General features: G+C 71.3%; 57 protein-coding genes and 1 tRNA gene (2 of these 58 cut by a window edge). 32 read left to right on the top strand and 26 right to left on the bottom strand.

Going from position 1 to position 55,074, the window contains the following annotated elements:
- From ACFVSU_RS03565 to ACFVSU_RS03545, 5 genes are all read right to left on the bottom strand, one after another.
- Positions 1 to 272, bottom strand: the beginning of a protein-coding gene (locus ACFVSU_RS03565; protein ID WP_056367174.1) for a biotin transporter BioY. It extends 376 nt beyond the left edge of the window; 272 of the gene's 648 nt are visible here — the first part of the coding sequence; it begins with the start codon at positions 270 to 272; its stop codon lies off the left edge, out of view.
- A 10-nt stretch (positions 273 to 282) separates the two neighbouring features.
- A complete protein-coding gene (locus tag ACFVSU_RS03560; protein ID WP_387138105.1) occupies positions 283 to 1,629 on the bottom strand; it encodes an acyltransferase in 1,347 nt (448 codons plus the stop codon).
- Between the two features lie 97 nt (positions 1,630 to 1,726).
- Positions 1,727 to 2,398 (bottom strand): response regulator, encoded by a 672-nt coding sequence (locus tag ACFVSU_RS03555; RefSeq protein WP_387138102.1) that lies wholly within the window; start codon positions 2,396 to 2,398, stop codon positions 1,727 to 1,729.
- Complete coding sequence (locus ACFVSU_RS03550; protein ID WP_387138099.1) at positions 2,395 to 3,645, bottom strand: histidine kinase; 1,251 nt, start codon at positions 3,643 to 3,645, stop codon at positions 2,395 to 2,397. The genes ACFVSU_RS03555 and ACFVSU_RS03550 overlap by 4 nt, the downstream gene beginning before the upstream one ends.
- A 26-nt stretch (positions 3,646 to 3,671) precedes the next feature.
- Positions 3,672 to 4,280 (bottom strand): DedA family protein, encoded by a 609-nt coding sequence (locus ACFVSU_RS03545; protein ID WP_387138096.1) that lies wholly within the window; start codon positions 4,278 to 4,280, stop codon positions 3,672 to 3,674.
- A gap of 165 nt (positions 4,281 to 4,445) precedes the next feature.
- Between ACFVSU_RS03545 and ACFVSU_RS03540 the strand changes: the two genes are divergently transcribed.
- Positions 4,446 to 6,044, top strand: a complete 1,599-nt coding sequence (locus tag ACFVSU_RS03540) for an ABC-F family ATP-binding cassette domain-containing protein (protein WP_387138093.1) — start codon at positions 4,446 to 4,448, stop codon at positions 6,042 to 6,044.
- 21 nt (positions 6,045 to 6,065) lie between these two features.
- Here ACFVSU_RS03540 and ACFVSU_RS03535 read toward each other — a convergent pair whose 3' ends face one another.
- From ACFVSU_RS03535 to ACFVSU_RS03520, 4 genes are all read right to left on the bottom strand, one after another.
- Complete coding sequence (locus ACFVSU_RS03535; protein WP_387138089.1) at positions 6,066 to 6,959, bottom strand: SURF1 family protein; 894 nt, start codon at positions 6,957 to 6,959, stop codon at positions 6,066 to 6,068.
- Entirely contained in the window at positions 6,956 to 7,186 is a 231-nt protein-coding gene (locus tag ACFVSU_RS03530) for a hypothetical protein (protein WP_387138086.1), read from the bottom strand. The genes ACFVSU_RS03535 and ACFVSU_RS03530 overlap by 4 nt, the downstream gene beginning before the upstream one ends.
- Positions 7,183 to 7,572 (bottom strand): DUF3099 domain-containing protein, encoded by a 390-nt coding sequence (locus ACFVSU_RS03525; RefSeq protein ID WP_387138083.1) that lies wholly within the window; start codon positions 7,570 to 7,572, stop codon positions 7,183 to 7,185. Before ACFVSU_RS03525 ends, ACFVSU_RS03530 begins: the two co-directional genes overlap by 4 nt.
- A 67-nt stretch (positions 7,573 to 7,639) precedes the next feature.
- Positions 7,640 to 8,170, bottom strand: a complete 531-nt coding sequence (locus ACFVSU_RS03520; protein WP_387138079.1) for a DUF4190 domain-containing protein — start codon at positions 8,168 to 8,170, stop codon at positions 7,640 to 7,642.
- 128 nt (positions 8,171 to 8,298) lie between these two features.
- On the opposite strand from ACFVSU_RS03520, the gene fabG reads away from it, so the two are divergent.
- Positions 8,299 to 9,009, top strand: coding sequence for a 3-oxoacyl-ACP reductase FabG (gene fabG, locus ACFVSU_RS03515; RefSeq protein WP_387138076.1), 711 nt, complete (start codon positions 8,299 to 8,301; stop codon positions 9,007 to 9,009).
- 29 nt (positions 9,010 to 9,038) lie between these two features.
- Here fabG and ACFVSU_RS03510 read toward each other — a convergent pair whose 3' ends face one another.
- From ACFVSU_RS03510 to ACFVSU_RS03500, 3 genes are all read right to left on the bottom strand, one after another.
- The gene (locus ACFVSU_RS03510; protein WP_387138073.1) at positions 9,039 to 9,746 is read right to left on the bottom strand and encodes an alpha/beta fold hydrolase; all 708 of its coding nucleotides are present in this window, start codon (positions 9,744 to 9,746) and stop codon (positions 9,039 to 9,041) included.
- 62 nt (positions 9,747 to 9,808) lie between these two features.
- Positions 9,809 to 10,450, bottom strand: coding sequence for a phosphoserine phosphatase SerB (gene serB / locus ACFVSU_RS03505; protein ID WP_387138069.1), 642 nt, complete (start codon positions 10,448 to 10,450; stop codon positions 9,809 to 9,811).
- Between the two features lie 42 nt (positions 10,451 to 10,492).
- A complete protein-coding gene (locus ACFVSU_RS03500; RefSeq protein WP_387138066.1) occupies positions 10,493 to 11,737 on the bottom strand; it encodes a glucose-1-phosphate adenylyltransferase in 1,245 nt (414 codons plus the stop codon).
- A 76-nt stretch (positions 11,738 to 11,813) separates the two neighbouring features.
- On the opposite strand from ACFVSU_RS03500, the gene glgA reads away from it, so the two are divergent.
- The 3 genes from glgA to ACFVSU_RS03485 all read left to right on the top strand — a co-directional run bounded on the left by glgA (position 11,814) and on the right by ACFVSU_RS03485 (position 14,177).
- A complete protein-coding gene (gene glgA / locus ACFVSU_RS03495; protein WP_387138063.1) occupies positions 11,814 to 13,007 on the top strand; it encodes a glycogen synthase in 1,194 nt (397 codons plus the stop codon).
- 9 nt (positions 13,008 to 13,016) lie between these two features.
- On the top strand, positions 13,017 to 13,802 hold the full coding sequence (locus ACFVSU_RS03490; protein ID WP_387138059.1) for an ABC transporter ATP-binding protein: 786 nt from the start codon (positions 13,017 to 13,019) through the stop codon (positions 13,800 to 13,802).
- 120 nt (positions 13,803 to 13,922) lie between these two features.
- A complete protein-coding gene (locus ACFVSU_RS03485) occupies positions 13,923 to 14,177 on the top strand; it encodes a type B 50S ribosomal protein L31 (RefSeq protein ID WP_045302322.1) in 255 nt (84 codons plus the stop codon).
- Positions 14,178 to 14,244: 67 nt separating this feature from the next.
- Here ACFVSU_RS03485 and ACFVSU_RS03480 read toward each other — a convergent pair whose 3' ends face one another.
- Positions 14,245 to 14,976, bottom strand: coding sequence for a 3'-5' exonuclease (locus ACFVSU_RS03480; RefSeq protein WP_387138055.1), 732 nt, complete (start codon positions 14,974 to 14,976; stop codon positions 14,245 to 14,247).
- An 89-nt stretch (positions 14,977 to 15,065) separates the two neighbouring features.
- Between ACFVSU_RS03480 and ACFVSU_RS03475 the strand changes: the two genes are divergently transcribed.
- Positions 15,066 to 15,965 carry an alpha/beta fold hydrolase gene (locus ACFVSU_RS03475; protein ID WP_387138051.1) on the top strand — a complete coding sequence of 300 codons (900 nt, stop codon included), beginning with the start codon at positions 15,066 to 15,068 and terminating at the stop codon, positions 15,963 to 15,965.
- On the opposite strand, the gene ACFVSU_RS03470 is transcribed toward ACFVSU_RS03475, so the two are convergent.
- Positions 15,925 to 16,479 carry a CGNR zinc finger domain-containing protein gene (locus tag ACFVSU_RS03470; RefSeq protein WP_387138048.1) on the bottom strand — a complete coding sequence of 185 codons (555 nt, stop codon included), beginning with the start codon at positions 16,477 to 16,479 and terminating at the stop codon, positions 15,925 to 15,927. The two genes, ACFVSU_RS03475 and ACFVSU_RS03470, sit on opposite strands and share 41 nt — an antisense overlap.
- Before the next feature lie 75 nt (positions 16,480 to 16,554).
- Here ACFVSU_RS03470 and ACFVSU_RS03465 point away from each other — a divergent pair, with 75 nt between their 5' ends.
- On the top strand, positions 16,555 to 17,565 hold the full coding sequence (locus ACFVSU_RS03465) for a DMT family transporter (RefSeq protein WP_387138045.1): 1,011 nt from the start codon (positions 16,555 to 16,557) through the stop codon (positions 17,563 to 17,565).
- Here the strand turns inward: ACFVSU_RS03465 and ACFVSU_RS03460 are convergent.
- Complete coding sequence (locus ACFVSU_RS03460; protein ID WP_045302332.1) at positions 17,537 to 18,010, bottom strand: Lrp/AsnC family transcriptional regulator; 474 nt, start codon at positions 18,008 to 18,010, stop codon at positions 17,537 to 17,539. The genes ACFVSU_RS03465 and ACFVSU_RS03460 overlap by 29 nt on opposite strands.
- A gap of 165 nt (positions 18,011 to 18,175) precedes the next feature.
- Here ACFVSU_RS03460 and pdhA point away from each other — a divergent pair, with 165 nt between their 5' ends.
- From pdhA to ACFVSU_RS03445, 3 genes are read left to right on the top strand one after another with little or no spacing between them, the layout of a single operon-like run.
- Positions 18,176 to 19,306, top strand: coding sequence for a pyruvate dehydrogenase (acetyl-transferring) E1 component subunit alpha (gene pdhA, locus ACFVSU_RS03455; protein WP_387138041.1), 1,131 nt, complete (start codon positions 18,176 to 18,178; stop codon positions 19,304 to 19,306).
- Positions 19,307 to 19,308: 2 nt separating this feature from the next.
- Positions 19,309 to 20,319 (top strand): alpha-ketoacid dehydrogenase subunit beta, encoded by a 1,011-nt coding sequence (locus ACFVSU_RS03450; protein ID WP_387138038.1) that lies wholly within the window; start codon positions 19,309 to 19,311, stop codon positions 20,317 to 20,319.
- Positions 20,319 to 21,722 carry a dihydrolipoamide acetyltransferase family protein gene (locus ACFVSU_RS03445; protein WP_387138034.1) on the top strand — a complete coding sequence of 468 codons (1,404 nt, stop codon included), beginning with the start codon at positions 20,319 to 20,321 and terminating at the stop codon, positions 21,720 to 21,722. The genes ACFVSU_RS03450 and ACFVSU_RS03445 overlap by 1 nt, the downstream gene beginning before the upstream one ends.
- Positions 21,723 to 21,761: 39 nt before the next feature.
- Here the strand turns inward: ACFVSU_RS03445 and ACFVSU_RS03440 are convergent, their stop codons facing one another.
- A complete protein-coding gene (locus ACFVSU_RS03440) occupies positions 21,762 to 23,579 on the bottom strand; it encodes an alkaline phosphatase family protein (protein ID WP_387138031.1) in 1,818 nt (605 codons plus the stop codon).
- A gap of 29 nt (positions 23,580 to 23,608) precedes the next feature.
- Positions 23,609 to 24,205: a TetR/AcrR family transcriptional regulator gene (locus ACFVSU_RS03435; protein WP_387138028.1), complete on the bottom strand. Its 597-nt coding sequence runs from the start codon at positions 24,203 to 24,205 to the stop codon at positions 23,609 to 23,611.
- Positions 24,206 to 24,340: 135 nt separating this feature from the next.
- Here ACFVSU_RS03435 and ACFVSU_RS03430 point away from each other — a divergent pair, with 135 nt between their 5' ends.
- The 5 genes from ACFVSU_RS03430 to ACFVSU_RS03410 are packed head-to-tail and all read left to right on the top strand — an operon-like array spanning position 24,341 to position 30,526.
- The gene (locus ACFVSU_RS03430; protein WP_387138025.1) at positions 24,341 to 25,945 is read left to right on the top strand and encodes a carboxyl transferase domain-containing protein; all 1,605 of its coding nucleotides are present in this window, start codon (positions 24,341 to 24,343) and stop codon (positions 25,943 to 25,945) included.
- 5 nt (positions 25,946 to 25,950) lie between these two features.
- On the top strand, positions 25,951 to 27,999 hold the full coding sequence (locus ACFVSU_RS03425; protein WP_387138021.1) for an acetyl/propionyl/methylcrotonyl-CoA carboxylase subunit alpha: 2,049 nt from the start codon (positions 25,951 to 25,953) through the stop codon (positions 27,997 to 27,999).
- Between the two features lie 16 nt (positions 28,000 to 28,015).
- A complete protein-coding gene (locus ACFVSU_RS03420) occupies positions 28,016 to 29,176 on the top strand; it encodes an acyl-CoA dehydrogenase family protein (RefSeq protein ID WP_387138018.1) in 1,161 nt (386 codons plus the stop codon).
- 16 nt (positions 29,177 to 29,192) lie between these two features.
- Positions 29,193 to 29,720, top strand: a complete 528-nt coding sequence (locus ACFVSU_RS03415; RefSeq protein WP_387138015.1) for a MaoC family dehydratase — start codon at positions 29,193 to 29,195, stop codon at positions 29,718 to 29,720.
- Complete coding sequence (locus ACFVSU_RS03410; RefSeq protein WP_387138012.1) at positions 29,717 to 30,526, top strand: HpcH/HpaI aldolase/citrate lyase family protein; 810 nt, start codon at positions 29,717 to 29,719, stop codon at positions 30,524 to 30,526. The genes ACFVSU_RS03415 and ACFVSU_RS03410 overlap by 4 nt, the downstream gene beginning before the upstream one ends.
- Positions 30,527 to 30,547: 21 nt before the next feature.
- Here the strand turns inward: ACFVSU_RS03410 and ACFVSU_RS03405 are convergent, their stop codons facing one another.
- Genes ACFVSU_RS03405 through ACFVSU_RS03395 form a run of 3 tightly spaced genes read right to left on the bottom strand, consistent with a single transcriptional unit; the run spans position 30,548 to position 32,416 of the window.
- On the bottom strand, positions 30,548 to 30,928 hold the full coding sequence (locus ACFVSU_RS03405; RefSeq protein WP_387138009.1) for an iron chaperone: 381 nt from the start codon (positions 30,926 to 30,928) through the stop codon (positions 30,548 to 30,550).
- A 10-nt stretch (positions 30,929 to 30,938) separates the two neighbouring features.
- A complete protein-coding gene (locus ACFVSU_RS03400; RefSeq protein WP_387138006.1) occupies positions 30,939 to 31,544 on the bottom strand; it encodes a histidine phosphatase family protein in 606 nt (201 codons plus the stop codon).
- Positions 31,545 to 31,582: 38 nt separating this feature from the next.
- Positions 31,583 to 32,416, bottom strand: a complete 834-nt coding sequence (locus ACFVSU_RS03395) for a Sir2 family NAD-dependent protein deacetylase (protein WP_387138707.1) — start codon at positions 32,414 to 32,416, stop codon at positions 31,583 to 31,585.
- A 102-nt stretch (positions 32,417 to 32,518) separates the two neighbouring features.
- Here ACFVSU_RS03395 and ACFVSU_RS03390 point away from each other — a divergent pair, with 102 nt between their 5' ends.
- On the top strand, positions 32,519 to 33,292 hold the full coding sequence (locus ACFVSU_RS03390; RefSeq protein ID WP_387138003.1) for a class I SAM-dependent methyltransferase: 774 nt from the start codon (positions 32,519 to 32,521) through the stop codon (positions 33,290 to 33,292).
- A 23-nt stretch (positions 33,293 to 33,315) separates the two neighbouring features.
- Positions 33,316 to 34,119, top strand: a complete 804-nt coding sequence (locus tag ACFVSU_RS03385; RefSeq protein ID WP_387137999.1) for a TrmH family RNA methyltransferase — start codon at positions 33,316 to 33,318, stop codon at positions 34,117 to 34,119.
- Between the two features lie 21 nt (positions 34,120 to 34,140).
- Here the strand turns inward: ACFVSU_RS03385 and ACFVSU_RS03380 are convergent, their stop codons facing one another.
- On the bottom strand, positions 34,141 to 34,830 hold the full coding sequence (locus ACFVSU_RS03380; protein WP_387137996.1) for an SDR family oxidoreductase: 690 nt from the start codon (positions 34,828 to 34,830) through the stop codon (positions 34,141 to 34,143).
- Position 34,831: 1 nt separating this feature from the next.
- The gene (locus tag ACFVSU_RS03375) at positions 34,832 to 35,692 is read right to left on the bottom strand and encodes an SGNH/GDSL hydrolase family protein (RefSeq protein ID WP_387137993.1); all 861 of its coding nucleotides are present in this window, start codon (positions 35,690 to 35,692) and stop codon (positions 34,832 to 34,834) included.
- Between the two features lie 164 nt (positions 35,693 to 35,856).
- Between ACFVSU_RS03375 and ACFVSU_RS03370 the strand changes: the two genes are divergently transcribed.
- The 6 genes from ACFVSU_RS03370 (at position 35,857) to ACFVSU_RS03345 (ending at position 41,839) form a co-directional block, all read left to right on the top strand.
- Entirely contained in the window at positions 35,857 to 37,752 is a 1,896-nt protein-coding gene (locus tag ACFVSU_RS03370) for a DEAD/DEAH box helicase (protein ID WP_387138704.1), read from the top strand.
- 32 nt (positions 37,753 to 37,784) lie between these two features.
- Positions 37,785 to 38,249: a hypothetical protein gene (locus tag ACFVSU_RS03365; protein ID WP_387137990.1), complete on the top strand. Its 465-nt coding sequence runs from the start codon at positions 37,785 to 37,787 to the stop codon at positions 38,247 to 38,249.
- Positions 38,250 to 38,351: 102 nt separating this feature from the next.
- Positions 38,352 to 39,440: a VIT1/CCC1 family protein gene (locus ACFVSU_RS03360; protein ID WP_387137987.1), complete on the top strand. Its 1,089-nt coding sequence runs from the start codon at positions 38,352 to 38,354 to the stop codon at positions 39,438 to 39,440.
- A gap of 81 nt (positions 39,441 to 39,521) precedes the next feature.
- Positions 39,522 to 39,606, top strand: a tRNA-Leu gene (locus tag ACFVSU_RS03355).
- 58 nt (positions 39,607 to 39,664) lie between these two features.
- Positions 39,665 to 40,960 (top strand): M20/M25/M40 family metallo-hydrolase, encoded by a 1,296-nt coding sequence (locus tag ACFVSU_RS03350; protein WP_387137984.1) that lies wholly within the window; start codon positions 39,665 to 39,667, stop codon positions 40,958 to 40,960.
- A gap of 57 nt (positions 40,961 to 41,017) precedes the next feature.
- Positions 41,018 to 41,839, top strand: a complete 822-nt coding sequence (locus ACFVSU_RS03345; RefSeq protein ID WP_310290621.1) for an undecaprenyl-diphosphate phosphatase — start codon at positions 41,018 to 41,020, stop codon at positions 41,837 to 41,839.
- Positions 41,840 to 41,875: 36 nt separating this feature from the next.
- On the opposite strand, the gene ACFVSU_RS03340 is transcribed toward ACFVSU_RS03345, so the two are convergent.
- Positions 41,876 to 42,751, bottom strand: a complete 876-nt coding sequence (locus tag ACFVSU_RS03340) for a PAC2 family protein (protein WP_310290623.1) — start codon at positions 42,749 to 42,751, stop codon at positions 41,876 to 41,878.
- A 92-nt stretch (positions 42,752 to 42,843) separates the two neighbouring features.
- Between ACFVSU_RS03340 and ACFVSU_RS03335 the strand changes: the two genes are divergently transcribed.
- The 9 genes from ACFVSU_RS03335 (at position 42,844) to lnt (ending at position 52,799) form a co-directional block, all read left to right on the top strand.
- Positions 42,844 to 43,551, top strand: a complete 708-nt coding sequence (locus ACFVSU_RS03335; RefSeq protein WP_387137979.1) for an HAD family hydrolase — start codon at positions 42,844 to 42,846, stop codon at positions 43,549 to 43,551.
- Complete coding sequence (locus tag ACFVSU_RS03330; RefSeq protein WP_310290628.1) at positions 43,548 to 44,576, top strand: tRNA (adenine-N1)-methyltransferase; 1,029 nt, start codon at positions 43,548 to 43,550, stop codon at positions 44,574 to 44,576. Before ACFVSU_RS03335 ends, ACFVSU_RS03330 begins: the two co-directional genes overlap by 4 nt.
- 9 nt (positions 44,577 to 44,585) lie before the next feature.
- Positions 44,586 to 45,551, top strand: coding sequence for an FKBP-type peptidyl-prolyl cis-trans isomerase (locus ACFVSU_RS03325; RefSeq protein WP_387137976.1), 966 nt, complete (start codon positions 44,586 to 44,588; stop codon positions 45,549 to 45,551).
- Positions 45,552 to 45,595: 44 nt separating this feature from the next.
- Positions 45,596 to 46,591 (top strand): helix-turn-helix transcriptional regulator, encoded by a 996-nt coding sequence (locus ACFVSU_RS03320; RefSeq protein WP_387137973.1) that lies wholly within the window; start codon positions 45,596 to 45,598, stop codon positions 46,589 to 46,591.
- Positions 46,588 to 47,550 (top strand): helix-turn-helix transcriptional regulator, encoded by a 963-nt coding sequence (locus ACFVSU_RS03315; RefSeq protein WP_387137970.1) that lies wholly within the window; start codon positions 46,588 to 46,590, stop codon positions 47,548 to 47,550. The genes ACFVSU_RS03320 and ACFVSU_RS03315 overlap by 4 nt, the downstream gene beginning before the upstream one ends.
- Before the next feature lie 67 nt (positions 47,551 to 47,617).
- Positions 47,618 to 47,863, top strand: coding sequence for a Sec-independent protein translocase subunit TatA (tatA, locus tag ACFVSU_RS03310; RefSeq protein ID WP_116193575.1), 246 nt, complete (start codon positions 47,618 to 47,620; stop codon positions 47,861 to 47,863).
- Positions 47,864 to 47,929: 66 nt separating this feature from the next.
- Positions 47,930 to 48,697 (top strand): twin-arginine translocase subunit TatC, encoded by a 768-nt coding sequence (gene tatC / locus ACFVSU_RS03305; RefSeq protein ID WP_387137967.1) that lies wholly within the window; start codon positions 47,930 to 47,932, stop codon positions 48,695 to 48,697.
- Positions 48,694 to 51,192, top strand: a complete 2,499-nt coding sequence (locus ACFVSU_RS03300) for a DEAD/DEAH box helicase (protein WP_387137964.1) — start codon at positions 48,694 to 48,696, stop codon at positions 51,190 to 51,192. Before tatC ends, ACFVSU_RS03300 begins: the two co-directional genes overlap by 4 nt.
- Positions 51,193 to 51,242: 50 nt before the next feature.
- The gene (gene lnt / locus ACFVSU_RS03295; protein ID WP_387137961.1) at positions 51,243 to 52,799 is read left to right on the top strand and encodes an apolipoprotein N-acyltransferase; all 1,557 of its coding nucleotides are present in this window, start codon (positions 51,243 to 51,245) and stop codon (positions 52,797 to 52,799) included.
- A gap of 24 nt (positions 52,800 to 52,823) precedes the next feature.
- Here the strand turns inward: lnt and ACFVSU_RS03290 are convergent, their stop codons facing one another.
- The 3 genes from ACFVSU_RS03290 to ACFVSU_RS03280 all read right to left on the bottom strand — a co-directional run.
- On the bottom strand, positions 52,824 to 53,207 hold the full coding sequence (locus tag ACFVSU_RS03290) for an RNA polymerase-binding protein RbpA (RefSeq protein WP_387137958.1): 384 nt from the start codon (positions 53,205 to 53,207) through the stop codon (positions 52,824 to 52,826).
- A gap of 126 nt (positions 53,208 to 53,333) precedes the next feature.
- The gene (locus ACFVSU_RS03285; RefSeq protein ID WP_387137955.1) at positions 53,334 to 54,122 is read right to left on the bottom strand and encodes a glycerophosphodiester phosphodiesterase family protein; all 789 of its coding nucleotides are present in this window, start codon (positions 54,120 to 54,122) and stop codon (positions 53,334 to 53,336) included.
- A protein-coding gene (locus tag ACFVSU_RS03280) for an SPFH domain-containing protein (protein ID WP_387137952.1) crosses the window boundary here: on the bottom strand, positions 54,119 to 55,074 show its 3' portion. 76 nt of this gene lie beyond the right edge of the window; the window shows 956 of its 1,032 coding nt (coding positions 77-1,032); its start codon lies beyond the right edge, outside the window; its stop codon occupies positions 54,119 to 54,121. Before ACFVSU_RS03280 ends, ACFVSU_RS03285 begins: the two co-directional genes overlap by 4 nt.

Genomic DNA, 55,074 nt, shown 5'->3' with positions numbered 1-55,074 from the left:
CCGACGAGCATGTAGGTCGTGAGGGCCGCCGCACCGCGCCACGCGCCGAGCGCGGCGCCGACGACGATGACACCCAGCGTCTGACCCGTGATGGGCACGGGCCACAGCGGGATCTCGACCTGGGCGAGGAGGGCGACGATGGTCGCGCCGGCGATGACCAGTCCGGCATCGAGGGCGAACGCGCGAGCGCGCGAGGACGGGCGGGCGATGACGTCGGCGAGGACGCGACGCGTGCCGGCGGAGGCGGTCGGAGCGGCGGCGATGGATGACATGGCACTCAGCCTAGGGGGAGGTCGGGGCGGGTTCTTGGACGGGATCCACGAATGATCGACCGATCCGCTGTCCGCCTTCTACGAGCCCCGGCTGCGGCGCGCGTGCCAGCCGCAGCGCGGCGACGAGGAGCGCGACGGCGACGGCAGCGGTGAGAACGGTGGTCCCGGTCACCAGGAGGAGGGCGACGGCGGCCGTTCCGGCGCCGGTCGCGAGGCCGAGCCGTCCGACCGAGCGCGTGCCCTGCGGCGACCGGATCGCCTCGATGCGGGCGAGCGGCCACGCGACCGCGGCCGTCGCGGCGAGCGCGAGCGCCAGCCATGCCGGGCGCGACAGCCACCACCACGGGCCGTCGATCGCGGGGAGCGGCAGCGTGGTGATCATCGCGGCGGCGGCCGTCAGCCCTGCCAGGCACAGCAGCACCGGCATGTGCCACAGGTAGACGGTCATCGCGCGCGGCGTGACGGCATCGATGAGCCGCGCGGAGGCGGGGCGCGCCGCCAATCGCTCCAGCGGACCGCGGAGAAGCGAGAACAGCGTCGTATGCGCGACGCCCACGAACAGCAGCGCCGTCGTCGGCGGGTTGATGTTGGCCACGAGGTCCGGTGAGTGCACACCCGCGACGAAGGAGATCGCGAGTAGGGCGACCGCCGCTCCTGCCCACAGCGTCCGCGAGCGCCGCGACAGCGCGTCCACCCGTCCGTCTGCCAGGAAGAACCCCAGCTGCTGCAGTGCGAGCCACACGAAGGCGAGGTTGATGAAGCCGTACGCGTCGACGCCGGTGCCGAGTCGGACGACGTCGACGACCACCGCGGCAGCCGCGAGGACCGCGATGGTGCGCAACGGGGCGGTCTCGTGCAGACGGAGAAGCACCGGCAGCAGCGCCTGGCAGACGAGGAAGACCCCGAGGAACCACAGCGGCTGCGCGAAGCGGAATCCCGCGAGCGCGACGAGATCCGCCGGTGTGCCCGCGGAGGCGAGCAGGGCGAGCAGCGCACCGACCGTGGCGATCGTCACCAGCGCGGGCAGGAGCAGGCGGTGGATCCGCCCGGCCACGAAGTCGACGCCGTCCCGGCCGCGCCGCCGCGCCCGGCGGAGGGCGGTCGCGCCGGAGAACCCGCCGATCACGAAGAACAGCGGCATGACCTGCAGCACCCAGCTGAGGGGGACGATCCACCAGGTCCCGTCGCTCGCGTTGACGAAGGACGGTCCGGCGTCGGTCACGGCGACCCCGACCATCATCGCGTGGAGGACGACCACCCCCGCGATGCAGGCGGCGCGGACGAGGTCGATGGCACGATCTCTGCCCGGCGTGTCGATGGGGGACGGAACCGCGGCGGGTGTGCGGACGATGGTCATGAGGCCCTCCTCGGGGTGCGTCCCGGGAAGGCTAAGGAGGCGGTGTGCGCGGTCGCATCGCTCCACGGTGCCGTCGTGGCGTCACCCCGTGGAGGGATCAGAGGGTGGGCTCGACCAGCCCCGCGTCGTAGGCGAAGATCACGGCCTGGACGCGATCGCGGACGCCGAGCTTCGCCAGCACCTTGCCGACGTGCGTCTTCACGGTCTGCTCCGAGATGAACAGCTCCGCGGCGATCTCGGCGTTGGAGCGCCCACGGCCGATGAGGGTGAGCACCTCGCGCTCGCGCTCGGTGAGCTCGCGCAGAGCCGCGCCGGCGCGCCCGGCACGGGGCCGGCGAGCAGCGAAGTGCTCGATCATGCGCCGGGTCACGCTCGGTGCGAGCAGCGCGTCCCCCGCGGCGACGACGCGCACGGCGTGCACGAGGTCCTCCGGGAGGGCATCCTTCAGGAGGAAACCGCTCGCACCCGCCTCGAGGGCGTCGTACACGTAGTCGTCGATGTCGAACGTGGTCAGCATCAGGATCCGCGGGACGTGGGCGGCGGGGTAGTCCGGACCCAGGATCCGTCGCGTCGCGGCGATGCCGTCGAGTTCGGGCATCCGCACGTCCATCAGCACGACATCGGGGTCGAGACGCGCCGACAGCGTCACCGCCTCCCTCCCGTCTGCGGCCTGACCGACGACGCGGATGTCGTCCTGCGCGTCGAGGAGGGCGGCGAATCCCGCCCGCACCATGGCCTGGTCATCCGCGATGAGAACACTGATGGTCACGCTGCGCCTCCTGGCGTCGGGTCGGGCGGGAGCGGGGCGAGGGGGAGCGCGGCGCGCACGGTCCACCCGCCGTCGGCGTCGGCGCTCGCGCTCACGGTGCCGCCGACGAGCGTCGCGCGCTCGCGCATGCCGAGGAGGCCGTGTCCTCGCGGGGTGGAGGCGTCGGGGCTCGGGGCCTCGCTCGACGGGGCGTTGCGGACCCGGAGGCGCAGGGTGGCGGCATCCGCCTCCACCGTCAGCTCGATCGGTGCCTGCGGGGCATGCCGCACCGCGTTGCTCAGCGCCTCCTGCACGATGCGGAAGGCGGCGATGTCCACTGCGCCCGGCACCGACTCCGGTACCGGGGTGAGCGCGGCCTCGATCTCGGCGCCGGCGCGTCGCAGCGCCTGCACGAGATCCGGGATGTCGCGCAGCCCCTGCTGCGGCGCGAGGTCGGCCTGCTGATCCTCGGTGCGGAGCACCCCCAGGAGCCGCCGCATCTCGGTGAGCCCTTCGCGCGCCGTCCGGGCGATCTCGTCGAACTCCTGCACCGCTTCGCCCGGCAGCCCCGGTACGCGGTACCGGGCCGTCGACGCCTGCACCTGGATGAGCGACATGCCGTGCGCGACGACGTCGTGCAGCTCGCGGGCGATGCGCGTGCGCTCCTCGACGAGGACGCGCCGCGACTGCTCGAGGGCGGTCAGCTCGCGCTCCCGGGTGAGCTCGGCGCCCACGCGCAGACGGCTGGCCGCGAGCACAGCGACCAGCAGGGCGGCGCCCGACACCGACGTGACGATGACGAGATTCACGATCCCCGCCACCACCGGCACCCTTGCCGCCAGCGCGATGACGACCGCGAGGGTGCCCCCGATGCCGAGGAGCCAGGCGACCAGAGCGACCCGCCAGCCGTGCAGGATCGCGAGCACGCCGACGACGAGGATGAAGGCGAGCATCGCCGGCACGGACCACGGCCACGGCCATGTCGTCGCGGGCTCGCCGACGGGCAGGGGCAGGGCGACGGCCGCCACGGTGGACATCGCGATCGACCAGCGCGGAAACCGCACGGCCAGGAGCGGGGCGGAGCACAGCATCGCCCCGAAAAGGAAGGCGAGGGGCGCCGGCTGGAGGTACAGCGCGCTGTGTACGGGCACGAGCACGGAGAACAGCGCGACCGCCGCGAGTGCCAGTGCGCCGAAGGCGATCGCCTCGGTGCTCGGCCTGCGCCGCATCCGGGACCCGGATGTCACGAGGGAGGAGGTGTCGCGCACGATGTCATCCTGTCAGTCGTCGACGTTCACGCGGATGCCGCGACCCGACGTGCGCGCACCGTGAGCAGCCGGTCCACGAGCAGCCCGATGCCCACGGCGAGCACGACGCCGAGCGTCGCGCTCAGCAGCGGCTGATCCTTCAGCCAGGCCCCGGCGAGCAGCCCGATGGTGATGCTGTAGGCGGCCCAGCACAGTCCCGCCGCCGCGCTGAGCAGCGCGAACCGCCGCCACGGGTAGGCGAGCGCGCCGGCGGAGAGGTTGACGGCCACGCGTCCCACCGGAATGAAGCGCGCGCCGAGGATGAGCCCGGCGCCCCGGCGGTCGAGCGCGGCGCCCGCCCAGGCGAGCGCTGCGGCGACGCGGGGCCGCCGCATCCACGCGAACCTCGCGCTGCCCGTGCGCCGCCCGATGGCGAACGCGATGTTGTCGCCGACCGCTGCTCCCGCGGCAGCGACGAGACCCAGCACGACCAGATCAGGACGGCCGGTGGATGCTGCCACCGCCGCCGACGCGACCAGCACCGTCTCGCTCGGCACGGGCGGGAAGAACCCGTCGATCACCGCGACGGCGAACATCGCCAGGTACAGCCACGGGGAGGCGACGGCCTGCAGCACGAGGTCGGAGATGACATCCACTCGGGCACGGTATGCGCGCGGTGTCGCCCGGGGCATCCCTCTGCGGTATCGACCGGGTCCCTCTGCGGAGGTATTCCGGCGAACGCCGACGCAGGCGGCCCCGTATACTGGGAGGCTGGCCGTTCGGCCACCTCCCCATCTCCATCGACGGATCGGACTTCCGCTGTGCTCGCCGTGCACGACCTCGAGATCCGCGTGGGCGCCCGCGTGCTCATGTCGGACGTCTCCTTCCGCGTCTCCGACGGCGACAAGATCGGTCTCGTCGGCCGCAACGGCGCCGGCAAGACGACGCTGACCAAGGTCCTCGCGGGCGATCTCATCCCCGCGGACGGCAAGGTCGAGCGCTCGGGCGAACTGGGCTACCTGCCTCAGGATCCTCGCTCGGGCGACCCCGAGATGCTGGCCCGCACGCGCATCCTCGATGCCCGCGGCCTCGGCTCGCTCGCGATCGGCATGCACGAGGCATCCCTCGCGATGGGCGACGACGACGAGACGGTCGCCGCGAAGGCGATGCGCAAGTACGCGAACCTCACCGAGCGCTTCGAGGCGCTCGGCGGCTACGCGGCCGAGGCCGAGGCGGCGTCCATCGCCCACAACCTCTCGCTGCCGGACCGCATCCTCGACCAGCCGCTCAAGACCCTGTCGGGTGGTCAGCGCCGCCGGATCGAGCTCGCGCGCATCCTGTTCTCGGACGCGCAGACGATGATCCTCGACGAGCCGACGAACCACCTCGACGCCGACAGCGTCGTGTGGCTGCGCGAGTTCCTCAAGGGCTACAAGGGCGGGCTCATCGTGATCTCGCACGATGTCGAGCTCGTCGGCGAGACGGTCAACCGCGTCTTCTACCTCGACGCGAACCGCCAGGTCATCGACGTCTACAACATGAACTGGAAGAACTACCTGCGCCAGCGGGTGGCCGACGAGGAGCGCCGCAAGAAGGAGCGCGCCAACGTCGAGAAGAAGGCCACCGTCCTGCAGCAGCAGGCGGCCCGGTTCGGCGCCAAGGCATCGAAGGCCGCCGCGGCCCACCAGATGGTGGCGCGCGCCGAGAAGATGCTCGCGGGCCTCGACGAAGTGCGCCAGGAGGAGCGCGTCGCGAAGCTGCGGTTCCCGAAGCCGGCGCCCTGCGGCAAGACGCCGCTCATGGCCTCGGGTCTCTCCAAGTCCTATGGCTCGCTCGAGATCTTCACCGACGTCGACCTCGCGATCGACCGCGGCTCGAAGGTCGTCATCCTCGGCCTCAACGGTGCCGGAAAGACGACGCTGCTGCGCATCCTCGCCGGGGTCGACCAGCCCGACACCGGGCAGCTCGAGCCCGGCCACGGCCTCAAGATCGGCTACTACGCCCAGGAGCACGAGAACCTCGACGTGTCGCGTTCGGTGCTCGAGAACATGATGTCGGCAGCGCCCGACATCACCGCTACCGACGCCCGCAAGGTGCTCGGCTCGTTCCTGTTCACCGGCGACGACGTGCTGAAGCCCGCCGGCGTGCTGTCCGGCGGCGAGAAGACGCGCCTGTCGCTGGCGACCCTCGTCGTGTCGTCGGCGAACATGCTGCTGCTCGACGAGCCCACGAACAACCTCGACCCCGCGTCGCGCGAGGAGATCCTCGGCGCGCTCGCCCACTACGAGGGTGCGGTCGTGCTCGTGTCCCACGACGAGGGTGCGGTCGAGGCGCTCAACCCCGAGCGGGTGCTCATCCTCCCCGACGGCGTCGAAGACATCTGGGGCCGCGACTACGCGGACCTGGTCACCCTCGCGTAGCCCGACAGCGAGCAGTCGGGCTCAGCGGCCGGCTGCGTCGAGCAGCGCGTCCTCGTCTTCGGCGTCGCGGTCGCGGCGACGGCGCGGTGCCGGCGGCGCGGGAGCCGAGGCATCCGTTCCGCCTTCCTCCGACGCGGCGTCCTCCGCATCCTCGCGACGGTGCCGGCGCTCGGTGCGGATGACGTAGCCGATGAAGACGAAGCCCATCACCGCGAACAGGATCCACTGGATCGCGTACGAGAGGTGAGGCCCGGGGTCGTCCGACGGGGGCTCGAGGGCGCTGGGCGCGGTCGCCGGTGCCGGGTCCTCCGACACCATGACGCCGTAGGCGCTCTGCTCGAGGGCCTCGCCGGCGGCGGGCGAGATCGTGTCGGCGACGAGGCGGAGGTTGATCGTCGGGACCTGTCCCTCGGGCGCCGAGCGACCCGACGACGGCAGGGCCTCGCCCGGACGCAGACGAACGATCACGGTCGCCTCGCCGGACGGGGGAGCGGGGATCGCGTCGGGGACGGGCTGGTCCTGGCCCGGCGGCACCCACCCGCGGTCGACCAGCAGCACGCGGCCGTCGTCGAGGCGGAAGGGCACGAGCACCTCGAAGGCCGAGGTTCCGCCGTGCGGGCGGTTGCGCACCAGAAGCTGTTCGTCGGTCAGGTACGTGCCGGTCAGGGTCACCGGGTGCCATTCGTCACCGGGCGAGAAATCGCCGTCGGCGGGGAGGAGCTCGGTCAGCGGCACCGGGACGGCGTCGTAGTTCTCGGCGACGAGCGCGAGCTGTCCGGAGCGCTCCTGGTTGCGCGTGAACTGCCAGTTCGACAGGAAGGCGCACGCGATCGCGAACACCACAGCGAGGGCGATGTAGATCGCCCAGCGGCCCGCGCGGGGGAGGTTCTGCATGCTCACGGAGCGGGGGCTCATCGGGCGGCCTCCGTCGGGGCGAGCGGGGCGACTGTCACCGGGAAGTCGCGTGCGGTGAGGAACTCGCGGAGGTATCCCACGTGCTCGTCGCACGCCACCCAGGTCTTGCGGCGGTCCTCGGCGTGGATGCGCGGATTGCGCCAGTCGATGCGCCAGAGCGCGGCGGCGCGGCACCCTGCGCGCGAGCAGACCGCGTCGGCGACCTGGTCGGGTCCGGCGTCGCTCATGCGGTCGGGTCCGCCTCGTCGGTGGGCTTCTCGTCCGTGCGCTTGTCATCCGCCGGGATCGCCCGGGTCTCCTCGACGCGGATCACCGGGGTTCCGGTTGCAGCGGTCGTGGGTGCGGCGGGAAGCGCGGGCTCGGGATCCTCGCGGCGGTTGCGCCGTGCCTCCTGGCCGACGTTCGCGGAGACGACGGCGATGTACGGCAGGAAGATCGCCGCGGCGCCGAAGACCCACGTGTACCAGCCGTAGGGCGTGATGACCACCATGAGGATGAAGCACGCGACGCGGATGCCCATCGTGATCAGGTAGCGGGTCGAGCGCGCGTCGACGTCGTCGCGCGGGGAACGCGGCAGGGATGTCGCCGACGGGGCGTGGCTCGAACTCTTCACGGTACTTCCAGGGTACGCCGGTTGCACCGCGTGATCGCCCCGGGAACGGGTCCCGGGGCGAGCGGATTCAGGAGTACGTGCCGTACTGCTGGTACACCGACGCGAAGAACGCGAAGAACGCGATCGCGGCGATGATGCCGATGATCGTGAGGCCCAGGCCGACCCAGCCGACGATTGTGCCGGCCAGCGCCATACCGCGCCCCTGCTCGCCGCTCGTCTTGAGCTGGTTGAGCGACATGTGGCCCGTGATGACACCCACGATCGAGCCGATGAACGGGAGGATCACGAAGCTCGAGATCGACGCGATGAGCGACACGATCGCGAGGGTGTTGGTCTTGGCCGGGGCGCCGTAGCCGTAGCCGGGGGCAGCGCCGTACGCGGGAGCGGAGCCGTAGGCGGGCGCCGCGCCATACGCGGGAGCGCTGCCGTACGCAGGAGCGGCGGGCGCGCCGTAGGCGGGCGGGGGATACGCCCCCTGAGCGGGCGGCGGGTAGGCGCCCGGAGCGGGCTGGGCGGGCTGATCCGCCGCCGGAGCGGGCGGAACCGGCGGGTACGAGCCCGGCTCCGGTGCGGGGTTCTGCGGGGTGTTGTCGCTCACGGGGCGGCCTTTCTTCGATGTCTGGGACCAGAGTCCCAGCGCCGCGGCGGGGGTGTCAAACACGCCGGCCGATCGGGGCGCCGCCGGTAGGCTGGTGCGGATCCGCCACAACCCCCGGGAGTGCCACCATGTCCACCGATCGCGTCGTCCTCGTCACCGGCGGAAACCGCGGCATCGGCCGCGCCATCGCGGAGCGCTTCGTCGCCGAGGGCTACAAGGTCGCCGTCACCGCGCGCTCCGGTGAGGGTCCCGAGGGCACCCTCACCGTGCGGGCGGATGTGACGGATGCCGCAGCCGTCGACGCCGCCTTCACCGAGGTCGAGAACACGCTGGGCCCGGTCGAGATCGTGGTCGCGAACGCCGGCATCACGAAGGACACCCTCCTGCTGCGCATGACCGAGGACGACTTCGACAGCGTCGTCTCGACCAACCTCGGCGGCGCCTTCCGCGTCGTCAAGCGCGCCTCCAAGGGGATGCTGCGCGCCCGCTGGGGCCGCGTCGTGCTGATCTCGAGCGTCGTCGGGCTGTACGGCTCGGCCGGTCAGATCAACTACGCCGCCTCGAAGAGCGCCCTCGTCGGGTTCGCGCGCTCGCTCACCCGCGAGCTCGGCGCTCGCGGGATCACGGCGAACGTCGTGGCTCCCGGATTCATCGAGACCGACATGACGGCCGAGCTCTCGGACGACACGCAGGCCGAGTACAAGAAGAACATCCCCGCCGGGCGCTTCGCGTCGGCCGACGAGGTGGCCGGCGTCGTGACGTGGATCGCCTCGGACGACGCGGCCTACATCTCCGGCGCCGTGATCCCGGTCGACGGCGGCCTCGGCATGGGGCACTGACCGCCGCACCGCGCGTGACGTCGGCGTTCTCAGCCGATCGCCTGCAGGATCGCCTCGGCGACGGCGCCCGGCCGTGAGAACTGCGGCCAGTGGCCCGTCGGGTCTCCGGGGGAGCCGAGCTCGATGATGTCGAGGTGCTCGAGGGCGGCGAGCTCGGTCGCCCAGGGCGGTGCCGCCGCGATGATCTCGCGGATCTGCGCCTCCGGCACGGTGCCGGTGATCATCGTCGCCGGAACGGCGCGCCGTCGCTCATCGGTGAGCCGGATCGGATCGGTGGGCACCCGCTCGGGCACCGACTTCGCGCGCGCCGCCGCCTCCGCCCGCGTCTGCGGGTCGAGGTCGGCGATGTCGAGCTCGTCGAAGAAGTCCCAGCCGGGGAACGGGATGACCCCGTCGACGACCGGGAACTCGGAGATGGAGCCGCCGTCGCCGGGCGGGAAGGTGTCGAGGAAGACGACCCGGGCGACGCGGTCGGGCCGCGCATCGACGGCGCCGTAAGCGACGTTGCCTCCGCCCGAATGACCGACGAGGACGACGGGACCGTCGAGGCGATCGATCTGCGCGACCGTCGCCGCGATCCAGTCGGCGATGCCGATGCCCGCGGACTCCGTTCCGGAGGCGCCGACCCCCGGCATGGTGAGCGCGTGCGTGCGGTGGCCGGCGGCTTCGAGCGCGGGGTCGACGTCGCCCCACGACGACGCGTCGAGCCACAGCCCGGGGACGAGGATGATGTGCATGCTTCGACGCTACCGACGGCGCCCGACATCGGAACAGCCCCGCACGCGGCCGTGCGGTGCGACTAAGGCAGCAGCGGGATGACCTCGGCGAGGTCGACCGGACCGACGACCAGGTCGGCGCGTTCGCGCACCGCGGGCTTCGCGTTGAAGGCGACGCCGAGACCGGCGACGGCCATCATCTCGAGGTCGTTGGCGCCGTCGCCGATCGCGAGGGTGCGGGTGAGTGGCACGCCGCGCTCGTCGGCCCATTCGCGGAGGGCGGCGGCCTTGCCCGCAGCATCCACGATCCCGCCGTCCACGGTGCCGCTCAGCACGCCGTCCCGCGTCGCGAGCCGGTTGGCGCGCCACACGTCCACCCCGAGGCCGGGGGCGACGGTGTCGAGGATCTCGTGGAATCCGCCCGACACCACGCCCACGGCGCCGCCGCGCTGGTGCACGGCCGCGATCAGCTCGCGGACGCCCGGCGTGGGCTCGATGCGCGCCAGCACACGCGCGAACGCCGCGACCGGCACCCCTTCGAGGGCCTCGACGCGGGAGCGCAGGCTGGTCGCGAAATCGACCTCGCCGCGCATCGCGGCCTCCGTCGCCGCCGCGACCTCGGCGCCGCGTCCGGCCTCGTCGGCGATCAGCTCGATGACCTCGTTGCGGATGAGCGTGGAGTCGGCGTCGAGCACGACGAGGAAGCGGGCGGGCGCGGCAGGCATGCTCCCACGCTAGCCGGACCGGATGCCGCTTCCCGCCGTGTGTCAGCGCTCGACGCGGAACCCCTTGCCGACGACGGTGATGCCGCTGTCGGTGATCGTGAAGCCGCGCGCGAGATCCTTGTCGCGGTCGACGCCGACCGTGGCGCCGTCCTCGAGCACCACGTTCTTGTCGAGGATCGCGCGGTGCACGCGCGCGCCCGCACCGACGTGGACGTGGTCGAACAGCACCGAGTCGGTGATCGTCGACCCGCCGCCGGCGAGCGTCCACGGACCCACCACGCTGCGCTCGAGGTGCGTGCCCGACAGCACCGACCCGAGCGACACGATCGAGTCGATCGCGTTGCCGATGCGGCCGACGGAATCGCGCACGAACTTCGCGGGCGGGGAGTTGACCGCCTGCGAGTGGATCGGCCAGTCCATGTTGTACAGGTTGAACACCGGCAGCGTCGAGATGAGATCGCGGTGCGCGTCGAAGAACGAGTCGATGGTTCCCACATCGCGCCAGTAGTAGCGGTCGCGGTCGGTCGAACCCGGCACGTCGTTGCGGTTCATGTCGTAGACGCCGGCCTCGCCGCGGTCCACGAAGTAGGGGATGATGTCGCCGCCCATGTCGTGGTTCGACGTCGGCAGCTCCCCGTCGGACTCGACGGCCTCGATGAGCGCGTCGGTGTCGAAGATGTAGTTGCCCATCGAGGCGAGCACCTGGTTGGGTGCATCGGCCAGGCCCACCGCGTTCTGCGGCTTCTCGAGGAACTCGCGGATGCGCACCGGGTCCTCGGGGTCGACGTCGATCACACCGAACTGATTCGCTAGCGAGATCGGCTGACGGATGCCGGCGACCGTGGCGCGCGCACCTGATTCGATGTGGGCGGCGAGCATCTGCCGGAAGTCCATGCGGTAGACGTGATCGGCGCCGATCACGACGACGATGTCGGGCTGCTCGTCGTTGATGAGGTTGAGGCTCTGCAGGATGGCGTCCGCCGATCCCGAGAACCAGCGCTTGCCCAGGCGCTGCTGCGCGGGCACCGAGGTGACGTAGGAGTCCAGGAGCGCGGACATCCGCCACGTCTGCGAGATGTGACGGTCGAGGCTGTGGGACTTGTACTGCGTCAGCACCACGATCTGCCTCAGGCCCGAGTTGATCAGGTTCGAGATCGCGAAGTCGATGAGCCGGTACTGGCCTCCGAACGGGACGGCGGGCTTTGCGCGATCCGCGGTCAACGGCATCAGCCGCTTCCCTTCGCCGCCGGCGAGGATGATTCCGAAGACCTTGGGGGCTGCTGGCATGGCACCACCCTAGGGCCGGTGGGAGATTACGGGTACCCGCTACACGCGGACGTTTCCGTGTATTAGGTTTCGTGCCATGCGCGTCGACATCGTGACCAAGGAGTACCCGCCCGAGATCTACGGGGGCGCCGGTGTCCACGTGACCGAACTGGTGAAGGCGCTCCGCTCGAGCATCGACGTGCGGGTGCGCGCGTTCGGCGCGGAGCGCGACGAGGAAGGCACCACGTCCTACGGCGTGCCGGCCGAGCTGTCTGCCGCCAACGCCGCGGTGCAGACGCTCGGCACGGATCTCGAGATCGTGACGGATGTCGCGGGCGCCGACGTTGTGCACAGTCACACCTGGTACGCGAACTTCGCCGGGCACCTCGCATCTCTGCTGCACGGCATCCCGCACATCGTGACCGCCCACAGCCTCGAGCCGCTGCGCCCGTGGAAGGCCGAGCAGCTCGGCGGCGGGTACGCCGTCTCGAGCTGGATCGAGAAGTCGGCGTACGAGAGCGCCGCGGCCATCGTCGCGGTGAGCAACGGCATGCGCGAAGACATCCTGCGCAGCTACCCGGCACTCGACCCCGAGCGCGTGCGCGTGATCTACAACGGCATCGACGTCGAGGCGTGGCACCCCGTCGAGGACCCTGCTCTGCTCGCGGAGCTCGGGATCGACCCGGCGAAGCCGTCCGTCGTCTTCGTCGGCCGCATCACGCGGCAGAAGGGCCTGCCGTACTTCCTCCGCGCCGCCGAGCGCCTCCCCGCCGACGTGCAGGTGATCCTGGCCGCCGGCGCCCCCGACACCCCGCAGATCATGGCCGAGGTCGAAGGTCTCGTCCGCGGGCTGCAGGAGACCCGCGAGGGTGTGGTGTGGCTGGATCGGATGCTGTCGCGCCACGAGCTGTGCACGATCCTGAGCGCGGCGACCACCTTCGTCTGCCCGTCGGTCTACGAGCCGCTCGGCATCGTGAACCTCGAGGCGATGGCCTGCGGCGCCGCCGTCGTCGGGACGGCCACCGGCGGCATCCCGGAGGTCGTCGTCGACGGTGTCACGGGTCGCCTCGTGCCCATCGAGCAGGTGCAGGACGGCACGGGCACCCCGACCGACCCGGAGCAGTACGTGGCGGATCTCGCGCGCGTGCTCACCGAGGTCGTGAGCGACCCGGAGCGTGCGCGCGAGTACGGCGCCGCCGGACGCACGCGCGCGACCGAGGACTTCAGCTGGCAGCGCATCGCCGACCAGACGGCCGCCCTGTACGCGGAGGTGGTCTCCGGCGGCCGATAGGCTGTCAGCATGCCCCAGGTGCTCGAGTTCTCCGACGTCGTCGTCCGCCGAAACGCCCGGAACATCGTCGACCACCTGAACTGGACGATCAACGACGACGAGCGCTGGGTGGTCCTCGGACCCAACGGCGCCGGCAAGACCACCGTGCTCCAGATGGCCGACACGCTGCTGCACCCCACCTCGGGCGTCGTCACCATCCTCGGCGAGCGTCTCGGCCGCACCGACGTCTTCGAACTGCGGCCCCGGATCGGGTTCGCCTCGTCCGCGATGGCGCGTCGCGTGCCGCCGGAGGAGACCGTGCTCAACGTCGTCCTGACGGCGGCGTACTCGGTGCTCGGCCGCTGGCGCGAGGACTACGAGGACATCGACGAGCGCCGTGCGCTGCGCGTGCTGGCGGAGTGGAAGCTCGACCACCTCGCCGACCGCACCTTCGGCACCCTCAGCGACGGCGAGCAGAAGCGCGTGCAGATCGCCCGTGCCGTCATGACCGACCCCGAGCTGCTGCTCCTCGACGAGCCGACCGCCAGCCTCGACCTGGGCGCGCGCGAAGAGCTGCTGATCCTGCTCGGCGGCTACGCACAGGCGCCCACGACGCCGGCGATGATCATGGTCACGCACCACGTCGAGGAGATCCCCATCGGATTCACCCACGTGCTGCTGCTGCGCGACGGCCAGGCCGTGGCATCCGGTCCGATCCGCGAGACCCTCACCGCCGAGGCGCTCACCGACACGTTCGGCGTGCCGATCAGCCTCAGCGAGGAGGGCGGCCGCTACGCGGCACGCGCCGCGCACTGAGCCCCGAGAACGGCCGGTTCGGCGTCCGCGCCGGAGACTGGTAGAATCTCTTTGGTGCATTCGCACCCCAGACTTTGACCGCCCTGGCAAAATCCAGGGCACCATCCTCAAAGGACCATCATGAAGACTGACCTCCACCCGGACTACCAGGCCGTCGTGTTCCGTGACCTCGGCTCGGGCGAGACGTTCCTCACCCGCTCGACGGTGACCAGCGACAAGACGATCGAGCTCGACGGCGTCGAGTACCCCGTCATCGACGTCGAGATCTCGTCGGCCTCGCACCCGTTCTACACGGGCAAGCAGCGCATCATGGACTCGGCCGGTCGTGTCGAGAAGTTCAACCAGCGCTTCAAGAACTTCGGCGGCTCCAAGTAAGCAGTCACCCGGAAGACCCCGCTTCGGCGGGGTCTTCCGCGTTTGCGGGACGTGCGGGCGACGCCGGTCAGCGGATCGGCCAGCGACCGTCCAGTCGGTCGTCGGGATCGATCCTGCCGATGCGGATGAAGTACTCGGTCAGGCTCTCCGCCTGGGCCCGGGCCCAGCCGATCTGGCGCGTGTGCAGCTCGTGCACCGTGTCGGGCAGCCACGGCGCGAACCGCTCGGCGAGCGCCTGCGCGACGCGGCCGGCAGCGACCGCGTCGGCCGATGCCTCGTGCGCGGCATCCAGTCTCACTGCGTAGTGCGCCGCGACGACCTCCAGCGTGCGCTTGCCCTTGCGCCACCGGTCGTACGCCTTGTCGACCACGAGGGGATCGATCACGGGAGACGGGTCCTCGATCGGCGCGATGCCGTGACGCAGCGACTCGTACTTGAGCAGCGAGAAGTCGAACGGCGCGTTGTACGCGACGACGGGGATGCCGGCATCGAGGAGGGCTCGGACGGCCGTGACCAGCTCCGCGATCACCTCGGCGGCCGGTCGGCCGTTCGCGCGGGCGTGCTCCGTGGAGATGCCGTGGATCGCGCTCGCGCCCTCGGGGATTTCGACGCCGGGATCGGCCAGCCAGTCGCGGGCGCGGACGACGCGGCCCGAGGCGTCCAGCAGGCCCACGTGGGCCGTCACGATGCGATCGCCGGTGACGTCGATGCCGGTGGTCTCGAGATCGAACACCCCGACCATGCGCACCCAGTCCGGCACATCCCACAGCGGCAGCTGTTCGGGATGTGCGCGGCTCATGCCGTTCACGGTATGCGTCGCCTCCGACATCCCCGGGCAGGCGCTCCGCGCACAGCCGGGACCCGGGGGAGTCCTCGTAGACTCGACGGGTGACAGCGCCCAACCCGTACGCCCCGCTCCTCGACGTGATCCCGGTCGAGCGGCGCGAGGCCGCCGTGCTCGGCGGCACGACGGCGTTCTGGGTCTACGGTCCCGCCGACGCCGAGGTGACGATCGTCGCGGTGCACGGCTTCCGCGGCGAGCACCACGGTCTCGAGCCCGTCGTCGCGCACCTGCCGAGCGTGCGCGTGATCTCGCCCGACCTTCCCGGCTTCGGCGAGACGGCGCCTGTCCCCGGCCGCACCCACGACCTCGACCTCTACGCCGAGTGGCTCCGCGAGTTCGCTGCGGTCGTCGCCCCGGGGGCCGTGATCCTCGGGCACTCGTTCGGCTCGATCGTCGTCGCGGCGGCTGTCGCCGGAGGCCTCGAGACGCCGCGGGTGATCCTCGTCAACCCGATCGGCGCCCCGGCACTGGAGGGCCCGCGAGGCATCCTCACGAGGCTGGCGGTCTTCTACTACTGGGCAGGCGCGAAGCTGCCGAAGCGGCTCGGCGAGGCCCTCCTGCGCAACGGGCTCATCGTGCGGGTGATGAGCGTCTCGATGGCGAAGACCAAGGACTCCGGCATCCGTCGATTCGTGCACGATCAGCACGACACGTACTTCTCACGCTTCGCCGACCGCGACGTGCTGCACGACGCCTTCGTGGCGTCCGTGTCGAACGACGTGCGCGCGTTCGCACCGCGCATCGCCCAGCCCACGCTGCTGGTCGCCGCGGTGAGGGACGACATCACGCCCATCGAAGCCGAGCGCAAGCTCGTGAAGATGTTCCCGGACGCGGAACTGGTGGAGATCCCCGACGTCGGGCACCTCATCCACTACGAGACGCCGGCGGCGGCCGCCGACGCGATCACGCGGTTTCTCGCGCCTTCCGACGCCGGTACGCGTTGACGTTCATGCGGTTGCCGCAGTTGCCGGTGTCGCAGTAGCGCTTGGACCCGTTCTTCGAATAGTCGATGTAGACGGAGTCGCAGTCGTCGGCGTCGCAGATGCGGATGCGCCCGTACTCGTCGGAGCGGATCACGTCCACGAACGCCATGGCGGCCTCGACCATCATGCGCGTCGCGAGAGGTGACTCGTCGGACGTCGCGTGGATGTGCCAGTCGTAGTCGTCGTGGATGACGAGGCGGGGGAGAGCCTCGCCGTCCGCGAGCATCGTGTTCACGAGCGGCACAGCACCGCCACGGTCCACCTCCCAGAGCTGCCGGAGCCGCGCGCGCACCGTTCGCACGGCGTCGAGGGTCTCGGCATCGCGATGGATCGTCCCCGTGTAGGGCTGCCGCACGAGGAACGCGTCGAGGTCGTCGAGCGTCTGCAGGGTGTCTTCGTCGTCGAAGCCGGGGAGTGTGTTGACGAGGTCGACGACCATCATCAGCGTCCTCCGTGTGTCATGAATGAAAACCACGTTGACTCCTGACATACCGTTCCGCTACTGTCACCAGTGTAAGCAGTCTTCACCCCTGACAGCCGGATGCCGCCCATGACCGTCTCGACCGCGTCCCTTCCCGTCATCGCCCCGAGCGCGGCCTTCCGCGCGAACGCGCGAATGCGCACCAGCGGGCTCGTCATGGGCGTCGCCTCGGCACTCGCGTTCTCGTCGAGCGGTCCCTTCGTGAAGCCCCTGCTCGAGGCCGGCTGGTCGCTCGGAGCGGCGCTGCTGGTTCGCATGGGAGTCGCGGGCCTCGTGCTCTCGCCGGCGCTGTTCCTGGCGATCATGCGGCAGCGCGGCTTCCTCCGGCGGCACTGGCGGCTCATCGTCGGCTTCGGCTTGATGCCGGTGCTGGGCTGTCAGCTCTTCTTCTTCTCGGCGATGCAGCGCATGCCGGTGGCCGTGGCGCTGCTGATCCAGTACCTCGCGCCGGTCATGCTCGTCGTCGCGGTGTGGGTGCGCACGCGCAAAGCGCCGTCGGCGCTCGTGCTGTGGGGCTCGGCGGTCGCGATGGTCGGTCTGGTGCTCGTCGTCGACATCTCGGGCGCCTCGTTCGACCTGATCGGGACGCTCCTGGCCCTCGCCGCCGCGGTGTGCGTGTGCGCGTACTTCGTGATCTCGGAGCGGGCCGGTGACGACCTGCCGCCGCTCGCGCTGGCCGCCAGCGGCCTGCTGACCGGTGCGATCGTCATGGGCGTGCTGTGCCTCACCGGCATCATGCCCTTCCAGGCGCCGGCCGTCGATGTGGTGCTCGCAGGCGTGGCGGTGCCGTGGTGGATGCCGCTGTTCTGGGTGGCCGCGATCGCGACGACGTTGGGCTACGCGCTGGGCGTGATGGCGGTCCCGCGCATCGGCTCGCGGGTCGCCTCGTTCGTCGGGCTCTCGGAGGTGCTGTTCGCCCTCATGTTCGCGTGGATCTTCCTCGCCGAGGTGCCCGCACCCGTCCAGTTCGTCGGAGGGTCGCTGATCCTCGTCGGCGTGGTCCTCGTGCGCGCAGACGCGTCGTCGACCGGGAACCCGAAGGGCGCCGCGGCTACGACTCCCGTCGTGCCAGCTCCATGAGCGGCGTCACGCGATGGGCGATGACCTCGCCCATCACGAGCGACGTCTCGGTGCGCTCGACACCCTCGATCGCGAGGATGCGGGCGTCGGTGTCGAAGAGGTGCTGGGTGTCGCGGCACGCGACCCGCACCAGCAGATCCACCTGACCGGACAACCCGTGCGCCTGCACGACCTCCGGGACGCGGGCGAGTTCGACGGCGATGCGGGGCAGGTCGGCCTGACGCACGATGACGCTGATGAACGCCTCGATCGGGAACCCGAGCGAGGCGGATGAGATGGCTCGCTCGTACGACAGGAAGACGCCCGCCTTCTCCAGGCGCGACATGCGCGCCTGGACGGTGTTGCGAGAGAGGCCGAGTCGTTCGGCGAGTGCGACGACGGTCGCGCGCGGGTCGGCGGAGAGCGCTGCCAGCAGCTCCAGGTCGACGTGATCGAGGGCACTCATAGTGCGAAACGTTAGCACGCCTTTTGTGGGCGTGAGTTGTCAACATGCTCAAGAAGTCCTCGAATGCTTGAGCGAGGTGCGATGCGGACGTACCGTTGAAGCAGCCGGCGAAGTGGCCGGCGCACGCGAAGCGGCTCCTCACGAGGGGGCCCGCAACGAGGAGTGATGACGATGACGCACACCCTGACACCCACAGCGGATCTCGCCACCGACATCGAGGATGTCGCGCGACTGCTGACCCCCGACGGCGAGCGCATCGCCGACCCCGAGCTCGATCGCTGGGTGGCCGACGTCGACGCCGCGACACTGCGCGGCCTGTACCGCGACATGGTTCTCCTGCGGCGCATCGACACCGAGGGCGTCGCTCTGCAGCGGCAGGGCCAGCTGGGCCTGTGGCCGCCGTGCCAGGGCCAGGAGGCGACCCAGATCGGCACCGCCCGCGCCCTCCGCGCCGATGACTTCGCCTTCCCGAGCTACCGCGAGACCGGCGTCGTCTACGCCCGCGGCGGCAAGCCCGCGGACTTCGTGCTCGCGTGGCGCGGCGAGGAGCACTCGACCTACAACCCCTACGACATCAACACCGCCACGCAGCAGATCATCATCGGCGCGCAGGCGCTGCATGCGGTCGGCTACGCGATGGGCGTGCAGCGCGACGGCACCGACCAGGTGTCGGTCGCCTACTTCGGCGACGGCGCGTCGAGCCAGGGCGACGTCAACGAGGCGATGGTGTTCGCCTCCTCCTTCCGCGCGCCGGTCGTGTTCGTGTGCACGAACAACCAGTGGGCGATCTCCGAGCCCGTCACGGTGCAGGCGAAGTTCCCGATCGCCGGCCGCGCCCCGGGCTTCGGCATCCCCAGCATGCGCGTCGACGGCAATGACGTGCTGGCGTGCTTCGCGGCCATGCGCTGGGCGCTCGACAACGCGCGCCGCGGCAACGGCCCCGCGTTCATCGAGGCGGTGACCTACCGCATGGGCCCGCACACCACCTCGGACGACCCGACCCGGTACCGCGACAAGGAAGAGGTCGAGAAGTGGCGCCGCCGCGACCCGATCGCGCGCGTCGAGGCACTCCTGCGGTCGCGCGGCGAGTTCGACGAGGCCTTCGTGGCGAGCGTCGAGGCCGACGCCGATGCCCTCGCCGCGGCCGTGCGCGAGGCGGCGATGACCGCGAAGACCCGCGACCCGCTGACCGTGCTCGACAACGTCTACGCGGAGCCCCACTCGGGCCTCACGGAGCAGCGCGAGTGGTTCGGTGCGTACCTCGACGGGTTCGCCCCGGCAGCCGAGGGGGTGTGACGATGACGCAGTTGACGATGGCGAAGGCCATCAACGAAGGACTCCGCCGCGCGATGGCGGACGACGACAAGGTCCTCGTCATGGGCGAGGACATCGGAAAGCTCGGTGGTGTCTTCCGCATCACCGACGGCCTCCTCGACCAGTTCGGGGCGCAGCGCGTGGTCGACACGCCGCTCGCCGAGGCCGGCATCATGGGCACCGCCGTCGGGCTCGCGTTCCGCGGCTACCGGCCCGTCGTCGAGATCCAGTTCGACGGCTTCGTCTACCCGGCGTTCGACCAGATCGTGTGCCAGGTCGCGAAGCTGCACTACCGCACGCGCGGCAACGTGAAGATGCCGATCACGATCCGCATCCCGTGGGCGGGCGGCGTGGGTGCCGCGGAGCACCACTCGGAGTCGCCCGAGGCGTACTTCGTGCACACTTCGGGGCTGCGCGTCATCGCGGTGTCGAACCCGCAGGACGCCTACGTCATGCTGCGGCAGGCGATCGCGTCCGACGACCCGGTGGTCTACTTCGAGCCCAAGCGGCTGTACCACACCAAGGGCGAGGTCGACCTCGACGTCCAGCTCGCCGACGCCCCGCCGATGGGCCTGGCCCGCGTGGCGCGCGAGGGCAGCGACGTGACGCTGCTGACCTACGGCTCACAGGTGCTCACAGCCCTGGATGCCGCTACTGCCGCCGAAGACGACGGCGTCTCGATCGAGGTCATCGATCTGCGCTCGATCTCGCCGGTGGACTACCGCACGGTGACCGCATCCGTCCGCAAGACGGGGCGCGTCGTGGTCACCCACGAGGCAGCTCGTGAGGCGGGCGTCGGCGCCGAGCTGGTCGCCAGCGTCACCGAGCGCTGCTTCAACTACCTCGAGGCGGCGCCGCAGCGCGTCACCGGGCACGACATCCCGTACCCGCCCGCGAAGCTCGAGAAGCACCACCTGCCCGACCTCGACCGGATCCTCGACGCCGTCGACCGCGTCATGGACCGGCCGAACAGCCTGAGCGGGGTGCTGGACTGATGGCGGTGCAGGACTTCAAGCTCCCCGACCTCGGGGAGGGACTCCCCGAAGCCGAGCTCGTGCAGTGGCTCGTCGCCGTCGGCGACACGGTCACCCTCAACCAGACGATCGCCGAGGTCGAGACCGCGAAGGCCGTCGTCGAGCTGCCGTCGCCGTACGCCGGCACCATCACGGCGCTGCACGCCGGAGCGGGCGATGTCGTCGCGGTCGGCTCGGTGCTGATCTCCTTCGACATCGGCGGAATGGATGCTGCGCCCGCAGCGCCTGCCGAATCAGCCCAGGCGTCCGCTCCCGAGGCGGCGGCAAGCGCGCCGGCCGAGCCGGCGAAGTCCGAGCCCAACCTCGTGGGCTACGGCGCGACGCCCCAGGGCGCCGGGCGCCCGCAGCGCCGCGCGCGTGTCGCGGGCTCGGTGGCCGCAGCATCCGACACCGCCGTCCTCGAGGCGGCTCCGCACGACGCGATCCAGTTCGCCGACGTCGTGGAGCGCCCGGTCGAGCGACCGCGCTCGACACCGCCGGTGCGGCAGTTCGCCAAGCAGCTGGGCATCGACCTGGCGCTCGTCGAGGCGAGTGGCACGTCCGGGGTGATCACGCGCGCCGACGTCGAGGCCTACGCGACCCGCGTGGGCGCCACGGCGACCGCGCCGGCTGCCGCCGAGCCTGTCGAGACCTTCGAGATGCCGATGCCGGCCGCCGCGGGGGAGCGCACGACGCGCACGCCGATCCGCGGGGTGCGGCGCATGACCGCGGACGCCATGGTGCGCAGCGCCTTCACCGCGCCGCACGTCACGACGTTCCTGACCGTCGACGTGACGGCGACGAGCGAGCTCATCGCCTCGCTGAAGGGCGACCGCGACCTGCAGGAGCACCGGATCGGGATCATGGCCGTGGCCGCGAAGGCCGTGTGCCTCGCGCTGGGCCGCCACCCCGGGCTCAACTCGAAGTGGGACGACGAGGCGGGTGAGATCGTCGAGCACCACTATGTGAACCTCGGGATCGCTGCGGCGACCGGGCGGGGGCTCGTGGTGCCGAACATCCGCGACGCGCAGGAGCTGACGCTGGTCGAACTGGCCGATGCGATCCGCGGGCTCGCGGAGACCGCACGCGCGGGCAAGTCGTCGCCGGCCGACATGATGGGCGGCACGTTCTCGATCACGAACGTCGGCGTGTTCGGCGTGGACGCCGGAACGCCGATCATCAACCCCGGGGAGGCGGGCATCCTCGCCCTCGGCGCGGTGCGGCGCCAGCCCTGGGAGCATCGCGGCGAGATCGCGCTGCGCGACGTCATGACGCTCGCGCTGTCGTTCGATCATCGACTGGTCGACGGCGAGCAGGGATCGCGCTTCCTCGTGGACGTCGCGGACGTCCTCCGGGAGCCCGGACGAGCCATGCTGATGCGCTGACGAGGCCGCTGACCGGCCGGCACCTTGGGGGCCGGCCGGTCAGTCCTCCTTCGGGTAGAAGAGTCCGAGGCCGTGCTTCTGCAGCACGTCGTACGCCTCGGCGTAGGTCTCAGGCTCCGCGGCGCCGGCCGCGGCGTACCGCGCCTGCAGCAGCCCCAGCAGGCCGCGTCCCGGCGGGCTGAGGGGTTTGTCCTTGTGCGGCCCGTCCTTGAGGTCGGCCAGCTGATCCTCGGCGGGGTTGGGCGGCACGTACATGGGGTGCACGACGGGCCAGCTCGCCGGGTCGCGGGGAGTGTCGAGGTTCACCACCGAGAACAGGTCGCGCGCCTCGGCATCGCGCCGCGTCAGCGGACGCAGCCCGTGCAGCCGTGCGAGGGTCGCGGCGACCGCGGCGTGGTGCATCTCGTCGTGCACGATGGTGCCGGCACGCGTGTAGGCCGACACGGCGATCGTCGGAACGCGGACGCCGAGTCGGTCGAACGCGAACCCCATCTCGCCCGGATCGTCGTCGGCGACAGGCGGGGTCGCCGTCGGCGGCGGGACGTGGTCGTACGTCCCGCCGTGCTCGTCGAATGTGATGAGCAGCAGCGTGTTCATGGCGTTCGATCCGCTCGGCGTCGCGCTCTGCTTGATCGCGTCGTAGACGTCGGCCACCAGCTTCTCGCCCGCGCGCACGTCTGACACGGCCGAGTCCACCACCGCGGAGCCGTCGACCTCGCTCTCGCGGAGCGCCCCGAACGGCGGGTGGAAGTCGTTGTGGTTGTAGACCAGCCGCGGCTCGATGAAGGCGTACGCGGGAAGCTTGCCCGCCTTCGCGTCGTCGAAGAACTCCGACATGTGCCCGAACCGGCCGGTTCGCCAGTACTTCTGCAGCACCGGAGCGTGCAGGATGCCGGTGAGCGAGACGAGCTGCATCTCGTCGAAGTAGACCTTCCATGGGAGGCCCGCGTCCTCGAGCCGGTTGAAGATCGTGGGCGTCGGCGCCGCGTCGAGCCACTTGTCGTAGCCCCCGCCGTGCTTGTTGGTGACGAAGCCGTGCGACGTCGACGCGTGGAAGAACGAGCGGTTGCAGTACGTCTGCGACGGCACGGCCGCGAACCACGCGTCGAAGACCGCGAACCCCTTCGCAAGGGTCGACAGCACCGGGAGCTGCTCGGGGGAGAAGCCGCCCATGATGTGCGACGCCTCCTCGATCGTGGGCTCCGTGCCGTGGCGCAGCCGCGTCAGGTTGTTCCAGTAGTCGTGGAGGAAGCCCTCCATCGTCGGCGCGGTGCCCGACGGCGGCGCGTTGAACGGGGCGACCATGTCGCCCACCTGGCTCGCGGCGTTCTCCCGCGGGTCGACGACACCGAACAGCTGCGTGTTGACGTGCGGGAACTCCTCGCCGGGATCCGGGTCGGGCCGAGCCATCACATGGTCGGTGGGCCCCGAATAGGCGTGGACGGCGACGCGCTCGCCGGAGGGGGCCGTGTTGGCGTAGTCGCCGAACGCGAGCCCGTCGAAGGTGGCGCCGTCGGGAAGGTTCTCGGGCGTGTAGAGCCACCCCAGGAGGTTGTCGAACGACCGGTTCTCGCCCATCAGCACGACGACGTGGTCGAACCCGGGCTCGGAGCGCGGCGGCACGGCGCCCACGTCGACCGACCCTTCGCGATATCCGATCGTGTGACCGAGGGAGGCGCCGGCCGCGGCACCCACTGCGCCGCCCACGACCAGCCCTGCGGCGGCGACTCCGCCGAGCTTCAGGAAGTCCCGACGCGAACTGGCGTCGCCCGGCTCGGGCGCACGCGAGTCAGTGGACGTCTCGGTGCCCTCGACGTGCCCCGCCCCGGCGTCGTCGTGCTGCCCATGCCCCGTCATGGTCCGTCCAGACTAGGCCCTCGCCGTGCTCAGGCGGTCAGGGAGGCGTGCGCCATCGAGCGGAGGATGCCGCGCACATCGCGCTCGCCGGGGCGCGACCGCGACGCGCGCACGGTGTGGGGCGTCGAGTTGATGAGGCCGAAGCAGGCGTGCGCGCGCACGCGGAGATCGTCCTCGTCGCGCTCCGGGTGGACGGTGGAGAGGATGCCGATCCACACCTCCACGTACTCCCGCTGCAGACGGCGCACGGTGTGGCGGTCGTCGTCGCTGAGGCTCGCGAGATCGCGGTCCTGCACGCGGATGACGTCGGCGTCGCGCAGCGCGAACTCCACGTGGAAGGCGATGATCGCGTCCAGCTGGTCGGCGGCCTCGTGATGAGCCGAGATCACGGTGCGCCCGCCCGCCAGCAGCCGCTCGCTCACCTCGACGAGGATGGCGCCGAGCAGCGCCTGCTTGTTGGCGAAGTGGCGGTAGAGGGCGGGACCGCTGACCCCGACCGCTCCGCCGATGTCTTCGAGACTGACGCCGCTGAAGCCGCGTTCGGCGAAGAGGGCGGCCGCCTCGTGGAGGATCGCCGCGTGGCGGTCGGCCTTCGCGCGATCGCGATCGGTGACACCGTTCGTCATCTGCTGCTCCGCTTGTAAATCCAGTTAAGGCTCGCTAACCTGAACCTCAGTTAGTGAACACTAACCAATTCGATCGCGTCCAGACAACGGACGTGATCCGATCGTGACGTCGAGGAAGATGCGCGGGAGACCCGGATGAGCGTGCTGAGCACCACCGCAGTGCACGACGAGACCTTCGCGCGCACGCGCGACGCCCAGCGGGAACTGGCCGAGAAGCTGCGCGAGCGGCTGGCCGCAGCATCCGTCGGCGGACCCGCCGCGTCGCGGGAACGGCATGTCTCGCGCGGCAAGCTGCTGCCGCGCGACCGCGTCACGCGCCTGCTCGACGAGGGGAGCGCGTTCATCGAGGTCGCGCCGCTCGCCGCGGAGGGCCTCTACGAGGGAGAGGCCCCTGCCGCGGGCGTGATCGCGGGGATCGGGCTGGTGCACGGCCGCCACGTGATGGTGGTGTGCAACGACGCGACGGTGAAGGGCGGGACGTACTACCCACTCACCGTCAAGAAGCACCTTCGGGCGCAGGAGATCGCCCTCGAGAACCGTCTGCCCTGCGTCTACCTCGTCGATTCCGGCGGCGCCTTCCTGCCGATGCAGGACGAGGTGTTCCCCGACCGCGACCACTTCGGCCGCATCTTCTTCAACCAGGCCCGGCTGTCGGCCGCGGGCATCCCGCAGATCGCCGCCGTGCTCGGCTCCTGCACCGCAGGCGGTGCCTACGTGCCGGCGATGAGCGACGAGACGGTGATCGTCCGCGGTCAGGGCACGATCTTCCTCGGCGGCCCGCCCCTGGTGAAGGCCGCGATCGGCGAGATCGTCACCGCCGAGGAGCTCGGCGGGGGAGAGCTGCACGCCCGTCGCTCCGGGGTCGTCGACCACCTCGCCGAGGACGACGAGCACGCGCTCGAGATCGTGCGCGACATCGTCGCGACCCTGCCGGCGCCGGCCGAACCCGCCTGGGAGGTCCTGCCGGCGGTCGAACCGGTGGCCGAGGCATCCGATCTGTACGGAGTCGTGCCGGTCGACGTGAACCAGCCCTACGACGTGCGCGAGGTGATCGCGCGCCTCGTCGACGGCAGCGAGCTGCACGAGTTCAAACGGGAGTACGGCGACACGCTCGTCACCGGCTTCGCACGCATCCACGGGCACCCCGTCGGCATCGTCGCCAACAACGGCGTGCTGTTCAGCGAATCCGCCCAGAAGGGGGCCCACTTCATCGAGCTGTGCGATCAGCGCGGGGTGCCGCTGCTGTTCCTGCAGAACATCTCGGGCTTCATGGTCGGACGCGACGCGGAGGCGGGCGGCATCGCGAAGGACGGCGCCAAGATGGTCACGGCCGTCGCGACGACGCGGGTGCCGAAGCTCACCGTCGTCATCGGCGGGTCGTTCGGCGCCGGCAACTACTCGATGTGCGGACGCGCGTACTCCCCGCGGTTCCTGTGGACGTGGCCGGCGAGCCGCATCTCCGTCATGGGCGGCAATCAGGCGGCCTCCGTGCTCTCGACCGTCAAGCGCGACCATCTCGAGGCGCGCGGTGAGGAGTGGTCGGCGGACGACCAGGCGGACTTCGAGGCCCCGATCCGTGCGCGCTACGAGGAGCAGGGCGACCCGTACTACGCGACTGCCCGGCTGTGGGACGACGGCGTCATCGACCCGCTCGACACCCGCGACCTCCTCGGCCTCGCGCTCGACGTCGTCTCGCGCACCCCGCTCCCCGAACCGCGCTTCGGCGTCTTCCGGATGTGACTGTCATGCTCTTCCCCCTGCCCGAGCCCGCCGAAGGGTTCGACACCGTCCTCGTCGCCAACCGCGGCGAGATCGCCCGCCGGGTCATCCGCACGCTCCGGCGTCTCGGCATCCGCTCGGTCGCCGTCTACAGCGACGCCGACGCCGACGCGCCGCACGTGCGCGAGGCTGACGACGCGGTCCGCATCGGGCCCGCCGCGGCCGCGCAGTCGTACCTCGACATCGACGCCGTGGTCGCCGCGGCCGTCGCGAGCGGGGCGCAGGCCGTCCACCCCGGCTACGGCTTCCTGTCGGAGAACGTCGCGTTCGCGCGAGCCTGCGCCGAGGCGGGCATCGTCTTCATCGGCCCCGGCGAGCGCGCGCTCGCCGTGATGGGCGACAAGATCCGTGCGAAGGAGCACGTCGCGTCGCACGGCGTGCCGACGGTGCCCGGGTTCAGTGCGGCGGGGATGACGGATGCTGAGATCACGGCGTCCGCCGAAAACGCAGGCTTCCCCCTCCTGGTGAAGCCGTCGGCGGGCGGCGGCGGCAAGGGCATGCAGGTGGTGCGCTCGACCGCGGAGCTGCCGGACGCCCTCGCGACCGCCCGCCGCGTCGCGGCTGCCGCGTTCGGCGACGACACGCTCCTCCTCGAACGGCTCATCGAGCGCCCGCGTCACATCGAGGTGCAGGTGCTCGCCGACGCGCACGGGAGCGTCGTCCACCTCGGCGAGCGCGAGTGCACGCTGCAGCGCCGCCACCAGAAGGTGATCGAGGAGGCGCCGTCGCCGGCGGTCGACGCCGACACCCGTGCGCGCCTGGGCGCGGCGGCCTGCGCGGCCGCGGCATCCGTCGACTACCGGGGTGCCGGCACGGTCGAGTTCCTGGTCGCAGCGGACCGTCCCGACGAGTTCTTCTTCATCGAGATGAACACGCGCCTGCAGGTCGAGCACCCCGTCACCGAGCTCGTGACCGGATTCGACCTGGTCGAGCAGCAGCTGCGGATCGCCGCGGGGGAGCCGCTCTCGTTCTCGCAGGACCACGTGCACCTCGACGGCCACGCGATCGAGGCGCGGGTCTATGCCGAGACGCCGGAGCGCGGGTTCCTCCCCGCTACCGGCGAGGTGCTGGTGTGGCGGCCTGCCGAGGGCGTCCGCACCGATTCGGCGGTCGAGACCGCGAGTGCCGTGACGGCGGACTACGACCCGATGATCGCGAAGGTCATCGCGCACGGCGCCGACCGCACGGAGGCGCTCGATCGTCTCGACGGCGCGCTCGCCGAGACGATCGTGCTCGGGCTCGACACCAACATCGGCTTCCTCCGTGCCCTGCTCGCCGAGGAGGGCGTGCAGACGGGCGACATGGACACGGGCCTCATCGACCGTATGCCGCCGTACACGGCGAGCGCGCCGAGCGCTGCAGCGCTGCGCGCAGCGGCGTCGACCGACGCGGGCGGCACGGGCGCCCTGCGTCCTGCGCACAGCGGTATGGCCTGGCGGGAGCTCGCAGGCTGGCGTGCGGGCGCGCCCGCCGTGCCGCCGGTGATCCGGCTCCTCGACGACTCCGGTGCCGTGCACGCCGTGACGACCGGCGGAAGTGGCGCTTCCGGTCACGTGGGAGTGCCCGACGCGGCCACAGGCGCCACCGCGGCGACGGCGTCGCCGGCGCGCACGGCAGTCGACGCCGACGGATGGGTCTGGGTGCACGCCGACGGCGCGACGCATCGCCTCCGCCCGCTCAGCCGCCGCGCCGCCATGGAGCGACGCCTGGCGGCCCGCGAGCGTGAGGCCGCGGCATCCGATCCCGAACTGCGCGCGCCCATGCCGGGCGCGGTCGTCGCCGTGCACGTGGCCGACGGCGCGACCGTCGCCACCGGCGACCGCATCGTCACGATCGAGGCGATGAAGATGGAGCACCCCGTCCTCGCTCCGCACCACGGCGTCGTGCGCGTCGACGTCGCCGTCGGCGCACAGGTGCGCCGCGACCAGGTGCTCGCGCACGTCGCACTCGACACGCCCGGCGACGCCCCCTCACCCGAAGCGGACGCCCACGAGGCGCCCGCGCCGACCTCCTGACACCCGAGGAGCAGCAATGGACAGCTACGACACCTACGACCTCAGCGAGGACGAGCGCGAGCTCGCCGCGCTGGTGCGGCAGTTCGCCGACGAGGTCGTCGCGCCCGTCTCGTACGAGGCCGACCGCACGCACACCCTGCCGATGGACGTCGTCGCCCAGATGGGGGAGATGGGGCTCTTCGGCCTGCCGTTCCCCGAGGAGTACGGCGGTCAGGGCGGCGACTACTTCGCGCTATGTCTCGCGATCGAGGCGCTCGGCCGCGTCGACCAGTCGCTCGCGATCACGCTCGAGGCGGGCGTCAGCCTCGGAGCCATGCCGGTGTTCCGGTTCGGCACCGACGAGCAGAAGCAGGAGCTCCTGCCCGATCTGCTGGCGGGGCGCGCGCTCGCCGCGTTCGGCCTCACCGAGCCGGAGGCGGGATCGGACGCCGGTGCCACCCGCACCACCGCGCGCCGGGACGGCGACGAGTGGGTCATCAACGGGTCGAAGCAGTTCATCACCAACTCGGGCACCGACATCACGCGATTCGTGACGGTCACCGCGGTGACGGGCGAGACCGACGGCCGCAAAGAGATCTCGACCATCGTCGTGCCCCACGGCACGCCCGGCTTCACCGTCGAACCCGGCTACGACAAGGTCGGCTGGCGCGCGTCCGACACGCACCCGCTCACCTTCCAGGACGTGCGCGTTCCCGCAGGGAACCTGCTCGGCACCGAGGGGCGCGGCTTCGCGAACTTCCTCCACATCCTCGACGAGGGGCGCATCGCGATCGCCGCGCTCGCCACGGGAGCGGCGGAAGGATGCCTCGACGCGGCCGTCGACTACGCCAAGAAGCGCACCGTGTTCGGCGACGCGCTCTCGACGCGGCAGGGAATCCAGTTCCTGCTCGCGCGCATGCAGCAGCGCGTGCACGTCGCGCGGCTCGCGTGGCACCACGCGGCCCGCCTGCGGGATGCCGGCAAGCCCTTCAAGACGCAGGCGGCGATGGCGAAGCTCACCGCGAGCGACGCGGCCATGGAAAACGCCCGCGACGCCACCCAGATCTTCGGCGGCAACGGCTTCATGAACGAGTACCCGGTCGCGCGGCACTATCGCGACTCGAAGATCCTCGAGATCGGCGAGGGCACGAACGAGGTGCAGCTGCTGGTGATCGCGCGGGCGCTCGGCGTGGCGTGAGGGTAGCGTGACAGACGTGACCCCCGACGCTCCCGACCACGACGCCCCGGCCGGGGCGGCGCGAGAGATCGTGCAGCGCGGGCTCTTCTACGACGAGCTCCAGGTCGGGGCGCGGTACCTGCACCGCCCCGGCCGCACGGCGACCGAAGCCGACAACGTGCTGTTCTCGTCGATCACGATGAACACGCAGGCGCTCCACCTCGACGCCGCTTTCTCCGAGACCCAGCCGTTCGGCCAGCGCCTCATGAACTCGATGTGGACGCTCGCGACGATGGTCGGGGCATCCGTCTCGCAGATCACGCAGGGCACGCTCGTCGCCCAGCTCGGCCTCACCGACGTGTCGTTCCCGGCGCCGCTGTTCCACGGCGACACGCTGTACACCGAGACCGAAGTGCTCGACAAGCGGCTCTCGGCCTCGCGACCGGGGCAGGGGATCGTGACGCTGCGCCACACCGGCCGCAACCAGCGGGGCGAGGTCGTCGCCCTCGCCACCCGGACGGCGCTGATGTGGTGCGCACCCGAGACCCCGGAGGAGACCCGATGAGCTTCGACCTCGGCCCCGCGCTGCTGTTCTGCCCCGCAGACCGCCCCGAGCGGTACGAGAAGGCGTTCGAGCGTGCCGACGCCGTCATCCTCGACCTCGAAGACGCGGTCGCGCCCGCCGACAAGACCGCGGCGCGCGGACACCTCATCGAATCCGAGCTCGATCCGGCGCGCGTGATCGTGCGCGTGAACCCGCCCGAGACCGACGCGTTCACCGCCGACCTCGCGACGCTGTCGCAGACGGACTACCGGCGCATCATGGTCGCGAAGTCCGAGTCGCCCAAGCGCATCCGTCGCATCGACGCGCGCTTCGAGGTCGTCGCCCTGTGCGAGACGGCGAAGGGCGTCGCCCAGGCCGACCGCATCGCCGCGCTCGACAACGTCGTCGCCATGATGTGGGGTGCGGAGGACCTCGTCGCCAGCATCGGCGGAACCTCCAGCCGCAAGCCCAACGGCCGCTACCGCGACATCGCCCGCTATGCGCGGTCTCGCGTGCTGCTGGCGGCGGGCGCACGCGGCAAGGCCGCGATCGACGCCGTGCACCTCGACATCGAGGACGCGAAGCGCCTGGCCATCGAGGCGGCGGATGCTGCGGCATCCGGTTTCCGCGCCACCGCGTGCATCCACCCGAGTCAGGTGGCCGTCATCCGTGCCGCCTACCGCCCCGACGAGAAGACTGTGGCGTGGGCGCGCGCCGTCCTCACGGCAGCGGAGGGCGAGCGCGGCGTGTTCTCCTACGACGGGCGGATGGTCGACGAACCGGTGCTGCGCCACGCGCGCGGCGTGCTGGCCCGCGCAGACGGCTGACGGCGCGACCCGGCGGGCGCTTCAGTCCGCCGCCGACTGACGGACGCGCTCGTCCGCGATCTCGCGCGCGACCCGGCCGATGAGCTCGTACGGCACGTCCTTCGAGTGCGGGAAGACGACGGAGTCCTTCTCAGCCCGATAGGGCGCGATCTCGGACTCCAGCGGCTCGGGAAGAGTCGGCTCCGGGTAGAGGCCGATGTGCTTCTTCCAGCCGGCGAAGTGGAGCGCGTAGCGCCCGCCGAGCATGACGGCCGCGATGCCGTAACGCACCTTCTGCTCGGGCGGCGTGCCGGATGCCGTCGAGACGGCCTCCACGATCTCGGCGCGGACGCGGGCGAGTCTCTCGGCCACCTCGGGAGGAAACCCCGCGATGTACTCGTCGACGGTGGCAGGCGCGGCCATGGCGCCGAGCCTAGGCCACCAGCCCCGCGTAGGTCACGAGCCGCAGGTGATCGCGCTCGTACACGAAGTCGTGGGTCGCGCCGTTGGCGAGGCGCTCGCCCTCCAGCGGCAGTTCGCCGGCCGTGGCGTGGCGCATCACCTCACGGATGAGCGCGCCGTGGCTCACGACGATGAGCGAGGCCGAGGCGGGGGCGGTGGCGCGGCGGTGGTCCCGCACGACGCCGCCGAGCGCCGTGATGGCGCGGGTGCGCAGATCGGCCCACGGCTCGGCGCCGGGAACCTCTGCGGTGTACCAGTCGCCCCAGCGGGTGCGGAACTCGTCGATCCCGACGCCCTCCGCCTCGCCGTAGGCGCGCTCGCGCAGTCCGGCGTACGTACGCGGCGCGTCGAGGCCGAGCTCGGCGGCGATGATCTCCGCGGTCTCGCGGGCGCGGGCGAGGTCGCTCGACACGATCGTGACGGGCAGGTTGCCGTCGAGGCGTTCGCGCAGCACCTGCGCGGTCGCGCGGGCCTGGGCGCGCCCGGTGTCGTTGAGGGGGATGTCGGTCGCTCCCTGGATGCGCCGGTCGCGGTTCCAATCGGTCTCGCCGTGGCGGATCAGGGTGAGCGCGGTCATGCGTTCGACCCTACCCGGGCCTCCTGGGCGTCAGCCGCTCAGGCGAGGGCGGGCAGCCCGTCGGCGAGGGCGCGCAGCACCTCGCTGGTCCCGGCGTCGATCTTCACCGTCGCCCGGGCGTCCGCGCGCGTGGCCCCGCGGTTCACGATGACGACAGGCAGGCGCCGGCGCCGCGCACGCTCGAGCAGCCGGATGCCGGAGTTCACCACGAGCGAGGATCCCGCCACGATGAGCGCCTCGCTGGTGTGCACGAGCTGCTCCGCCTCGCGGAACTTCTCGGCGGGGATGAACTCGCCGAAGAAGACGACATCGGGCTTCAGCATCCCTCCGCACACGCTGCATTCCGGGATGCGGAAGCCCTCGGTGCTCTCGGGGAGCACATCGCCGTCGGGTCCGAGTGCGACGTTCTCGGGCACGCGGATCCACGGGTTGTCGTCCTCGACGCGGCGGGCGAGGTCACGTCGGTCGAAGACCTGGCCGCAGTGGGTGCAGAAGATGCGGCGCATCGTTCCGTGCAGCTCGACGACGCGGCGGCTGCCGGCGCGCACGTGGAGCCCGTCGACGTTCTGCGTCACGACGCCGGTGGCGAGTCCTCGAGCCTCGAGATCGGCGATCGCGCGGTGCCCGGGGTTCGGCTCGGCGGACGCGAACGCCCGCCACCCGAGGTGGCTGCCGACCCAGTAGCGACGGCGCGACGCATCGCTCGAGAGGAACTGCTCGACGGTCATCGGGGTCCGCACCGGCGCTCCGGCCCCGCGGTAGTCCGGGATGCCGGAGTCCGTCGAGACGCCCGCCCCGGTCAGCACGGCGATCCGCCGGCCCGAGAGCGTGGCGATGGCCTGGGCCACGGCATCCGTTGTCCGGGCGTCCATTCCGGTCGCGATCGTCGTCACGGCGCACCCCCTTCGCGTCGAGTGTAGGCCCCGTGGTTTTCCGGGATGTTACGAAGCGGCAGGGCGTGCCAGGATGAACGCGTGGGCAGCTTCGGGTGCGTCAGCGCCGACGAGTACGCGCGTTTCATGGGCCGTTTCTCGACCCCGTTGGCGGTCGAGTTCGCGACCGTCGGGCTCGAAGGCGTCGATGCGGACGCCCGGCTGCTGGACGTCGGCTGCGGACCCGGGATGCTGACCCTCGAGCTCGTGACGCGTCGCGGTCCTGCGGCGGTGAGCGCCGCGGATCCGGAGCCGGCGTTCGTCGAAGCGACCGAGGAGCTGTGCCCCGGCGTCGACGTACGTGTCGCAGAGGCAGAGCATCTGCCGTTCGCCGACGGGGAGTTCGGAGCGACGCTGGCTCAGCTCGTCGTGCATTTCATGTCGGACCCGGTCCGTGGGGTGACGCAGATGGGCCGCGTGACGGCGCCCGGCGGCCGGGTCTCGGCCTGCGTGTGGGATCACGCCGGCGACGGCGGACCGCTCTCGACGTTCTGGCGTGTGGCGCGCCGGCTCGACGACGGCGTCCGCGGGGAGGCCGGTCTCAGCGGCGCCGCCTCCGGGCAGCTCGTCGACATCTTCCGGCGGGCGGGGCTCGCCGACGTCACGCAGACGGTGGTCGAGTGCACCGTGTCGTTCCGCGGCTTCGCGGACTGGTGGGATCCGTTCCTCCTCGGCGTCGGACCGGCCGGCCGCTACGTCGCCACGCTCGACCCGGGCGAGGTCGCCCGCCTGGAGACGGCGCTGCGCGACGAACTCGGCGACGGCGCGTTCACGGTGACGGCGCGGGCCTGGACGGCGGTCGGCACCCCGGCCTGAGCGCCGTGCGACGATGGGACGCGATGCACGCGATCCAGATCACCGACACCTCCGACGAGCGCCTCACGGACTACCGCGATCTCACCGACGTCGCGCTGAGGCGCGTGATCGAGCCCGAGGGCGGCCTGTACATCGCCGAGTCGGCGAAGGTGATCGGTCGTGCGATCGCGGCCGGCCACCGGCCCCGCTCGGTGCTCGTGCAGGAGAAGTGGCTCCCCGACGTGGAGGAGCTCGTGACGGATGCCTCGGTGCCGGTGTACGTCGTCGCCCCCGAGATCGCCGAGTCGCTGACCGGCTACGCCGTGCACCGCGGTGCGCTGGCGTCGATGCACCGCCCCGAGCTCCCGTCGGTCACCGAGGTCGTCGCGAACGCGCGGCTCGTGGTCGTGCTCGAGGACATCATGGATCACACGAACGTCGGCGCGATCTTCCGCGCGGCGGCCGGACTCGGCGCCGATGCGGTGCTCGTGAGCCCGAGATGCGCCGACCCGCTGTACCGGCGGAGCGTGCGCGTGAGCATGGGCACCGTGTTCCAGGTGCCGTGGACGCGGCTGCCCGAGTGGCGCGAGGCCCGGGGTGCGCTGCACGACGCCGGCTTCGAGCTGGCGGCGCTCGCGCTCGCGGACGACGCCGTGTCGCTCGACGAGTTCAGTTCTCACCGTCCGGAGCGGGTGGCCCTGATGCTCGGCGCCGAGGGCGACGGGCTGTCGCGACGCGCCCTCGAAGCGGCCGACACGGTCGTCACGATCCCGATGGCCGGTGGCGTGGACTCGCTCAACGTCGCCGCGGCGAGCGCGGTCGCGATCTGGGAGCTGCGGGCGCGCTGACCTGCGCCACCGTCGCCGAGGTCAGGCGCCCGGTCGCACCATCAGCTCGGTGAGGTCCGCGTCGCGGGGCAGGTCGAGGGCCGCCAGGATCGCCGTCGCGACCGATGCCGGGTCGATCCACTGCGACGCGTCGTAGTCGGCGCCCTCCTGCTGGTGCACCTTCTCCTGCATGGGCGTCGCCGTGCGGCCGGGGTACACGGTGGTCACGCGCACGCCGTTCGCGCGCTCCTCCTCGCGGAGGGCATCCGCGACGGCGCGCACCGCGAACTTGCTCGCGCCGTACGAACCCCACTCGGGGCTGACGCGCAGACCGGCGCCGGAGTTCACGAAGACGACGCGCCCGCGGGCCGTGCGGAGGGCGGGGAGCATGAGGCGGGTGAGCTCCGCCGGTGCCACGGCGTTGACGTTGAGCTGGTGCTGCCACGTCGCGACCGGCGTCTCGCCGATCGCTCCGAGCTCCACGACACCGGCCACATGGATGAGCGAGTCGAGCTGCGGCGGCACGCTCTGGTGGCTGAACGCCCACGACAGCCGCGCGGGGTCGGCGAGGTCGCCGACGAGGGTCTGCGCGCCCGGGAATCGCTGTCGCAGCTGCGCCGCACGACCGGCGTCCCGTGCGAGCAGCCACAGGTCGGCGCCGCGGGCCGCGAGCCGCTCGGTCAGCGCCGCGCCGATGCCGGAACCGGCACCGGTGACGAGGTGCGTCGCCACGTCAGGCCTCCTCGCCGCGGCCGGCCGCGGGATCGTGCCCGGGTGCCAGCGTGATCACCGGGAGCGGGTCGGGGCGCTTGGCCGTGACGTTGTCGCCGGACGACTGATGGCGCAGGCGTCGCAGCACCCACGGCACGAGGTACTCGCGCGCCCACATGACGTCGACAGCCCGCGCTTCGCGCCACGTGCGCAGCGGAAGCGGGTCGGGCTGCATCGGCTGCAGGTCGTTCGGCACGTTCAGGGCGCGCAGCACCATGCGCGCGACCTCGTGGTGGCCGAGCGCGTTGTAGTGCAGGCGGTCGTCGTCGAAGAAGCGCATGTCCTGCACCTCTTTGAGCGCCCACTGGTCGGCGACGATGCAGTCGTACTTGTCGGCGATCGCGCGGATGTTCTCGTTGTAGATGGCGACCTTTCCGCGGATGCCCCGGAACACGGGCGTGAACGCGGTGTCGATGCCGGTGAAGACGACGACGGTCGCGCCGTCGCGGGAGAGGTGAACGACGGCGTCCTCGAAGAGCTGTGCGACGTGGTCGGGGTCGCCGTTGGGCCGGATGACGTCGTTGCCTCCGGCCGAGAAGGTCACGAGGTCGGGCTTGAGGGCGATCGCCGGCGCCACCTGCTCGTCGACGATCTGGCCGATGAGGCGTCCGCGGATCGCGAGGTTGGCGTAGGCGAAGTCGTCGACCTGCTCCGAGAGCACCTCGGCGACGCGGTCCGCCCAGCCGCGGAACCCGTTCGGGGCCGACGGCTCGGGGTCGCCCACGCCTTCTGTGAACGAGTCGCCGATCGCGACGTAACGGCGCCACGGGTGCGGCCCGGCGTTCGCGACGAAGGGGCTGCGGGGATCTTCTCTCGTGGACATCCGTCTTCCATTCCTCGGCTCGTGACCGACAGTCAGGCTATCGCGGCGGGGGACATCGGCGGATGCTGCCGCACGATGTCGCCGCGAGCCCCGATGTCGTGCGCGTCGTCTATCGTGGTGACTCGTTGTCTACGGGGGAGGTGTGATCGGTGACGGACGAAACGATGCTCGAATCGCCGCCCGCCCTCCCCGAGAACCACTTCACCGAGCCTTCCGCCGAAGGCAGGCTCACCACCGGGCCGCACGGCGCCGAGCCGCACATCGGAAGCTTCGCCGCGGAGCACCTCTCCCCGACGTACCCGCAGCGCGCTCCGTGGGGAACCGCCCAGCGGCTGAGGGCCTGGCAGGCCGAGGCCCTCGATCTCTACTTCGGACTGGACGGCCCCGACGGCCCGGGCGGCGGACCCCGCGACTTCCTCGCGGCGGCCACCCCGGGCGCCGGCAAGACGACATTCGCCCTCCGCCTCGCGAGCGAGCTGCTGCGACGCCGCGTCATCAACCGCATCGTCGTCGTCGCGCCGACCGAGCACCTCAAGACGCAGTGGGCCGACGCGGCCGCCCGGGTGGGCATCCGCCTCGACCCCGCCTTCAGCAACCGCCACTTCGCCCCCGCGCGCCAGTACCACGGCGTCGCCGTGACGTACGCGCAGGTCGCGGTCAAGGCATCCGTCCATCAGCGGCTCACGATGGACGCGAAGACGCTCGTCATCCTCGACGAGGTGCACCACGGCGGCGATGCGTTGAGCTGGGGCGACGCCCTCCGCGAGGCGTACGCGCGGGCGACCCGCCGGCTGCTGCTCAGCGGAACCCCGTTCCGCAGCGACACGGCGCCGATCCCGTTCGTCGAGTACCACCCCGACGCCAAGGGCATCCGCCTCTCGCGCACCGACTACGCGTACGGCTACGGCCGCGCGCTCGAGGACGGGGTCGTGCGCCCCGTGCTCTTCATGGTCTACGCCGGCCAGATGCGCTGGCGGACGAAGACCGGTGAAGAGATGGAGGCGCAGCTCGGCCAGGACAACACCAAGGACATCACCTCGCAGGCCTGGCGCACCGCGCTCGATCCCGAAGGCGACTGGATCCCCGCTGTCCTGCGGTCGGCCGACCGGCGCCTCACCGAGGTGCGAGAGCACGTTCCGGATGCCGGTGGCCTGGTGATCGCGACGGATCAGACCGCCGCGCGCGCCTACGCCTCGATCCTGCGGGACCTCACCGGCGAGATGCCGACGGTCGTGCTGTCGGACGAGGCCGAGGCGTCGAGCCGCATCGAGGAGTTCTCGAAGGCGACCACCCGATGGATGGTGGCGGTGCGCATGGTGTCGGAGGGCGTCGACGTGCCGCGCCTCGCCGTCGGCGTGTACGCGACGAGCGCTTCGACCCCGCTGTTCTTCGCCCAGGCGATCGGGCGCTTCGTGCGCGCCCGGCGCCGCGGCGAGACCGCGAGCGTGTTCCTGCCGAACGTGCCGCAGCTGCTCGCCCTCGCGAACGAGATGGAGCGCCAGCGCGACCACGCGCTGGACCGCGACTCCGACGGCGAGGACGAGTGGAACGCCGAAGAAGACCTCATGGACGCGGCGGAGCGCGAAGACAAGGCCTCCGACGCGCTCGAAGAGGAGTTCACGTACCAGGCGCTGGGCTCGCTCGCGCATTTCGACCGCGTGCTGTTCGACGGCAAGGAGTTCGGGCAGCTCGCCGTGCCCGGAACCCCCGAGGAGGAGGAGTTCCTGGGCATCCCGGGTCTTCTCGAACCCGACCAGGTGCACGACGTGCTCATGTCGCGGGTCTCGCGGCAATCCCGGCACCGCACCGCCCGCGAGGCTCAGGAGGCGACGGCGCCCGAGGATGAGCCCGCGCTGCCCCAGGCGCTGCATCGCACGCTCAAGGAGCAGCGCCAGCTCCTCAACAGCCTCGTCGGCCTCTACGCCCGCCAGACGGGCGAGGCCCACGGCCTCGTGCACGCCGAGCTGCGCCGGATCTGCGGCGGCCCCGCCGTGTCGCACGCCACGGTGACCCAGCTGCAGTCCCGCATCGACGTGCTGCGCAAGCGCGTCCGCTCCTGACTCCCGGCTGCCCGCGCGCCTAGACTCCGGGCATGCCCGCGACGTACTCGTTCGTGTCGCGGTGGCGCGTGCCCGCGTCGCCGGAGCGCGCATGGGCGGAGTTGGAACGGATGCTGCGCCCCGGCGCCGGTCCGCGCTGGTGGCCCGCTCTGACGCTGCCGATGCCTCCCCGCCGGATCGTCGCGGGGGAGCGGATGGTGCTCGCCGTCCGGAGCCCGCTCGGCTACTCGCTCCGCGTGCTCCTGGAGCTCCGCGACATCGAGCCCGGCCGCGCGATCGGGGCGTCGAGCGAGGGCGACCTCCGGGGGAGCGGCCTTGTGAACGTCGACGCGGACGGCGACGCGGCATCCGTCATCACGTTCCACTGGGACGTCGAGACCCGGCGGGCGTGGATGAACGCCACCGGCTGGGTGCTGCGGCCGGTCTTCGAGCGCGCTCACGCGTTCGTCATGCGCCGGGGCGAGCTCGGGCTGCGGGGCGCCCTCGAGGGTCGGTGAGGTTCGGAAACCCGAAATGCTGGCAATCCTCGGTTTCGGGCCTGAGGGGCCTCAGGCGATGGCTAGCGTGGACGGGTCCCGCACCCCTGACTGGAGGCCCGAGTGAGCACCCCCGCCGCACCGACCGACCGCGATCGACGCCGCTGGGCGCGGTATCTCGTCAACGAGCGTGCCGAGGCGCACGTCTACCGCGAGCTCGCCGGACGCCGCACGGGGGAGGAGCGCGAGATCCTGCTGGCCCTCGCCGAGGCCGAGGGGCGTCACGAGGCGCACTGGCTGCAGCTGCTCGGCAGCGAGCCGGCGCGACTGCCGCGGGCCGACGTCGGCACCCGCTTGCTCGGCTGGATGGCCAAGCGCTTCGGCTCGATCTTCGTGCTGGCGCTCGCCCAGAACGCCGAAGCCCGGTCCCCCTACGACGACGAGCCGTTCGCGACGCCGACGATGGCGGCGGACGAGCGGATCCACCACGAGGTCGTGCGCGGGCTCGCCGCCCGCGGACGCCGACGCCTGTCGGGCACGTTCCGCGCCGCGGTCTTCGGTGCGAACGACGGCCTCGTCTCGAACCTCGCGCTCGTGATGGGCATCGGCGCCACCGGCGTCTCGAGCCAGTTCGTGCTCTTCAGCGGCGTCGCGGGCCTGCTCGCGGGCGCGCTGTCGATGGGCGCGGGGGAGTTCGTGTCGGTCCGCTCCCAGCGGGAGCTGCTGGCGGCGACGGAGCCGAGCGACTACGCCGACGGCGCGATCCCGCACCTCGACATCGACGCGAACGAGCTGGCGCTCGTCTACCGGACCCGCGGGATGCCGGAGGCCGAGGCGTCCGCGCGTGCCCGCCGGGTCGTCGAAGCCGCGCACGCGCTCGGTCAGGGACGCACCGACACCGGACCGATCTCGGTCGCCGACCACGAAGAGGTGGTGGGCAGCGCCTGGGCCGCCGCGCTGTCGAGCTTCCTGTTCTTCGCGTCCGGCGCGATCATCCCCGTGCTGCCGTGGATCTTCGGGCTGTCCGGCCTCACCGCGGTCGTCGTGGCACTGCTGCTGGTCGGGATCGCGCTGATGTCGACCGGTGCCGCCGTCGGCCTGCTGTCGGGCGCCCCGCCGCTCAAGCGTGCCCTGCGCCAGCTCGCGATCGGATTCGGCGCCGCCGCGGTGACGTACATCCTGGGCCTGCTGTTCGGCGTCTCGATGGGATGACGCGCCCGGGCGGCCGTCGATTCGTTGAACGTCCGGTGAGGTGGTAGTGTCATTTCTCGGTTGCGAAACCGAAAACCACCTGCGCGGGTGGCGGAATAGGTAGACGCGCTAGCTTGAGGTGCTAGTGCCCGTATAGGGCGTGGGGGTTCAAGTCCCCCCTCGCGCACAGTGAAGAAGGCCCCCGAAAGGGGGCCTTCTTTCGTCGAGAGGATAGGTTTGTCCGCATGCCCGAAGCCGAACTCCCCGAAGTCGCCGCGATCGCGCGCGATCTGATCCGCTTCGACACGACGAACCACGGCGGCGGCCGCGCCGCCGGGGAGCGGGAGGCCGCGGAGTACGTCGGCGCCTACCTCGAGACGCTGGGCCTGAAGCCCGAGTTCTACGAACCCGTCCCGCGCCGCACCAACGTGATGGCGAGGGTTCCTGGCCGCAACCGCGACAAGCCTGCACTCGTGCTGCACGGCCACCTCGACGTGGTCCCGGCGATCGCCGACGACTGGAGCGTCGATCCCTTCGCGGGCGTCGTGAAGGACGGGATGCTGTGGGGCCGCGGCGCCGTCGACATGAAGGACATGGACGCCATGATCCTGACGTCGGTCGCCGACCTCCTCCGCGTCGGCGAGCAGCCAGAGCGCGACCTCGTCCTGGCGTTCTTCGCCGACGAGGAGAACGGCGGCGTCGAGGGATCCGCGCTCGTGGTCCGTGACCGCCCCGACTGGTTCGAGGGTGCCACCGAGGCCATCAGCGAGGTCGGCGGCTACTCCATCCCGATCGGCGACCGCCACGCGTACCTCCTGCAGGTGGGGGAGAAGGCCCTGGTCTGGATCCGCCTCGTCGCACGCGGCCGCGCCGCCCACGGCTCCAAGCTGCACGACGAGAACGCCGTGACGAGGCTCGCCGAGGCCGTCGCGGCTCTCGGGCGCACCGCGTGGCCCGTCACCCTCACCGACACGTCGCGCGAGATGAGCGAGCGGCTCGCCGAGCTGACCGGCCAGTCCGCCGGCGACCCCGACGCCGTCGCGGCGGCCACGGGCGCAGCATCCGGGTTCCTCCGCTCGACCCTGCGCACCACCACCAACCCGACCGGTCTGGTGGCCGGCTACAAGCACAACGTGATCCCCGACCGGGCCGAGGCGCTCATCGACGTGCGGACCCTTCCCGGCACCGAGGACGCGACGCTCGCCGACATCCGCCGCATCGTCGGCGACGGCGTGGAGGTCGAGATCGTCCACCAGGACATCGGACTCGAGGTCCCGTTCTCGGGCGACCTTGTCGACGCCATGGTCGCGGCCCTCGGCCGTCACGATCCGGGCGCCCCGGTCGTGCCGTACCTGATGGGCGGCGGCACCGACAACAAGGCGCTCGCGGCGCTCGGCATCGCCGGCTACGGCTTCGCGCCGCTGCGCCTGCCGTCCGACCTCGACTTCACCGGCATGTTCCACGGCGTCGACGAGCGCGTCCCGATCGACGCGCTGGTCTTCGGCCAGGCCGTCCTCACGGATCTGCTCCGCACCTACTGATCGATCGACGGATGCCTCGCCCCCCGGCATCCGTCACAGCACGGCTGAAAGGCGCCCATGCTTCTCGAAGCGATCATCCTCGGCTTCGTCCAGGGACTGACCGAGTTCCTGCCGATCTCGTCGAGCGCGCACCTGCGCATCCTCGGCGAGTTCCTGCCGTCGGCGCAGGACCCGGGAGCGGCGTTCACCGCGATCACCCAGATCGGCACCGAGGCGGCCGTCGTGGTCTTCTTCTGGCGCGACATCGTACGGATCATCGGACACTGGTTCCGGGCGCTGTTCGGCCGCATCCCGCGCAACGACCCCGACGCGAAGCTCGGCTGGCTCATCATCGTGGGCTCGATCCCGATCGTGGTGCTCGGCCTGCTGTTCCAGGACCAGATCGAGACCGTGCTGCGATCGCTCTGGATCACCGCCGGCATGCTGATCTTCTTCGGCGTGCTGCTCGGCATCGCCGACCACGTCGGCGCCAAGAAGCGCAAGCTGCAGGACATCACCGTGGGTCACGGCGTGATCTACGGCTTCGCGCAGTCGCTCGCCCTGATCCCGGGCGTGTCGCGCTCGGGCGGAACCATCACCGCCGGCCTCTTCATGGGCTACGAGCGGGCCGCCGCCGCACGCTACGCGTTCCTGCTCGCGATCCCGGCCGTCTTCGGCAGCGGCTTCTTCCAGCTGGTCAAGAGCCTGGATGAGCCCGGTGTCTTCACCCTCGGAGAGACCGCCGTGGCGACGGTGGTCGCGTTCATCGTCGCGCTCGGTGTGATCGCGTTCTTCATGAACTGGATCTCCAAGCACAGCTTCCTGCCGTTCGTGGTCTACCGCGTGGCGGTCGGCTCACTCCTGCTGGTGCTGCTGAGCATGGGCGTCATCAACCCGTAGGACGCGCGACCGGCCGCTGAGCCCGTCGCAGTGTGCTCAGCGGCGCGGGTCGTCGCGGCCGGGCTTGCTCGGCCCGTCGCCCGGCTTGCCGTCGCTACGGCGCAGGTACCGCTCGAACTCCTGCGCGATGGCGTCTCCCGAGGCCTCCGGCGAGTCCCAGGTGTCGCGCGTGCGCTCGAGCTGGTGGATGTACTCGGTCATCTCCTCGTCGTCGGCCGCGGCCGCGTCGATGGAGGCCTCCCATGCCGCGGCCTCCGTGGCGAGATCGCCGCGGGGGACAGGAGCGCCGGTGAGGTCCTCGAGCCGGTCGAGGAGCGCCAGGGTCGCCTTCGGCGACGGCGTGTGCCCGGCGACGTAATGCGGCACGCTCGCCCACAGGCTCGCGGTCGGGATCCCGGCGCGCTCGGCGGCGTCGCCGAGGACGCTGAGGATCCCGACGGGACCCTCGTAGGTGCTGCGCTCGAGCTCGAGCGCCGTGCGCAGGTTCTCGTTGTCGCTGCCGGAGAAGACCGAGATGGGCCGGGTGTGCGGCACGTCCGACATCATGGAGCCGATCGCGACGAACCCGGTGATGTCCTCGCGGAGGGCGATGTCGATGAACTCCGATGAGAACGCCTGCCATGCGCGGGCAGGCTCCACGCCGGTGAGCAGCCACAGCTGGGTGCCGCGCGTCGCCTGTGCGGGGCGCAGCAGCGTGGCCTCGGGCCAGCGGAGCGTGCGACGGCCGTCGCCGTCCGCGGCGATGTGCGGACGCGTGTACTGATAGTCGAAGTAGAGCTCGGGATCGACCGAGAACACGGTCTCGTAGGAGCCGCCCTCGCGCAGTTGGGTGATGGCCGAGGACGCGGCTTCGCCCGCGTCGTTCCAGCCGTCGAACGCTGCGACGAGAACACGACGACCCAGTCCGTCCACGAGACCCCCTTCACCCGCATCCGCTGCGGGTTCCTTCCAGGATATGCCCCTGCCCCCACGGAAGGCCGGAGACCCCTCGGTAGGATTGCACGGTGAACGCGCCCCGACTCGCCGCCGTCCTGTGGGACATGGACGGCACCCTCGTCGACACCGAGCCCTATTGGATGGCGGCGGAGACGCCCCTCATCGAGAGCTTCGGCGGGACGTGGTCCCACGAGCAGGCGCTCGGACTGGTCGGCCTCGGCCTCGAGGACTCCGCCCGGATCCTGCAGGGGACCGGCGTGCGCATGAGCACCGACGCGATCATCGACCACCTCACCGAGGACGTCATGCGTCAGCTGTCCGCCACGGGCGTGCCGTTCCGGCCCGGCGCCCGCGAGCTGCTCGCGAGCCTGCGCGAGGCCGGCGTCAAGACCGGACTCGTGACGATGTCGATGCGCCGCATGGCGCAGACGGTCGTCGACCTCATCGACTTCGACGCGTTCGACGTGGTCGTCGCCGGCGACGATGCGACACGGCCGAAGCCCTTCCCGGACCCTTACCTGCAGGCGTGCGAGGCGCTGGGCGTCACGCCCGATGAGGTCGTGGCCATCGAGGACTCGCCCAACGGGCTGCGCTCGGCCGTCGCCTCGGGTGCGTCGGTCATCGGCGTGCCGCTCATGGTGTCGCTCACCGGCGCCGGCGCACACACGCTCTGGGAGAGCCTGGAAGGACGCACGGCCGCCCACGTCGCCGAGTTCCACGCCGCGCACCGCGCCCGCGTCCACGCCCCGCACCCCGCCGAGGAGACCTCCCGATGACCGACGACCAGGAACTCGCCGGCGGGCGCCCCAGCGGCCCCTTCCGCCTCGGCGACCGCGTGCAGCTCACCGGGCCCAAGGGCCGCCTGCACACCATCACGCTGCGCGAAGGCGGCGAGCTGCACACCCACCACGGTGTCCTGCGTCACTCGCAACTCGTGGGCCAGCCCGACGGGTCCGTCGTCGCGAACAGCGGCGGGCACGAGTACCTGGCGCTGCGCCCGCTGCTCCGGGACTTCGTGATGTCGATGCCGCGCGGCGCGGCCATCGTGTACCCGAAGGACGCCGCACAGATCCTCGCCGAGGCCGACATCTTCCCCGGCGCCACGGTCGTCGAGGCCGGCGTGGGCTCGGGAGCGCTGTCGCTCTGGCTCCTCCGCGCGATCGGCAGCGAGGGGAGGCTCGTGTCCTTCGAGCGCCGCGACGACTTCGCCGCGGTCGCGCGGGCGAACGTCGAGACCTTCACCGGGCACGTGCCGGCGAACTGGGACGTGGTCGTGGGCGACCTCGCCGAAGAGCTGAACGACACCGTGGCCGAGGCATCCGTCGATCGTGTCGTGCTCGACATGCTCGCGCCCTGGGAGTGCATCGATGCCGTGGCCGAGGCGCTCACGCCGGGCGGCGTCGTGGTCTGCTACGTCGCGACGGCGACCCAGCTCAGCCGCGTCGCGGAGTACATCCGCGGGACCGGGCTGTTCACAGAGCCCGACGCGAACGAGACGATGGTGCGCGGCTGGCACGTCGAGGGCCTCGCTGTGCGCCCCGACCACCGCATGGTCGCGCACACCGGCTTCCTCGTGTGGGCGCGACGTCTCGCTCCCGGGGCGATCCCGCCCGAGGTGAAGCGCCGCGCGTCGAAGTCGAGCTACGGCGACGAGGACGTGGAGCTGTGGACGCCCGGCGCCGTCGGCGACCGCCAGATCACCGACAAGAACCTGCGCAAGCGCGTCCGGGAGGCCGAGCGCGCCGCCGAGGGCGCCCGCCAGGCGTCCGGACGGTCCGACGCGCCCGACGAGTCCGCCTAAACTAGCCCGGTGCGCAAGATCCCCGTTGCCCTGGTTGTCCTGGGACTCGTGACCGTCGGCCTGGCCGGATGCTCGCTGCCCGGCGCGTCCGCGTCCGACTGCTCGCGTCCCGAGGTGTCGAACCCCGACGTGATGGACCTCATCACCGTCACCGGCGACACCGAGAACGAGCCGAAGGTCGACCTGTACACGCCCGTGAAGGCGCCGGAGCTCGCCTACGAGGACGTGGTGACGGGTGACGGCACCGCCATCACCTCCGTCAACCAGCCGCTCGTGCTCGATGTGGCGCTGTTCAGCGGCACGACCGGCGAGAAGCTCGCCGCGACCCCGTACGACGGCGACATGTCGCGGGTGGGCTCGGTCGCGCAGTTCGCCAACTTCCCGGGCTTCGAGGACGCTCTGCACTGCGCCACCGAGGGATCCCGCGTCGCCATCGCGCTGTCGTCCGATGACCTCGCCGACGGCGTCGCCGAACAGGCCGGGCTCGACGACGGAGACGCCCTCGTCGCGGTCATCGACCTCCGCAAGGTGTATCTCGCCGCCGCCGACGGCCAGAACCAGTTCAACAGCGGCTTCGGGCTGCCGAGCGTCGTGCGTGCGCCCGACGGTCGCCCGGGCCTCATCATCCCCGACGGTGCCGCGCCGAGCGACCTGATGATCCAGACGCTGAAGAAGGGCGACGGTGAGAAGGTCACCGGCGACCAGCCGGTGCGCGTCCACTACACGGGCGTCGTGTGGGGCGAGAACGAGCCCTTCGACACGACGTGGGACGGCGAGCCGGCATCGCTCACGCTCGACGGTGTGGTCCCCGGGTTCGCGAAGGCGCTCGAGGGGCAGACCGTCGGCTCGCAGGTGATGGTCGTCGTGCCGCCCGAGCAGGGCTACGGCGATCAGGCGCAGGGCGGCATCCCGGCCGGCTCGACCCTGGTGTTCGTGATCGACATCCTCGGCCTCGACGCGGTGCCGGCGCAGTAGCGGGGGTTCGGCGACGCCGACGCGAGCGGCCATAGGATAGGCGGGTGCCTGCCACTGCCTCCGCGAAGATCCCGCCCGAGGAGCGTCTGGTGAACCTCGTGGTGGCGCTCATCGCGACCGATCAGGGCCTCACGAAGGACACCATCCTGACCTCCGTCGCGGGCTACCGCGAGCAGAGCGAGGCGGGCGCGTCGAAGGATGCGCTCGAGAAGATGTTCGAGCGCGACAAGGAGTCGCTGCGGGGCCTCGGTGTTCCGATCGAGACGATCGGCGACTGGGCCGACCCCGACGACCTCCGCGAGGCGCGGTACCGCGTGCCGAGCGCCGAATACGAGCTGCCGGAGGACATCGAGTTCACACCGGCCGAGCTGGCGCTGCTGACCCTCGCCGGCGGGGTGTGGAGCGAGAGCTCCCTGTCGGACGACGCCCGCAGCGGCCTGCGCAAGATCCGCGCCCTCGGAGACCTGGTCGACGAGCCCATCATCGGCTTCTCGCCGCGGCTGAGCCTGCGCGACCCCGCGTTCCCGGCCCTGCAGCAGGCGATCGAGTCGAGCAAGGTCGTCACCTTCCCCTACCTCAAGCCGGGGGAGGCCGCACCGCGCACGCGGCGGGTGCAGCCGCTCGCCCTCGTCGAGTACGAGGGCCGCTGGCATGTGTTCGGCATCGACCTCGACGTCCGAGAGGACCGCACGTTCCTCCTCGCCCGCATCGTCGGGCCCGTCGCCGTCACCCGGGCGTCGTTCGACCCGGCGCTGCGCGAAGGCGCCGGCGACCGGGCGCTCGCGGGCCTCGACGAGGTCGCCGCGCGCAACTCGGCGCTGCTGGAGGTGAACCCCGGCACCGAGGCGGCGCTCCGCCTCGCGCGCCGCGCGCAGCCGGCCGAGCAGGGGATCCGCGTGCCGTACGTCGACGTGCACATCTTCGCCGACGAGCTCGCCTCCTACGGCCCCGAAGTGCGGGTCGTCGAGCCCGCGGACCTGCGGGATCGCGTCATCGACCGGCTCGCGGCGACCCGCGATCTCCACGGGGGGACCTCATGAGCGTCCGGCGCCAGCTCGTCGCGACCGATCGCGCGGCCCTCATGCTCCAGCTCGTGCCGTACCTGATCGGCAAGGGCGAGGTCTCGCTCGCCGAGGCGGCCGACGAGTTCGACGTCTCGGCTGAGCAGATGCGCTCGATGGTCGAGAAGCTCACCGTGATCGGGCTGCCTGGCGACCGCGGGTACTGGCAGATGGCGAACGACCTGTTCGACATCGACTGGGACCTGCTCGACGAGCGCGACCTCATCGTCATCACGAACTCCGTCGGGCTCGAGCGGGTGCCCAAGCTCACGGCGCGCGAGGCGGCCGCCCTCCTCGCGGGTCTGCAGCTGGCGCGGTCGATCCCCGGAGTGGGCGACACCGCCCTGTACGCCGGGCTGCTCGCCAAGCTCGCGCGGGGTGCTTCGGGGATCCCTGCCGAGGTGATTCTCGCGACCGAGCCCGTCGACGCCGTGCGCGACCTCGTGTCCGACGCGCTGCGGCGCGGAGTGGCCGTCTCGTTCACGTACAAGGCGCCCGACGCGGCGCCCACCACCCGTACCGTCGACCCGGTGAAGGTGCACATCGCGAGCGGGCAGTGGTATCTGCAGGGCTGGTGCCACCTCCGCGAGGCGATGCGCACGTTCCACCTCGACCGCGTCAGCGACCTCGAGCTCACCGGCATCCCGAGCACGCACGCGGGCGAACAGGCCCCGGATTGGTTCGACACCGATGCGGGCGACGTGGTCGCGCGCATCCGCTTCGCCGAAGACGTCGCGCCGCTGCTCGGGGACTACCTCGACCGCGCGGCTCTCGAGACGACTGACGGCGTCACGGTCGCGACCATGCGCGTCGCCGACGAGCTCAGCCTCCGCCGTCTGGCTGCGCGCCGCGGCGGCCTCGTGGAGGTGTTCGAGCCCGTCGCCGCACGCCGCGCCGTCGCCGAATGGGCCGACGCGGGCTTGGCGCAATACCGGTGAGGGCCGTCATGACCCCTCGGCATCGGGTTACACTGGACCCACATCCGCACCGACAAGGAGATTCCGCATGGGCGCATTCGGATGGCCGCACCTTCTGATCATCCTCGCGGTGATCCTGCTCCTGTTCGGGGCTGCGAAACTGCCGGCTCTGGCCAAGAGCCTCGGTCAGTCCGCCCGGGTCTTCAAGGGCGAGATGAAGGCGATGAAGGAGGACGACTCCACGGCGAAGCCGAAGGCCGAGAACGTGGCGTCGGAGACCCCCAAGGCCGACACCCCCGCGAGCTCGAGCAGCACCGCAGACCCGTCATCCTGACCCACCGTGGTCACCACGGATCCCCCGCGCATCGAGGAGCCTGAGCAGCCTCGGCGCGATAAGCGCATGTCCCTCGGAGGGCACCTGCGCGAGCTGCGCCGGCGATTCTTCATCGCCGCGGCCGGCCTCGTCGTCGGCATGGTCGTCGCATTCCTCATCAGCGGCTGGGTCATCGACCTGCTGTCGCAGCCGATCATGCAGATCGCGGGCGAGCGCGGCGACCAGTACATCGCGCTCAACTTCACGACGGTGTCGAGCGGTTTCGATCTGCACATGCGGATCGCGTTCGCGATCGGCCTGCTGATCTCGGCGCCGATCTGGCTGTGGCAGATCTGGGCGTTCATCATGCCCGGGCTGACGCGCAAAGAGGTCAGCTACACGGTCGGCTTCCTCGCCGCCGCGATCCCGCTGTTCATCGCCGGACTCTACGTCGGCTGGCTGATCATGCCGCACATGGTCGTCCTCATGGCCAACTTCGTGCCGAACGACCAGGGCATCGCGCAGTTCTACGACTACGCCACGTACTACGACTTCGTTTTCAAGCTGCTCCTCGTGATCGGCGTCTCGTTCGTGACACCGGTGTTCCTGGTGGCCCTGAACCTGGCGGGCGTCGTGTCGGGCCGCGGCATCCTCAAGGGCTGGCGCGTCGCCATCATCGTGATCACGGTGTTCGCCGCCGCCGCGACGCCAGCCGCCGACGTCACCTCGATGCTGCTGCTCGCGGGCATCCTGTGCGTGCTCTACTTCGCCGCGGTCGGTCTGTCGATGCTGTTCGACCGCCGCAAGGCCAAGCGCGATCGCGCAGCCGGCCTGCTGCCGCCCGAGGTCTCGTGAGCGAGCCCGCTCCCGCCGAACGTTACGCACGAGCCAGCGCATCGGCACGCCTCGATCGGACGCACCCGATCACAGCCGACTTCGCCGCGTCCCAGCGATTCACGCTCGACCCCTTCCAGATCGAAGGATGCCGCGCCCTCGAAGAGGGCCGCAGCGTCCTGGTGGCCGCGCCCACCGGCGCCGGCAAGACGATCGTCGGCGAGTTCGCGGTGCATCTGGCGATGCGCGAGCCCGGCGACAAGGCGTTCTACACCACGCCGATGAAGGCGCTGTCGAACCAGAAGTTCCGCGAGCTGCAAGAGGTCTACGGCGAGGGCGAGGTCGGACTCCTCACCGGCGACACCAACATCAACGGCAACGCGCGCATCGTCGTGATGACCACCGAAGTGCTGCGCAACATGCTGTACGCCGACTCCCCGGCGCTGCGCGGACTCCGCTACGTGGTCATGGACGAGGTGCACTACCTCGCCGACCGCTTCCGCGGCGCCGTGTGGGAGGAGGTCATCATCCACCTCGCGCCCAGCGTGCGGCTGATCTCGCTGTCGGCCACCGTCTCCAACGCCGAGGAGTTCGGCGACTGGCTCGACACCGTGCGCGGCGACACCGAGGTCATCGTCTCCGAGACCCGCCCGGTACCCCTCGAGCAGCACGTGCTGGTGCGCGGCGACCTGCTGCCGCTCTTCGACGACCGCGCCGGCATCGCGACGGCCCAGGTCAACCAGGAGCTCATGCGCATCCGCTCCTTCAAGGGCCAGAACTTCGAGCGCAATCATCGGGTGCAGGCGGCGAACAGTGCCCGGCAGGCGGGGTACGAGGCATCCCGTCGCCGTCCGAACCGCGGGGGCAAGCGGCCCGTGCGGTCCGCGAACGTGCAGCGGATCGAGCGCCTCGACCGCCCCGACGTCGTCGAGCTGCTCTCGCGCGCCAATCTGCTGCCGGCGATCTTCTTCATCTTCAGCCGGGCGGGCTGCGACGCGGCCGTTCAGCAGGTGCGCCGTGCCGGTGTGCGGCTGACCTCCCAGGACGAGCGCCGCGAGATCCGCGCGGTGATCGAGGAGCGCACCCGCACCCTCCTTGAAGAGGACCTCGCCGTACTGGGGTTCTGGGAGTGGCGCGACAACCTCGAACGCGGCGTCGCGTCGCACCACGCGGGCCTCCTGCCGGCGTTCAAGGAGGTCGTCGAGGAGCTCTTCCAGCGCAAGCTCGTGAAGGTGGTGTTCGCCACCGAGACGCTCGCGCTCGGCATCAACATGCCCGCGCGCACCGTCGTGCTCGAGAAGCTCGAGAAGTTCAACGGCGAGGCCCGCGTCGCCATCACGTCGGGGGAGTACACGCAGCTCACCGGCCGTGCCGGCCGCCGCGGCATCGACGTCGAGGGTCACGCGGTCATCCAGTGGACCGAGGGCCTCGACCCGCAGGCCGTGGCCGCCCTCGCCTCGCGCCGTACATACCCGCTCAACTCGAGCTTCCGGCCGACGTACAACATGGCCGTCAACCTCATCGACCAGTTCGGCCGGGCCAAGGCGCGGGAGATCCTCGAGTCGTCGTTCGCGCAGTTCCAGGCCGACCGTGCGGTCGTCGGGCTCGCCCGGCAGGTCAAGGAGCAGGAGGAGTCGCTCGCCGGCTACGCGAAGGCGATGACGTGCGATCGCGGCGACTTCGCCGAGTACTCCCGCATCCGTCGTGAGCTGAGCGACGTCGAGAAGCTCAACCGCAAGGACGCCAACGCGTCGCGGCGCACGCGCGACGAGCGGCTGCGTCACATCGCGACGCTGCGCAAGCAGATGCAGCGGCATCCGTGCCATCAGTGCCCCGACCGCGAGCACCACGCGCGGTGGGCCGAGCGGTACTGGAAGCTCAAGCGCGAGGTCGACAAGCTGCGCCGCCAGATCGAGACGCGCACCGGCACTGTGGCGCGCATCTTCGACCGCGTCGTCGACGTGCTCGGCGCGCTCGAGTACGTGTCGATCGACGAAGCCGGCGCGACGGCGCTGACGCCTGCCGGCCGCACGATGCGCCGCATCTACGGCGAGCGGGACCTCCTCGTCGCCGAGTCGCTCCGGCGCGGCATCTGGAAGGACCTGGATGCCGCCTCCCTCGCGGCTCTGGCGTGCTCGCTCGTGTACGAGCCGAGGCGCGACGACGGCGGCCCAGGGGAGCGGGGGCTGCCGCGCGGCGCGTTCCGTCCGGCGTTCGAGGCGACGCTGTCGCTCTGGCAGGAGCTCGACGACCTCGAGCAGGAGCACCGGCTCCCCGGCACCGAACCGGTGTCGGCCGGCCTCGCGCAGGCCATGCACACGTGGGCCCGCGGCGGCATGCTCGACCGCGTGCTGATCGAGGCCGATATGGCCGCCGGCGACTTCGTGCGCTGGTCGAAGCAGACCATCGACCTGCTCGACCAGCTGTCGATCGTCGCCGATCAGCCGATCGCGGGGACGGCTCGCAAGGCGTTGGATGCCGTGCGCCGCGGCATCGTCGCGTACTCGGGGGTCTAGCGGCGCCGACGCGGCTCAAGATCGCCGTTCCGCTCGCTTAGGCTGATCCCGTGCCACCTCGCGCGATCTTCCCGCTGTGGGCGGCGGTTCCCCTCTCGGTGCTGGCCGGAGTGCTGTTCGACCTGGCCTTCCCGTCGGTCGCGTGGTGGCCGATGGCGTTCGTGTCGGTGGCTCTGGCGCTCGTCACCCTCATCGGGCGCCGGGCGGGCGGAGCGTTCCTGACGGGGCTCGCCTACGGTCTCGCGTTCTATCTGCTCAACGTCGACTTCACCGCCGAGTGGGTGGGGCCGCTTCCGTGGCTCGCGCTCTCGGTCCTCGAATCGCTGTTCGTCGCGGGCGGCGCCGTGCTCATCTCCCTGGCCTATCGCTGGGTGCCGCAGGTCGTCCGCCGCCGCGGGCGGATTCTGCTGACCGCGGTGCTCGTCGCGGGGCTGTGGACCGCGAAGGAGGCGGTGATCGGCGGCTTCCCCTACGGCGGATTCCCGTGGGGGCGCGTCGGCACCTCCCAGGTGAACGGCCCGTTCGCCGAGGTCGTCTCGTGGACCGGCACCGCCGGACTCACCTTCCTCATCGTCGCGCTCGTCGCCGCCGGGGTGGAACTCGTGCGTTCTCCGCGGCGGGCGCGGGGCGGCGGCATCCGTCCCCTCCTCCCGGTCGCGGTGCTCGCCCTCGTCGCCACCGCGCTCGTGGTCGTCCCCGCGTGGGCGACGACGCCCGCGGGCTCGATGCGCGTCGCGAGCGCGCAGGGCAACGGCCCCGCCGGCTACTTCGACGAGCGGGAGGCCGGCGACATCCTCGCATCGCAGTACGAGGCCACGAGGCCGCTCTTCGGCGCCGAGGACGTCGACGTCGTGCTGTGGCCGGAGGGGAGCGTCGACGTCGATCCCGACTCGTCGTCCGTCGTCGCGGCCGCCCTCGACCGCGTGGCCCGGCAGGTGGGCGCGCCGCTGATCGCCAACCGCATCGACAAGCGCGGCGAGGAGTACTTCAACATGTCGTTCCTCTGGCGCGAGGGCACGGGCATCGAGCAGACGTACGACAAGCGCAACCCGGTGCCGTTCGGCGAGTACGTGCCCGACCGGGAGTTCTACGCGTCGATCGCCCCCGACCTCATCGGGATGATCGGCCGCGACTACACGCCCGGCACGACGCCTCCGGTGTTCGACGTCGACGGCACCGTCGTCGGGCTCGCCATCTGCTTCGACGTCATCTACGACGCCCTCGTGTGGGAGGGTGCTCGCGACGGCGCGCGCGTGTACCTCTTCCAGACCAACAACGCCGACTTCCGGGGCACCGACGAGAACCTGCAGCAGCTGGCCGTCGCCCGGCTGCGCGCGATCGAGACCGGGCGCTCCGTCGTCAACCTGTCGACGGTGGGCACGAGTCAGGTGATCGCGCCCGACGGATCCACGATCGACGGACTCCCGGCGGACGAACCGGGGCACATGCTCACCGACGTGCCCCTGCGGACGGGTCTCACGCCTGCTGTCATCGTCGGGCCGTGGCTGAACGCGCTCGTGGCGTGGGGCAGCGTCATCGTGCTCGCCGGGCTGGGCATCATCGCGCGTCGGCGCTCTCGCGCGCACGCGAAAACGCCGGCCCCGTAGGGCCGGCGTCGCGCGGATCGTGGATCAGGCGCTGAGCTTGTCCACCGTGACGGCCTCGCCGGCGCCGCGGCGGGCGCGGACGTACGCAAGGCGCTCCTCGAGCAACTCTTCGAGCTCGGGGATGGTGCGGCGCTCCAGGAGCATGTCCCAGTGGCTGCGGGGGACCTTGTCGCCGGAGTGGTCGACGGTCGCGGTCCCTTCGCCCACGCGCAGCAGCGCCTCGGCGCCGCACGTGCGGCACTCCCAGGCCGGCGGAACCTCGGCGTCGGCCGCGAAGGTCAAAGTCGTGTCACGTCCACACGTCGAACATGTGTAGATGTGCTGTGCGCGCTCATGGAACACGACGCCCTCTTCGCTCTGTAGGCTCTGGGCGCCGAGTCGGATGCCGCGCAGACTGCGGTCTGCCATTTTGTGGTCCTCTCGTCGCTGTATAGGTATAACGAAGTGACCTGAGCGGATCATCCGAAGGGGCCCTGTTCATCGACCTTTCACAGTGGATGCACAGCGGAGGGAGTGTCCGTCCACCGTGGGGTGTTATCGGAGGGCTGAGAGCGCGATGTCGGCGCGGTCCGTGACGATGCCGTCGACGCCCATCTCGACCAGCCGGACCATGTCGTCGGGGGCGTTGACGGTCCACACATGCACCTCGACGCCGTGCCGGTGCGCGGCCGCGATGAGCCGCGGCGTGACGATGCGCAGGCGGCCCTGCCGCTCGGGGACCTGGAGCGCGTCGACGCCCGCCAGAGCCCGCGCGACCAGCCGATCCGAGCGCGCCGACACGGCGGCCAGCACGCGTCCGATGGTGCCGCGGCCACCGGAGGTGGCGGGACGGATGCTGCGCCCTGACGCCTCGCCCACGGCCCGAGCCGCGCCGAGCGCGGCGCGCCGCCGTTCGTCGGAGAAGCTCGTCACGAGCACCCGGTCGGCGAACGGAGCGATCGCGGTGCCGACGGCGGTCGCCGCATCCGTCGCCTTCACGTCGAGGTTGAACCTCACGGTCGGGAACGAGTTCAGCGCCTGCGCGAGCGTGATGAGTCCGCCCCGCCCGGCCATGAGGTGCTCGAGCTCGCGCACCGTCACGTCGGCGATCTTGCGCGGGTCGCCGGTCACGCGCGACAGGTCGTCGTCGTGGAACAGGACGACGACGCCGTCCGAGGTGCGGTGGCAGTCCGACTCGACGTAGTGGGCGCCTGCCGAGTGCGCCGCGGCGACCGCAGCGAAGGAGTTCTCGACGATGCCGCTGCGCGCGGCATCGGGCGTGACCAGGCCCCGGTGGGCGAGGACGCGCGGCGTCGCGACTCCCTCGAACCAGGGGTGGGTCACGGGGTGGGCGGGGTGACCGCGGGCGGCGCACCGCCGATCGCGGGACCGCCGGAGGCCGGACCGCCCGCAGCGGGACCGCCCGACGTGATGCCGCCCGCGGCGGGCCCGCGACCCTTGGCCGCAGCATCCGCCATCACACCGGCGAAGGAGCCCGTGAGCCCCTTGAGCGCCTCGGTGAACTCGCTCGGGATGATCCAGAGCTTGCTCGATGCGCTGTCGGCGATCTTCGGCAGCGTCTGCAGGTACTGGTAGGCCAGCAGCTTGTCGTCGGGGTTGCCGCTGTGGATCGCGTCGAAGACGGTCTGGATCGCCTCGGCCTCGCCCTGTGCGCGCAGCACGGCAGCCTGCTTGTCACCCTCGGCCCGGAGGATCTCCGCCTGCCGGCGTCCTTCGGCCTCGAGGATCTGCGACTGCTTCGAACCCTCGGCCGTGAGGATCGCGGCGCGGCGGTCGCGCTCGGCGCGCATCTGCTTCTCCATCGAGTCCTGGATGGAGTGGGGCGGGTCGATGGCCTTGAGCTCGACGCGTGAGACGCGCAGGCCCCACTTGCCGGTCGCCTCGTCGAGCACGACGCGCAGCTGGCCGTTGATCTCGTCGCGGCTCGTGAGCGCCTCTTCGAGGTTCAGGCCGCCGACGACGTTTCGGAGAGTGGTGGTGGTGAGCTGCTCGACCGCGCTGAGGTAGTTGGCGATCTCGTACGTCGCGGCGCGGGCGTCGGTGACCTGGAAGTACACGACCGTGTCGATGGACACGACGAGGTTGTCCTCGGTGATCACCGGCTGCGGCGGGAACGAGACGACCTGCTCCCGCATGTCCATGAGCGGCCGCAGCCGATCGATGAAGGGCACGAGGAGATTCAGACCCGGGGCGAGCGTCTTGTGATACCGGCCGAGCCGCTCGACGATTCCGGCCGTCGCCTGCGGGATGATCCGGATGGACCGGAAGATGACGA

Source organism: Microbacterium sp. NPDC058062 (assembly GCF_042885375.1).
GTDB lineage: Bacteria > Actinomycetota > Actinomycetes > Actinomycetales > Microbacteriaceae > Microbacterium > Microbacterium trichothecenolyticum_C.
Note: the sequence above shows the minus strand (reverse complement) of the source record. Positions and strands in the feature narration are given on the sequence as shown.

Bases quoted from the DNA above. Each gene is read 5' to 3' on its own strand.
- ACFVSU_RS03560 (WP_387138105.1), bottom strand. From the start codon at position 1,629: ATGACCATCGTCCGCACACCCGCCGCGGTTCCGTCCCCCATCGACACG.
- ACFVSU_RS03535 (WP_387138089.1), bottom strand. From the start codon at position 6,959: ATGAGCCCCCGCTCCGTGAGCATGCAGAACCTCCCCCGCGCGGGCCGC.
- ACFVSU_RS03530 (WP_387138086.1), bottom strand. From the start codon at position 7,186: ATGAGCGACGCCGGACCCGACCAGGTCGCCGACGCGGTCTGCTCGCGC.
- fabG (WP_387138076.1), top strand. From the start codon at position 8,299: ATGTCCACCGATCGCGTCGTCCTCGTCACCGGCGGAAACCGCGGCATC.
- ACFVSU_RS03510 (WP_387138073.1), bottom strand. From the start codon at position 9,746: ATGCACATCATCCTCGTCCCCGGGCTGTGGCTCGACGCGTCGTCGTGG.
- serB (WP_387138069.1), bottom strand. From the start codon at position 10,450: ATGCCTGCCGCGCCCGCCCGCTTCCTCGTCGTGCTCGACGCCGACTCC.
- ACFVSU_RS03500 (WP_387138066.1), bottom strand. From the start codon at position 11,737: ATGCCAGCAGCCCCCAAGGTCTTCGGAATCATCCTCGCCGGCGGCGAA.
- glgA (WP_387138063.1), top strand. From the start codon at position 11,814: ATGCGCGTCGACATCGTGACCAAGGAGTACCCGCCCGAGATCTACGGG.
- ACFVSU_RS03490 (WP_387138059.1), top strand. From the start codon at position 13,017: ATGCCCCAGGTGCTCGAGTTCTCCGACGTCGTCGTCCGCCGAAACGCC.
- ACFVSU_RS03485 (WP_045302322.1), top strand. From the start codon at position 13,923: ATGAAGACTGACCTCCACCCGGACTACCAGGCCGTCGTGTTCCGTGAC.
- ACFVSU_RS03480 (WP_387138055.1), bottom strand. From the start codon at position 14,976: ATGAGCCGCGCACATCCCGAACAGCTGCCGCTGTGGGATGTGCCGGAC.
- ACFVSU_RS03465 (WP_387138045.1), top strand. From the start codon at position 16,555: ATGACCGTCTCGACCGCGTCCCTTCCCGTCATCGCCCCGAGCGCGGCC.
- ACFVSU_RS03460 (WP_045302332.1), bottom strand. From the start codon at position 18,010: ATGAGTGCCCTCGATCACGTCGACCTGGAGCTGCTGGCAGCGCTCTCC.
- pdhA (WP_387138041.1), top strand. From the start codon at position 18,176: ATGACGATGACGCACACCCTGACACCCACAGCGGATCTCGCCACCGAC.
- ACFVSU_RS03450 (WP_387138038.1), top strand. From the start codon at position 19,309: ATGACGCAGTTGACGATGGCGAAGGCCATCAACGAAGGACTCCGCCGC.
- ACFVSU_RS03445 (WP_387138034.1), top strand. From the start codon at position 20,319: ATGGCGGTGCAGGACTTCAAGCTCCCCGACCTCGGGGAGGGACTCCCC.
- ACFVSU_RS03440 (WP_387138031.1), bottom strand. From the start codon at position 23,579: ATGACGGGGCATGGGCAGCACGACGACGCCGGGGCGGGGCACGTCGAG.
- ACFVSU_RS03435 (WP_387138028.1), bottom strand. From the start codon at position 24,205: ATGACGAACGGTGTCACCGATCGCGATCGCGCGAAGGCCGACCGCCAC.
- ACFVSU_RS03430 (WP_387138025.1), top strand. From the start codon at position 24,341: ATGAGCGTGCTGAGCACCACCGCAGTGCACGACGAGACCTTCGCGCGC.
- ACFVSU_RS03425 (WP_387138021.1), top strand. From the start codon at position 25,951: ATGCTCTTCCCCCTGCCCGAGCCCGCCGAAGGGTTCGACACCGTCCTC.
- ACFVSU_RS03420 (WP_387138018.1), top strand. From the start codon at position 28,016: ATGGACAGCTACGACACCTACGACCTCAGCGAGGACGAGCGCGAGCTC.
- ACFVSU_RS03410 (WP_387138012.1), top strand. From the start codon at position 29,717: ATGAGCTTCGACCTCGGCCCCGCGCTGCTGTTCTGCCCCGCAGACCGC.
- ACFVSU_RS03405 (WP_387138009.1), bottom strand. From the start codon at position 30,928: ATGGCCGCGCCTGCCACCGTCGACGAGTACATCGCGGGGTTTCCTCCC.
- ACFVSU_RS03400 (WP_387138006.1), bottom strand. From the start codon at position 31,544: ATGACCGCGCTCACCCTGATCCGCCACGGCGAGACCGATTGGAACCGC.
- ACFVSU_RS03395 (WP_387138707.1), bottom strand. From the start codon at position 32,416: ATGGACGCCCGGACAACGGATGCCGTGGCCCAGGCCATCGCCACGCTC.
- ACFVSU_RS03385 (WP_387137999.1), top strand. From the start codon at position 33,316: ATGCACGCGATCCAGATCACCGACACCTCCGACGAGCGCCTCACGGAC.
- ACFVSU_RS03375 (WP_387137993.1), bottom strand. From the start codon at position 35,692: ATGTCCACGAGAGAAGATCCCCGCAGCCCCTTCGTCGCGAACGCCGGG.
- ACFVSU_RS03370 (WP_387138704.1), top strand. From the start codon at position 35,857: ATGCTCGAATCGCCGCCCGCCCTCCCCGAGAACCACTTCACCGAGCCT.
- ACFVSU_RS03365 (WP_387137990.1), top strand. From the start codon at position 37,785: ATGCCCGCGACGTACTCGTTCGTGTCGCGGTGGCGCGTGCCCGCGTCG.
- ACFVSU_RS03350 (WP_387137984.1), top strand. From the start codon at position 39,665: ATGCCCGAAGCCGAACTCCCCGAAGTCGCCGCGATCGCGCGCGATCTG.
- ACFVSU_RS03345 (WP_310290621.1), top strand. From the start codon at position 41,018: ATGCTTCTCGAAGCGATCATCCTCGGCTTCGTCCAGGGACTGACCGAG.
- ACFVSU_RS03330 (WP_310290628.1), top strand. From the start codon at position 43,548: ATGACCGACGACCAGGAACTCGCCGGCGGGCGCCCCAGCGGCCCCTTC.
- ACFVSU_RS03315 (WP_387137970.1), top strand. From the start codon at position 46,588: ATGAGCGTCCGGCGCCAGCTCGTCGCGACCGATCGCGCGGCCCTCATG.
- tatA (WP_116193575.1), top strand. From the start codon at position 47,618: ATGGGCGCATTCGGATGGCCGCACCTTCTGATCATCCTCGCGGTGATC.
- tatC (WP_387137967.1), top strand. From the start codon at position 47,930: ATGTCCCTCGGAGGGCACCTGCGCGAGCTGCGCCGGCGATTCTTCATC.
- ACFVSU_RS03290 (WP_387137958.1), bottom strand. From the start codon at position 53,207: ATGGCAGACCGCAGTCTGCGCGGCATCCGACTCGGCGCCCAGAGCCTA.